A 57671-nucleotide genomic window follows, 5' to 3' on the forward strand; every position below is an offset into this window, starting at 1 on the left:
ATCGAGCGGTTCGGCGTGCCGGCCGGCCCGAAGGGCCACGCGCAGGCGAACGAGTTCCTGCAGGTGGTCCGCGACGACGGCTCCGTGGTCAAGGGGGCCTGGGCTGTCGGCGACAACGCGCAGGTTCCGAAGCCGAACTCGGGCTCGAAGCCGTCGTACTATCCGCCGAACGCGCAGAACGCTCTCCGGCAGGCAAACCTGCTCGCGCGAAATCTGCTCGGCGCCCTGGTGGGCGAGCCACCGATGCCCTACCGTCACGAGTCCCTGGGGACGCTCGCCAGCTACGGACGCCGCGAGGGCGCCGCGGTGATCAAGGGCGTACAGCTCAGCGGATTCCCGGCGTGGGCCGTCGACAAGGTGTACCACGCGCTCGCGATGCCGAGCATGAGCCGCCGCATACGCCTGGTAGTCGGATGGCTGGGCAACATCCTGGCGAGCCGCGACCTCACCTCGACGTCGGCGGTGCGCTCACCGCGCAAGCCGTTTCACGAGGCGATGGCCGCGGCGAGGGCCCACGCGAAGGCGAAGGCCTCCTGATGCCTGCTCAGTAGCGCAGGCCGTGGCCGAAGCGGAACGTCGGGTTCTCCGTGTCGAACGCCACATCGGAGCGGCTGGCGAGTACCGCATCCATCGACCTCGGCAAGTCGAACGGCAGCGCGCCCTGCGGCGACCGGTCGCCGAACAGCACGCGCAACACCGCGGCATCCGATGCTCCGTAATCGGCGAGAAGCGCGGCGGCCTCGGTCTCCAGTCCGCCGAGCACGGCGGGCCGGTCGAGGTAGATGTCGATCATGGTCGGCACTGCCGTCGTGATCCGCTTCAACCGCGCCAGTTCCGTCGCCGGGAACTCCAGAGAGCCCGAGTGGAACAGGTCGGAGAAGCCGCCCTTGCCGCCCTCATAGGGTGCCTTGATGCGCAGGATGGCGGCATCCGCCTGCTCCGGGCTCTCCACGACGGTCGCGTACTCGGCGAGCGCCGCGGGGTCGACACCCTCGGCATAGACCTTGGCACCACGCGACAGCGGCAACGTCGCATTCGTGTTGGTGAGCAGCGTGAGCGAGTCGCTCTGGGCATCCAGGCCCTCGGCGACGAAGTCGGCGTGCCCCACCACGGCTTCCGCCCGGTCCTCGTCGACGAACGGGTCGTCGAACAGACCTAGCGTGAACTTCTCGCGCAGCAGCCGGCGAACGGAGACGTCGAGACGCTCCTCGGTGACGCTGCCCTCGGCGACGAGATCCAGCAGCACATCGGTGCACAGCTCGCCGCCGAACTGGTCCACACCGGCATCCAGCGCCTTCAGCATGCGCTCCGGACGGCTCAGCTGCTCCACTCCCCACGCCCTGGCAGGCATGGCGGTACCCATCACCGTGGCGTCGGTGAGCAGGCCCCAGTCGGTGCACACGATGCCCTGGAATCCGAGCTTGTCGCGCAGCAGGTCGGTGATGACGGACTTGTTGAAGCCGAACCCGACCTCCTCCCAGTCCGTGCCTACGGGCATCCCGTAGTACGGCATCATCTGCGTGGCGCCGGTGTCGATGGCCGCGATGAACGGCTTCAGGTGGTAGTCCCGCGCGTCACCCGGGTACACCTGCTCGCGACCCCACTCGAAGTGCGGGTCTTCGCCATCTTTCTGGGGACCGCCGCCGGGAAAGTGCTTCACCATGGTGGCCACCGACTCGGTGCCGAGGCGCTCGCCTTGGAATCCGCGGATGTAGCCCACGACGAGGCGCGACGTGAGGTCGGCGTCCTCGCCGAACGTGCCGCTGATCCGCGACCACCGCGGTTCGGTGGCGAGATCGATCTGAGGATGCAGAGCAACGCGCAGTCCCACCGCCAGGTACTCCTGCCGCGCGACCTCGGCGAAGCGCTCGAGTCGCTCCGGCGAACCGATCGCTGCGAAGCCGAGCGTCTCCGGCCACTGCGAGAACGGCCCGGACATCATCGACGTGAGCGGGTTGTCGCTGAACGCATGCCGAGGGTCGGTCGAGAAGGTGATCGGGATGCCCAGCGGCGATTCCATTGCCACCCGCTGCACCGCGTTGTGCCAGGCCGCGAACTCCCGCCCGCCGGGTGCGGCGCCCAGCAGGTTGAAGTGGTTCATGCGCCGGTTGCGCACCATCGCCACAGCCGACGGCAGTCCGAACGTGCGGTTGCCCACAGCAGGGTCGCCGAACGACACCATGGTGTGGAACAGCATTCCGGCCTTGTCGGCCGCGTCCATGCGGGAGAGCAGATCCTCCACCCGCTGCTCGATCGACAGGGATGCGTCCTGGTAGGGAAAAACGGCTTCGCGGATCATTTCGGTCCTCGGGTCCTCTCGGTAATCTCTCGTGGAGCATTGAGTGACTGCGGCTACTTGGTCGCCTTGATGAACCAGACGCAGAACGCTCCCAGGATGCTCAGGGCGATCCCTATCGGGAAGAGCGCGCCATAGCCGAAAGCGAGCACGATGGCGCCCGCGATGCCCGGCGCCAGGGTCTGCGGCAGGGTCGCAGCGATGTTGACGACGCCGAGATCCTTGGCGAACGACTTCGCCGACGGCAGCACCTGGCTCATCAGCGCGGTGTCGACGGCCTGGAACATGCCGAATCCGAGTCCCATCACCAGGGTCATGATCATCCACGACGTGAAGGTGGGCGAGACCCACGGCAGTACGAGGGCGATCGCCATCACGATGGACGAGCCGAACACGAACGGCTTGCGGCGTCCGACCTTGTCGGAGAGCGGTCCGGAGACGACCGTCGCGATGAGCGTGCCCACGATGCTGACGATGCCGAGCAGAGGGATCACGTCTTGCGGTTGCTTGACGTGCAAGTAGTCAGTGAGGATGAACAGCTGGTATCCGGTGACGCCGAAGTATCCGGTGTAGAGCAGTAGCCGGCCGGAGAACGCCCAGAAGAAGTCGGGGTGCTTGACCGGGTTCACCCAGAACGTGCGCAGGAAGTCGCCGAAGCTGAACGGCTCGTTGCGCATGTTCGTGCTCGGGTGGTCGGGGTTGAACGCGACGAAGAGCACGAGCATCGCCAGCGCGAAGACCGCGAACACGATGTAGCCGGCCGCGATGCTGTTGAAGAAGAATGAGCCGATGATCTGGCCGCCGAGGGCGCCGACCATGAGGCCGATGCCCGACAACGCCGCGAACGTGCCTCTGCGGGCGAGCGGCACCCGATCGGGCAGTACCGCGCTCAGCGGGCCTTGCGCGAAGTTGTAGGTGATCTGCACGAAGATCCAGGCGATAGCGACACCGATCAGGCTGTTTGCGAACGCCAGTCCCACCAGCGAGAGTGCGCCTGCGAGTGCGCCCAGAACGATCCACGGCGCGCGTCGGCCGAACCGCGACCTGGTGCGATCGGAGATCTGGCCGGCGGCCGGTTGCGCGATCATCGCGGCGAAGGCGCCGATCGTCGCCACAATGGCGAAGTTCGCCACCTTGTCATGCGCGTTCATGACCGTGAGCTGCTGCGGCAGCAGGATGCCCGGCACGGCACCCCAGACGAGGAAGATTCCGAAGTTCGCCGGGATGATCCAGCCCAGCAGCCGCGGGAGTCCCTTGATCGGTGCGGGCGGGTCGTCGTTGCCGTCGGCGACCGCAATGAAGGTGGTCTCGGTCATCGCGGGCCCTGAGGGAGACATGGGATCTGACGACATTGTCATGACGTGTCCTTGGTCGAAGCGAACGGGATGCCCGTGGGTCGGGTCCCAGCAGCCGGCATCCGTGCACGGCCGAGGACACGCTAACACAAGAAACCGGCATTTGTGCCGGTTTTACCGAGAAAATCTGCAAAAGTGCCGGTTTATGGGGTGTGTGCGCTCACCGCGGGGTCGCGCGACGGCACAATGGTGGGGATGACATCCACCGAGCAGGGCTATGCCAGCGGCCGCGCGCGCCGCGAGAAGATCATCGCGGTCGCCACCGCGCTCTTCGGGCGCGTGGGATTCAACGGCGCCACGATGCTCGAGATCGCCGCCGAGTGCGGCATCTCCCGCGCCGGGCTCTCGCACCACTTCCCGACCAAGGAATCGCTGCTCGAGGCGGTGCTCGCCACGCGCGACCGAGAGGATCTCGAGCGCTTCCGCCGCAACGGGTCGGCCGGAAGCGACGGACTAGGCATCCTGCGCGGCATGGTGGACCTCGCGGCTCACAACACCGAAGTACCGGGCATCATCGGCCTCTACGCGGTGCTCTCGGCCGAGGCAGGCGACCCGTCGCATCCGGCGCACCAGTACTTCATCGAGCGGTACGAGCGCATTCGCAAAGGAACGGCACGCGCGCTTCTTCGCGCGCGAGATGCCGGATATCTCGACGACGACGTGGATATCGACGACACCGCCATCGAGCTCACCGCCCTGATGGACGGCCTGCAGGTGCAGTGGCTGCTGAATCCGGCATCGGTCGATATGCCCGCCGTCGTGCGCCGCCGCATCGAGCAGGTGCTCACGGTACCGCTGTTCGACGTCGCGGAGGACCGCGCCGTCAGCTGAAGTCGGTACGCGGGTCGGGCGGGCAGTTCCAGCGCAGGATCGCCTGCTGCTCGTGTTCGTACCCGAGCTCGCACACGCTGCCGGTGTCGAGTCGGATGACGGCGCCCGCCGTCACCGGAAGACCGGCCCACGTGACCGCGAGCATCCGCAGAAAGTGGCCGTGCGAGACCAGGAGCACGTCGTCCCCGTTCAGCAGGCTCGGCGTGCACTTGTCGATCACGCTCTGCGCGCGCGCCTGTACCTGCTCGGCCGTCTCCCCCGGCGTCTGCCCCGGGATGACGCCGTCGTGCCAGAGATCCCACGGCTCACCGCTCCGGGAGGCCACGATCTGCGGGGTCGTGATGCCCTCGTACCCGCCGTAGTCCCACTCGACGAGGTCGTCGTCGACCGTGGGATGCGCGTAGCCGGCCAGAGCAGAGGTGCGCCGCGAGCGCGCCCGCGGACTGCACAGCACGAGAGCGAAATGGTGACCGCGGAGCATCGATCCCTGATCGCGTGCCTGCTGCTCGCCGCGCTCGGTGAGCGTGAGGTCCGTGACGCTGGTGTGCCTGCCGACGCGGCTCCACGGCGTCTCGCCGTGCCGGATCAGCACCAGCCGTCCGTTGCGGTCGGTCTCGCCGTCAGACATGCGTCCTCCCGATGCTCGCGGTCTGCTCCCACCTTGTCAGATCCGGCCCGCCGCGACCACGATGCCATTCCCCCAGCCGGAATTCCTTCGCGCTACACCTATCGGCACCCGCTACACGAAAAAACTGCCGCGGATGACGATAGGTGTAGCGCCAGCGAAACCCGACGGTCGCCGGTGAAGCCCCGGAGGCCTGCCGGTCGCCAGACACTCCGCTATCCTCGTTCTCGTCCGGTTCGGGGCCGTCGCTTCACAGGCGGTCGAACGAGCCGGTGCTCGAAAAAGGGGCACTTGAGCCGCGCACGCCGGCGAGACACATACGGAAATCGCATCCGTTACGTCTCGAAAGGCTTCGCCATGCCCTCCGTCTCCGCTCACGTCGCCGTCACCCTCGCCCAGCATCTCGACAACGTCTTCGGCGTGATGGGCAACGGCAACGCCTACTTCCTCGACGCGCTCGCGCGTCAGACCGACGTGCGCTATACGCCGGTGCGCCACGAGGCCGGAGCGGTCGTCGCCGCGGATGCGCACTTCCGCGCCTCCGGCCGCATCGCCGCCGGTACCACCACCTACGGCGCCGGGTTCACGAACACGCTCACGGCGCTGGCCGAGGCAGTGCAGGCGCACATCCCGCTCATCCTCGTCGTGGGCGACGAGCCGACATCCGGCCCTCGACCCTGGGACGTCGATCAGATCGCACTCGCGTCCGCCGTCGGTGCCCGAACCTACACGGTGGGACGAGCGGATGCCGCCGCCACCACCGCGATCGCCGTCGAGCACGCACTCGCCTACAGCGTTCCCACCGTGCTGGCCATCCCCTACGACGTCGCGCAACTGGATGCCGGCCCCGTTCCCGACGCGCCGCAGCCTCGGCTGCCCGATCCACTCGCCCCGCGCGACGAGTTCAGTCGAGCGCAACTGGGACGCCTCGCGCGAGCGCTTGCGGACGCTGAGCGTCCCTTCCTCCTCGCCGGGCGCGGCGCCTGGCTCGCCGGCGCCGGTGACGCCTTGGGCGAGCTCGCCACCGCCACGGGCGCTGTGACGGCATCCACCGCGCTGGGGCGGGGCATCTTCCCTGACGCCCGCTACGACCTCGGCGTGACCGGCGGATTCGGTGCTGACGGCGCGATGGATCTGGTGCGCGAGGCGGATGTCGCCGTCGTGTTCGGGGCATCCCTCAACCAGTTCACGATGCGCTTCGGGCAGCTGTTCTCGCCTGACACCCAGGTGGTGCAGGTGGACACCGGAGCCGCAGCGACGCATCCGAACGTGGGCGGCTTCATTCGTGGCGATGCGCGCATCGTCGCCTCGGACCTGGTGACTGCGCTGCGTGAGCACGGCGTGACGCCGAGCGGCTGGCGCGAGACGATCGACCTCGACGCGCTCACGAAGCGCCCCGACGGCGAGGAAACCGCCTCCGACGGCCGGCTCGATCCCCGCACGCTGGCCGCGCGCATCGGCGAGCTGCTCCCGGAGGACCGCGTCGTCGTCTCCGACGGCGGGCACTTCATCGGCTGGGCGAACATGTACTGGCCGGTCGCATCTCCCGACCGGATGATCATGGTCGGCACCGCATTCCAGTCGATCGGGCTAGGGATGCCATCGGTCGCCGGCGCCGCGCTCGCCAAGCCGGACTCGACGATCGTGCTCACCACGGGCGACGGCGGCGGGCTGATGGCTCTGGCGGATCTCGAGACCGCCGTACGCGTCGCGGGCGGACGCGGAATCGCCGTCGTCTGGAACGATGCCGCCTACGGTGCCGAGGTGAATCTCTATGGTCTGAAGGGTCTTGCGCGCGAGCCGATGCTGATCCCGGAGATCGACTTCGCCGCCCTCGCGTCCGCCGTCGGAGCGGAAGGCGTCGTCGTGCGCACCCTCGGCAACCTCGACCGCCTGCGCACCTGGGCCGCGACGCCGGCATCCGAGCGGCCATTCCTGCTCCTGGACTGCCGCATCACGCATCAGGTGATCTCGCCCTATCAGGAAGAGGTCATCCGGGTGAATTCGTGACTCGTGAGACAGTGCCAGGCGCAATGCCGTCCGGCTCAACGCAGTTTCAGCGGACTGATCTCGGCGAGAAATCCGAAGTCGCGGTCGCGATGTAGGAGCCATACGTCTCGTCGGATGGCGACGGCCGCGATAAGGCAATCGACGAGGCTTCGGATCGGATGTCCGTTCCGTCGCGACGCGACGTAGAGCGCAGCAGCAGCCCGGTAGTCGAGGAGCGCATCGACAGGGACGATCGGAAGTCCGTCCACGAGCGTTTCCACGCTCCGAGCGAGTTCGGGCGTCGTCGCACCCGCCAGTAACTCCATCACGATCGGTTCCGTGATACCGACTTCTTCTCCCGCTTCGATGAGTTCGGTCAGTGCTCTGACGACCGGATCGTCAGTACCTCGAAGAAACTCGACCCACGCCGAAGTGTCGACCAGGATCACCCGTGATCCCACGGCTCGGCGCCGTCACGGATCTCATCGAGATCACCGCCCCACCCCGTTCCCCGAAGGCTCAGCAGTGCCTCCTTGGTGAGAGGAACGCCGACCAGTCGTCGAAGTGCGTAGTCGACCGCTTGCCTCTTCGTTCCAAGGTCGAAACGACGCATCGCCTCGGCGACGAGCTCTTCGTCGATCTCGATGTTTGTGCGCACCATACACACACAATACACCAGTCGTGCGCCCTCGCCCGCAGAGCGCTACCGCGCGGTCAGCACGGCCGGCCCGTCGTCGGTGATGGCGATGGTGTGCTCGCTGTGCGCGGTACGTGCACCTGTGGCGCTGCGGAGCGTCCACCCGTCCGGATCGGTCACCAGCACTGCCGTGTCGGCCATGACCCAGGGCTCCAGCGCCAGCAGCAGTCCGGGACGCAGCTTGTAACCGCGACCCGGCCGTCCGGTGTTCGGGATGTGCGGGTCCTGGTGCATCGTCGAGCCGACACCATGCCCGCCGAACTCGGTGTTGATCGGATAGCCGGCCTCGGAGAGCACCGCGCCGATCGCACGGGAGATGTCGCCGATGCGCGATCCGGGCACGGCGGCCTGGATGCCGGAGGCGAGTGCGCGCTCTGTGACGTCGATCATGCGCGCGTCGGCCTCGTCGACCGTGTCGCCCACCACGAAACTGATCGCGGAGTCGGTCACGATGCCGTCGAGGGATGCCGCGAAGTCGAGCGAGAGCAGGTCCCCGTCGCGCAAGGCGTAGTCGTGCGGCAGCCCGTGCAGCACCGCATCGTTCACCGACGTGCAGATGACGTGACGGAACGGGCCCCGTCCGAACGACGGCGCGTAGTCGACGTAACACGACACCGCGCCCGCGTCGGCGATGAGCTGTGCGACCCAGGCGTCGATCTCGAGCAGATTCGTGCCCACTTTCGTGCGGTCGCGCATCCTGCGCAGAACGTCGGCGACGAAGGCGCCGCTCTCGTGGGCGCGACGCAGTTCGTCGGGTCCGAGCAGTTCGATCATGGGTTCCTCACAAACGACAGTCCAGCAAGACCGGTAATACTATACCGGTATTATCATCGGTTCATGGTCAGATTGCCGCTGTCCCCGCTCGAGGTCCATCGGGGCGAACGTCTCGGCGCACTCCTCCGTCGTGCCCGGAACGAACGCTCCATGGTGGATGTCGCGCTCTCGGCAGGCATATCGCCCGAGACGCTGCGCAAGATCGAGACCGGTCGAATCGCCACGCCGTCATTCACCACGATTGCGGCGATCACCACCGCACTCGGCCTCTCGCTCGACGACGTGTGGACGTCGATCAGCCAGGAGAACGCCGCTCCGTCTGCCGAAAACGACCGCAGGATCGCGTCGTAGCCGGAACATGACAGAACCGCACCCGCTCGTCACCGACTCGCGCGGCCAGCTCGCCCGCCTCGTCGAGCGAGTCGACCCGGCGGTCTTCCGTGAACTTCGCGCCGGCGACCACGGGGAACGGCCCGCGGCTGTGCTCGTGCTGTTCAGCGAGGCGAGGGCACAGGCATCCGGTTCCGTCGGGCTCTGCGTTCTGCTGCAGGTGCGCGCGGCAACGCTGAGGCAACACGCCGGGCAGGTGTCGTTTCCCGGCGGTCGCGCAGAACCAGGTGACGCGGATGCTGTGCAGACTGCTCTGCGGGAGGCTGCGGAGGAGACCGGGCTCGATCCGAGCGGTGTCGATGTGCTCGCGACGCTTCCGCCGGTTCCGTTGGCCGTGAGCGATCACCTGGTGACACCCGTGATCGGGTGGTGGGAGCACCCGATCGTGCTGAGCGCGATCGATCCTGCCGAAACGACGCTCGTGTGGCAGGTTCCGGTGGCGCAACTTCTGGATCCTGCGTCGCGCTTCACCGCGGTGATCGAACGCCGAGGGTCCCGTTACAGTGGCCCGGCATTCGATGTGGACGGCGTCGTCGTCTGGGGTTTCACGGCGATCCTGCTCGATCGCCTCTTCGACGCTCTCGGCTGGACGCAGCCGTGGGATGTCACGCACGAACGCCTCATCGAGAGCTGAGGTGCGTTAGATCTCGACGTCGCTGCCCATGGTGACTGTGCGCAGCGCGGGCAGCCCGAACCGGGCTGCCGGGTTCGCGGCATTGTGCGCAAGCCCCACGAACAGTGAGCGTCGCCACGGCACCATGCTGTTGGTCCGGGTGGTGCGGATGGCACCCCGGGAGATGAAGTACGACGCGTGCGTGAAGTCGCCGGCATTGAGCGGAAGCACGCCGGCGCGGCACGCGGCCCGCAACGCTTTGGGTATGTCGGGCTTGTCGGAGAACCCGAACCGGATGCTCAGATGCTCGATGCCATCATCCGTGTATCCCAGATCGTCGTAGCTGTACGCCTCGGATATCGGTACGTGCGGCACCTGCGCCGTGGTCACGGAGACGATGATGACGTGCTCGTGCAGCACGTGGTTGTGCTTCACATTGGCTCGCAGCGCCAGCGGCGTCGTGTCCTTGTTCGGGTGCGGGAAGATCGCGATGCCGGGGACCCGCGGCAGGTTCTGCTCGCGCACGTCCTCGATGAACCGGGCCAGCGATCCCTCCTTGCGCTTGCGGTCGATCTGCACGAGCTGGCGTCCTCGTCGCCACGTGGTCATGACGAGGATGACCACCGCCGCGATCAGCAGCGGCACCCAGCCCCCGTTGAGGATCTTCGAAAGGTTCCCGGCCAGGAAGGTGAGCTCGAGGCCGCCGAACGCGACGGCGCAGATCACGATCTTCCACGGCGCCCAGTGCCACAGGGGTCGGGCCACGAGCAGGAGCAGCAGGGTGTCCACGACCAGGGCTCCGGTCACGGAGATGCCGTACGCGGTAGAGAGCCGGTCGGAGGAACCGAATGCGAGGGTCACGGCGATGACGCCGATGAAGAGCAAGAAGTTGACGGCCGGGAGGTAGATCTGCCCGCCTTCGCGCTGGGATGTCTGTCTCACCGTGAGCGGCGGCAGCACGCCCAGGTGCACAGCCTGCCGGGAGAGCGAGAACGCGCCGGAGATGACCGCTTGGCTCGCGATGACGGTCGCCGCGGTGGCCAGGATGACCATCGGGAGGCGCCCCCATTCCGGTATCAGCAGGAAGAACGGATTGATCCGGGCCGCGGGATTGTGCAGGATGAGCGCTGCCTGGCCGAGGTAGTTGATGGTCAGCGCGGGGAAGACGAGGAAGAACCAGGCGCGACGAATGGGCGAGCGTCCGAAGTGCCCCATGTCAGCGTACAGCGCCTCTGCGCCGGTGATGGTCAGCACGACGGCCCCGAGTGCGATGAACGACACCGCGGGATGCGCGACCATGAAGACGACGGCGTAGGTGGGCGAGAGCCCGAGCAGAACGGCCGGATACTGCACGACCATGGTCAGGCCGGCCGCGGCAAGCGCCACGAACCAGAGCACCATCACCGGGCCGAAGAGCACGCCGACGCTGCCGGTTCCGAAGCGCTGGACGACGAAGAGCGCGATCAGGATGACCGCGGCGATCGGGATGACGAGGTGGGTGATCGCCGGAACGGTGACGTGCAGACCTTCGACAGCGGAGAGCACGCTGATGGCGGGTGTGATGATCGAGTCGCCGTAGAAGAGTGCGACGCCGACGATTCCGATCACGAGGAGAGCTCCGGCGCGCGCGGCTTTGCTCGCGTAAAGACGCTGCGCGAGCGCCGCCAGCGCCATGACACCGCCCTCGCCGTCGTTGTCCGCGCGCATCAGGATGGCGAGGTACTTGATCGACACGATGATCGTGATGCTCCAGAACATGAGCGAGACCACGCCGTAAACGTCGTCCTGCACCGGTCGCACCGCTCCGTTGTCGAGCAGGAACACCGTCTTCAACGCGTACAACGGGCTCGTGCCGATGTCGCCGAAGACGACACCTAGCGCGGCGAGCGCCGCTGCCGCCATCGCACCGTGACCGGTGGCCGACGTCTTCGGGCCGTGGCCGTGGGCCGCCGCTGACGCGGTCACGGTCTTTCCTCTCGCGTGCACCTGCGTCACGCTACGCCGGTTCCGCGCCCGTGCAGGTCACGGCACTCGGACGAACACCTCGAGAACGCAAAGGAAGGGCTCAGGCTCTGCCGGTCCGGTCGGTGCCGCCGACGGCGAAGATGAGCGGCGATCCGTCCCCCGATCGGGTGGCTTCGCCAGCAAGATAGGACGTGCTCGCGTGCGCCGGGGCGCGGGGAAGGAGATCAGGGGTGAGCCTTGTGGAGACACTTCGTTCGACAGCAGTGACGGCCGCGGCCGCCGCGACGGATGCCGCGCATCAGCCGTGGACATCCCACGACACGCTCGTGATCGTCATGGCCGCGATCGGCATCGCCATCGTGGTCGTCCTGATCGTGGTGGTGAAGATGCACGCGTTCCTCGCACTCACCATCGCCTCGCTCATCGTCGGGCTCGGTTCCGGCATCTCTCTGGAGAAGATCACCGCGTCGTACGAGGCCGGCGTGGGTGGCGTTCTCGGCTATGTCGGCGTGCTCATCGCGCTCGGCGCGATGCTCGGCAAGCTCCTCGCCGATTCGGGTGGTGCCGACCGAGTCGTCGACACACTCCTGCGGGGCCGTCCGGCCACGCTGCCGTGGAAGATGGCACTGATCGCGGGCATCATCGGCATCCCGATGTTCTTCGAGATCGGCCTGGTGCTCCTCATCCCGGTCGTCATGCTCGCCGTGCGCCGCGCGAAGAGCAAGGCCATGCTGCTCGGCATTCCGGCTCTCGCCGGCCTCTCGGTGCTGCACGGGTTCATCCCGCCGCACCCCGGGCCGCTCGCGGCGATCGGGCTGCTGCACGCCAACGTGGGCATCACCCTCGCCTTCGGCCTGCTGATCGCGATCCCGACCGTGGTGGTCGCCGGCCCCCTGTTCGGCCGGCTCGCAGCGCGCTGGGTACCTGTGGAGGCATCCGGTGCGGCTCTGGCCGTCACCGTTGGCGGCAAGGGGGCCGATGCCGAGGCGGGCGGTCACCGTGCTCAGGATCCCGACGCCACGCGCACACCGTCGTTCACCTGGACGCTGGTCACGATCCTCTCCCCCGTGGTGCTGATGCTCGCCAAGGCCGCTTCAGACCTGTGGCTGCCATCGGGCTCCGTGGCTCGAAACGTGCTCGACTTCGTCGGCGACCCGGTGACCGCACTGCTGATCGCCGTGCTGCTGGCCATGGTCACCTTCGGCACGACCGTCGGATTCTCGCTGAACACGCTGACGAAGAAGATCGGGGCGAGCCTGCTGCCGATCGTCGGAGTCATGCTGATCGTGGGTGCCGGCGGCGGCTTCAAGCAGGTGCTCGTCGACGGCGGTGCAGGGAGCTCGATCGCGAAGATCGCCGTGGCCACCAGCCTCTCCGTCGTGGTGCTCGGATGGATCGTCGCCGTGCTGATCCGGCTTGCGACAGGCTCGGCCACGGTTGCCACCGTGACGGCAGCCGGAATCGTGGCGCCCCTCGCCGTACACCTCTCTCCGGTGCAGCTCGCGCTGCTGGTGCTCTCGATCGGTGCGGGATCGTTGTTCTTCTCTCACGTCAACGACGCGGGCTTCTGGCTCGTTCGCGAGTACTTCGGCCTCACCATCGGGCAGACCATCAAGTCGTGGTCGATCATGGAGACCGTCATCTCGGTGATGGGCTTCATCCTCGCTCTGCTGCTCTGGGCAGTCGTCTAGCCTGCGTCGCGCTCGGTATTCGGCTGCGCACGCCCTGAATTCGGTCTTCGGTTCGTCGCAACCCCGTTGACATGATCGGTCGCGGCGCGTACCACGGAAGTGCGGGTTCTTCGGGGCGGATGCGGTCGCCTCAGTCACATGAATTCGCCGACCGGACCGCCCCTGGTCGGTGCGACATCACCGAGCATTTCGCTCGGCGATGGAATGTGGAGGCGCTGTAGCGACACAGAGACGAAGACCGTGCTTGCGGATGTCATCGGGCCAGCAGCTTAGGAGGGCGATCATGGCGGAAAGCATCCTCAAAGTGCCTCAGTCGCGCGAGGTGCGCGTGCGGCTGGATATCGATGCCGACCGCATCGAGACGGTGAAACTGGTGGTCGTGCCGCGGGCGAACGACCTCGTCGAGATCGATCTCGAACGCCATGTTCTCGGGTTCATCGAGAGGGCCGGTCAGGTGTTCGTGGCTTTGGCAGGTGAGCGCCTGGATCGGGCAGAGGAATGCGGCCAGTCCCTCCTCTGGGATCACGCTGCCGCCGAGTTGGTCCGCAAGGCGCGGATCGATCAAGCACGCGCGGACCGGGTGTCGCTGTCCGCGTAAGCCGGACGCGCCGACCCGCCTGTAGACCGCGGCCACCTCTACCGCGGTTTCGCGTCGTTCGCATCCCCCTGTCACACGGCCCGGCACGGGCGTAACGTCCGCATTATGGAGAACACGAAGGCCGGGCTCCTGGAGGCGCTCGACACACGCGACATCGGCCGGTTCTACATCTATCTGGCCGTTCTGGCTACCATCGGCGGGTTCCTGTTCGGATTCGACTCATCGAACATCGGCTCGGCCTTGGTCTTCCTCCCGTTCAAGCTCGGCCCGGTGGCGATCGGCATCATCGTCGCCGGTGCATCGCTGGGCTCGTTCGTGGGGGCACTGGCGGCCGGTCCGCTCACCGACAGGTTCGGCCGCAAATCATTGCTGCTGGCGGACTCGGCGCTCTTCGCGATCGGCTCGCTCATCTCGGCGTTCGCGTTCGAGCCGGTGACTCTGACCATCGGCCGGCTGATCATCGGCATCGCGATCGGAGCCGACTCAGCGATCGCTACTGCCTACATCTCCGAGTTCGCGCCGAAACGCCGACGCGGATCCCTCGCCATCATCCAGCAGTGGATGATCACCATCGGCATCCTCGCCGCCTACGTGATCGCCGTGATCGTGCTCGGCATCGCACCGGGAGCGGCATCCACGGTCGATTGGCGCATCATGCTCGGCATCGGGTTCATCCCCGCGATCATCTCCCTGATCATGCGAGCCCGGATGCCCGAGTCGCCGCGCTGGCTCCTGGAGCACGGCAAGGAGGAGAAGGCGATCAAGGCCTTCGAGCTCCTCGGGATGGAGGCCACGGCCGAGCAAGTGCACGAGGAGGCCCTTGCCGTACGGGCCGAACAGGAGCGCGTCGCGGGCCAGTCCTTGTGGACCAAACCCGTTCGTCGCGCACTCGTCATTGTGTGCGTGTTCTTCATCCTCCAGCAGATCACGGGCATCAATGTCGCGTTCTACTACGGGCCGCATCTGCTGACGCCCTACTTCGTGCACCCGGGAACCTCTGCGGTGCAGTCGGAGATCTACGGGGTCATCGCCGCGGGCATCCTCGCGGTCGTGAACGTCATCGCCACGTACTTCGCGTTCCGGTTCATCGACAGCATCGGACGTCGCCGCCTGGCGATCGGGGCGTACATCGGCATGGCCGTGTTCCTTCTCGTCGGTTCGTACGGAGCGTCGTTCTTGTCGGGCGTGCCGCAGCTGGTGGTCGTCATGGTCGGGTTCGCCCTGTTCATCGCCTGCTTCGCGATCGGCATCGGAGGAACGGGATGGCTGCTGCAGGGCGAGGTCTTTCCGACCGCCGTCCGAGGACGTGCCTCGGGAATCGGAGCGGCCGTGGACTGGCTGGCCAACTACGGCCTTGTGCTGGTCTTCCCCATCATGCAGGTCGGCATGGGCCTGGGCTGGACGATGATCGTGTTCGCCGCGCTCTGCGTGATCGGCATCTTCTTCGTCTACTTCTTCTTGCCCGAGACGAAGGGCCACTCCGTCGAGCAAGTCGTGCGTCTGTTCGAGGGGCCGGTGAACCGGAAGAACCCGTCGGAGCCCTCGGTGACCCGTTGAGGGTCACTCGGCGTCGACAAGAGCCACCTTCACCGCGGCAGTCTCGAAACGTTCGAGAGGTACGTGCACGGTTCCGGACACGAACTTAAGATCTGCCAGCTCGTCGCCGAGGAAGGTCGTCCGCACAGCCCTGACAAGATCCCGATCCCATCGGATCTCCGCCTTCGTCGGTTCGTCGGCAAAAGACTGCAGCCGCACGATCGTGTCACCGTCCTCTGCTTGTAACAGGCCGACGAGTTGCACACGTGTGTCGGAGACGGAAAGCACTCCGCGTTCCGCCGCGCGGTCGGATGCATCGCCGGTGGCTCGAGTCGCCCGCAACGGATGAACCAGCTCTGCCGCCGTCCGCAGGGCGAGTTCGCCCGTCGATTCATCGCCAGTGGCCCGCACCCCGACCGCATACGAGAACGTGGCTTCAAAACCCTGCTCGATAGGGAAGTTGGTGTCCCATACGTTGTTGTGCACCCAGGAGTAGACCGTTCCCGCCTCGTGCGGCTTCGTGCTCGACGGAAATGGGGCGTACGGTACGGCGATCGTGTGTGGCTCGACGAGAGGGACATCCCTCGTCACCCAGACCACGGCTTCCTCGCCATCCTCCACCAGCACCCAGTCGCGCACGCCCCGCATGTGCTGCGGTGCCCCTGGAATGTGCGGCAGACCATCCCCGGTCACGCTTCCCGACACTTCGAACCGCATCCGCGGGTCGTCACCGGCGAACGGGAAGCTGAAGTACGCGCTCTCCTTGACTAACCGGGAGGGTTTCGCCAGCCGGTTCTCGATGATGAGCCACGGCGAAGATTTCGGCAATCGGAGTGTCACACGCACCCAATCGACACCGGCGGCCTGATATTCGTAGACCAGAGTCTGTCCCAAGACGTCATCGGTCCGGTCGACGATGCGCGAAGGCCGGGCAAGCGTTCGAGTTGCAAGCATCTCCAGCCGAGCACTGACCGCGAGCTTGTTCGCGAGATGGTTGAAGCCCGCTCCGGAGCTCGCATATTCGTCGTAGACATACCCGTTGAACCCGACGACGGCGTCCTGGTTCACCAGTTCGCGATCGGATGCCTTCTCCAGGATCGATGCGATCGTCGAGGCATGCTCGTCGACGCGCACTCGGAGGTATTCGTTCTCCAGCGTCAGTAGTTCGGCTCGCGGCCGTTCGGTCACGGCGGCACCCTCGCTCCGACCGGAATCACGCAGCAACGGCAGCCCGTACTCGCCGTCGGCGGAGTCGTCACGAATCGCCCGTTCTGCAGGCGACTCGGAGTGGGAATCGCTGTGCGCCTTGCGTGTGCGTACATCGAGACGGAGGTATCCGGCGGCCGGAACATCGCTGACGTATGTGACGACCCAGCGACCGGACTCTCTGTGGGCGGTGTTGGTCTGCTCTTCTTCCACGAATGGCAGCAACGAGTGATCCCGGGCGTCGATGAGGACGACGTCGACACCGAACGGAACGGCAGCCTCCGGGAGCAAGAAGCGCACCCTTCCGCTACGGGCGAAGCCTGTCGGATTGGCCACGACGAACGACGCGGCGGCGTCGGGAGCGGCACCGACAGCCTGGCCGAGGTAGACGAGCGCTGTCTCCAACAACTCGGACGAACGTTGCTGCGCGATGAGACTCTGGGCGACCTTCCACTGCCACTGCAGCTCGCCCGACGAGAAGCCTTCGTCGCCGTGAGTCCAGGAGTCGCCTGCACCCCAGGTGTGTTCGTTGAACATCGAGATCGCATCGTAGGTCTCGGACGACCGTTCGGCCTCCGCGTGAACGGCCTCACCTCCCGAAAGGGCGCTCAACTGGGAGATCGTGCGCGCATCGACCACCTCCGCCTGAGCTTTGCGCATGAAGGAGATCGGCACCGCTGCCGACCCGACTCCCTCGACCCACCAATCGCCCCAGTCGCCCTCGACCGTGATCAGTTCGTCGCCGAGGCGGGCTTCGGCATCGGCGAAGAAGTCTTCGTTGCGCGACACTCGGAGACGCGGCGATTCCCACGTCTCGTTCCACTGCCGCACGATGGCCGGCAGCGCCAGCCGCGCGGGAGCGTTGTCGCCCATGTAGCCCTGTATCCGGAGATGCAGCACATTCCATGGGTACGGGTCGCGGCCCTCGAGTGATTCCCCATGGGCGCCGAACACCCCAGGAGGAAATGGGTAGCCCTTCGTCGACAGGGCAGTGAGGTAGGCCGGGAAGTAGTTCTCGACCTGTTCGATACCCTCCGTGAAGCCGACCATCGGCCCCTCCATGTAAGCCAGGCCGTGCGGGCTGTCCGTCATCCAGACCAGCACCTCACTGCCGGCCAGGGAACGCCACCGGAACAGACGCGGCAGGTTGAGCGCGCCCATGGTGTGGGGCTGGGAGCGACCGGCCCAGTTGTGGGCAACCGAGAGATACTTCGCACCGACTTCCTGCAATGCATCCGGAAGACCGGCGACCTGTCCGGGCACATCGGTCTGCATCGCGGAAGTGAAGGGAATGCCGAACTCGTCGCGCAGCCGCCTGGCGTCGCGGAGGAGCTCGTGCAGCTCGTCCGTGGAGCACACATCGGTGTGCAGGTTGTACGGCAGTGCGCTCAGTCCGATCGATCCGGCCTTCACCGCTCGCACAAGACGATCCATCTGCGCTGCCGGGCGCTGTCTGCGCCAGTCGGTGACGGCCCAGAGTGCTTCGCTGTTCCATCGGAAACGCGCCTCGTCTGGCCAGTCCGCGGTCTCGTCGATGAGGTCGAGAGCGCTGTCCAGGTACGACCGCTGAGCCGCGAAGACCTCCGTCTGCCTGTCCGTGTACCCGAAGTCGAAGTGCGAGTGGTGAATCAGGTGAACGGTCCATTCGCGTTGAGGCAGCAGATCGAACACGAGCCGTTCGGGCCCGAGCTCCTCGATGCCGACGCGCACCCCGGTCGCCTCGCCGACTGCGCGCACAAGCAACCGGATGCTTCCTGCGGGGCCGTCTTCGACAGCGACAACGAGCTCAGAGCCGTCGCCGGTGATCAGCGATGGTCGCAGTCCGCGACCGGAGAGCTGCGAATCACGGCCGAGCAGGCGAACGGCCTGGACGCGCATCCCGTCGACGGTCTTGATCAACGGCTCAGGCAGAACGGCGATGCGTGTCGATCCCATCGCGCCCTCGGCGCTGACCGCGCGGTCGAGCAGCCCGTTCCGGGCATCCTCGTCATCCCAAGGACGAGCCGATACGAGCTTGTGTGAGGTCATCGCCTATCTCCATTGACAGCCTTCCGTGGAGAGCACTCGCCATATCGACCCTTGCCGTCGGCTGGATCCGCGGTATGCTCATCCACGATTGGAAACGTTCCCAATCGTACCAGCGGATGCGACTACGGGTTCGAGTTGGAACGTCGGCCGGACGCATTGCGGCGCCCGCACACTCTCAGCGAGGAGGTCGTGTTGTCCATTTCAGGAGCCCTCCCCTGCTGCCACGCCCTGCACCCGTCGCCACGAGCCGCCGTCCACGCGTACGGCAGAAGCGAACTCGCAGGGCGCAACACGCATCCGTCGTTCACACCGGCGCATCTCAACGAGGAGGTCTTCCCTTGACCGCAACGACCGAAACAGAACGCATAGTCACGCTCGGGATGCCCCATACGCGACAGCGGCAACGTCGCCGGGACTGGCGTACGAACAACAAGATGGGCTATCTGTTCATACTGCCCTCCATCATCGGATGCGCCGTCTTCGTCGCGTATCCGCTGGTGATGAGCGCGTATTACTCGCTCACGCACTGGAACGGTGTCACGGCACCGAGGTTCATCGGCTTCGGGAACTACATCACCATGTTCACGAAGGACCCGCTGTTCTGGGGGACGTTCTGGAACACCATCGTCTACGCCGTGATCAGCGTGCCGCTGGCTCTCGTTCTCGGGCTCGCGCTCGCGGTTCTGCTCAACCGCAAGCTCAAAGGAGTGAAGGTCTTCCGAACCATCTTCTACTTGCCCGTGGTGTTGCCCGCCGTCGCGGTGCTGAGCATGTGGAAATACCTCTTCGATCCTCAATTCGGCTTGGTCAACCAGGTACTCGGCTGGTTCGGCATACCGCCGTTGCAATGGCTGCAGTCACCTGACACCTCGCTGATGACGGTCATCCTGATCGGACTCTGGGGCGTCGGCGGCACGATGATCATCTTCCTGGCCGGCCTGCAGAACGTTCCCGACGACATCATCGAGGCCGCCAAGCTCGACGGCGCCGGCGCCTGGCGCACGTTCTGGACCATGACCCTGCCGATGATCACGCCGATCCTGCTGCTCCAACTGGTGCTCGGCATCAACGCTGCATTCCAGGCCTTCACGAACATCGCACTGCTCACCACGGGCGGGCCGAACAACTCCTCCAACCTGCTGATGTACAAGATCTACACCGACGGATTCGGAGGCACCACCAACGCGACGATGGGCTACGCGACGGCCGAGGTCTGGGTGCTCTTCGTGTTGATCATGATCATCACGGCCATCACGTTCAAGACCTCCAACCAGTGGGTCTACAACGCGAACGAGGAGCAATGATCGTGCCTTACCTCCGTTCCTCAGCCACCCTCGCCTCCCCCCATCGAACGACCAGCCGTCGAGGGCGACGACCGGCCGACCGCAAAGAAGAAGGTGATCTCTCATGACCGCTGTCACATCCGCGTCCCCCCTGCGGCGACGGAACAAACCCCTCCGCGCTCGCGTGCCGATGACGGTATCCCGCGGCGCCTGGTACGCCCTCTGCGTGCTGCTTGCGTGCACGATGCTCTTCCCGCTCCTGTGGATGATCAGCATCGCTCTGAAGAGCACCTCCGACGTGAACAAGCTCCCGCCCGACCTCTTCCCCAAGCAGTTCGTCTGGTCCAACTTCATCAACGGCCCCGCGCAGATCGACTTCTGGCCGATGCTCGGGAACACCGTGACGATCACCGTTCTGTGCGTCGCCGGCGCCGTGTTCAGCTCGATGCTGGTCGGCTACGGCTTGTCGCGAATCCGCTTCGCGGGCCGGAAAGCATGGTTTTACGTCTTCGTCTGCTCGATGTTCCTTCCCGGGATCGTCGGGATAATCCCGCTGGTGCGTCTCTACATAGCCCTTCGGCTCTACGACAGCTGGTGGCCGCTGATCATTCCGGCGTTCCTCGGCAGCCCGATGTTCATCTTCCTGGCGAGGCAGTACTTCCAGACGATCCCGGGATCCATCGATGAGGCCGCCACACTCGACGGCGCCGGACACTGGAAGATCTTCACCCGGATCTTCTTCCCGATGACGAAGCCGCTCTGGATCACGATGGCGATCCTGTCGTTCCAAGGGACGTGGAACGATTACCTGTCCCCGCTGGTCTACCTGTCGTCGAGCTCGCGCTTCCCGCTCTCGGTGGGCATGGCGGAATTCTCCGGCTCGTTCGCCAGCGCAGCACTGACTCCGTACAACTACTACATGGCGACGAACATCCTCTACATGCTTCCTCCGTTGATCCTGTTCTTCCTGGCGCAGCGGTACTTCATGGAGGGTCTGGGGAGCCTGGGAGGTTCGCTGAAATGAGCCGCCTGTTCAACGATCTCCGTCACGGCGCCGCACTGCGGCGCAGTTCAGGCTCGCGCCGCCGGTTCCGTGCGGCGCTGGCGATCGCGGTCGCCGCCGGGCTGTGCGCGTCGCTTTCGGGATGCGTCTCCGGACTGGCCAGCGGATATGCGGCGAACCCGCACAAGATCACGTATCTGACCTGGGAGAACAGCACGACCAACGGGCTGCTCGACAAGGCATTCGCGGGATACGAGTCCGACGGCTACACGATGCAGCGCCTCGAAGTCCCGGCTTCCGGCTTCAACCAGCAGATCTCCTCGCTCTCCCTCGCGCAGAAGCTGCCGGACTTCTTCTGGTGCAACCCGGGCATGGCGACCACGATGGGCAGCGAGGGATTGCTCTTCAACTGGGCGGACTGGGCGAAGAAGAATCCGAAGTACTTCGGATTCGACACCACGAAGTTCTCTCCGGGCACGATCGACCCGTACTACGTCACGAAGGACAAGCTGTACGGCATCCCTACGCTCGCGAACACCTACGGGGTCTACTACAACAAGAAGTACCTCGCCGCTGCGCACATCCCGGTGCCGTCGACCACGTGGACCTGGGACGACCTCTTCGCGGATGCGGCGAAGATGAAGGGCGTGCTCGGCAGCACGTATGGCATCAACGACATGGCGTACGACACGAACACCGTGAACGTGCGCTCCGTCGGGGCGGGCGGGAGGCCGCTGAGCCCGCATCCGATCAACGGAAAGGAGTTCACCCCCGACGAGCACTTCATCCAGGCGACAGAACAGTTCGCGCAGGCGTTCAAGGCGGGCGACTTCACCCCGCCAAGTGGCAACGCCGCGGCCAACGACACGGCAGCGTTCGCCAGCGGCAAACTGGGCATGATGTACGGCGGCCAATGGCTTGCGGTGACGTTCCTGCAGGGCAACATGAAACCCTCCGACTGGGGATGGGCGCCACTGCCGACCGGCTCCGTGAAGGTGCAGATCAACGATCCGCAGGGCCTGTGTTCGCCGGCGAACGTGGAGAATCCGGAGGAGACCTGGAAGGCGATCTCGTACCTGCAGACACACGTGTTCCCAAAGGTTCTGCCGGCTTCCCCCGTCGCCCCGCCGGCATACGCCCCGTCCGCACCGAGCTATTACGCGGCGCTCAACAAGCAGGGCGCGACAAGCGTCTCAGCGGGAGTGAAGTATGTGATGGGGGTGAAGCAGAAACTGATCGGCTACATCGGGCCCGCGACCACTCCGGTCGCGAACATCACGAACTCGACCTGGCTCGACATCCTGGAAAGCAAGATCCCGGCCTCAACCGGCGTCCCCGGGATGTTCCAGCAGATCAATCAGGCGATCAAGGAGAACCCCTCCTACTGACCGATCGGAACCACGCCAGCACAGAAGGAGACCATCCGCGTGCAGTTGTCGCGCATGCTGAAAGACAACGGGATCGTCGACGACGTGCTCGGATCACACCCCGACCCGATTGTGGCCGAAACCTTTCTTCGGTGCCTGGGGAACACCCTCGATACGACGGTGCGCCCCATGCCCGACAGGACGAACTTCGTCGTCACCGGCGACATCCCCGCCATGTGGCTGCGAGACTCCACGACTCAGCTCCTCCCGTATCTGGTGCTCATGCCGGAGAGCGTGCCGCTTCAGGATGCGCTCTTCGGCGTGCTGCGCCGTCAGCTGGCCTACATCGAGATCGATCCGTACGCCAATGCGTTCAACGCCGAGCCGAACGGCGCGGCCCACGACTCGAACGACCTCTCTGACGACCCCTGGGTGTGGGAACGCAAGTATGAGGTCGACTCCCTGGCCTTCCCCATCAACCTCGCCTACCGGCTCTGGCGTTCGACGGGCCGAACCGAGCATTTCGATGCGACGTTCGTCCGCGTCGCGCGTCGGGTGCTCGAGGTGTGGCGCGTCGAGCAAGATCACGAGACCGCGTCCGCGTACCGCTTCGTGCGCACCGACTGTCCGCCGAGCGACACTCTGGTCCGCGACGGGCGCGGCTCGCCTGTCTCACGCACCGGAATGACCTGGAGCGGATTCCGGCCCAGCGACGACGCCTGCGCCTTCGGGTACAACATCCCGGCGAACCTCTTCGCCGCGACCGTGCTCCGGCAGGTCTCCGCCATAGCGCGCGAGGTGCTGCACGACGAGCTTCTGGCCGTCGAAGCGGACCGGTTGCGTGATGAACTTCGCGCCGGAGTCGAGGAGCACGGGACGGTGCGGCATCCGCGGTGGGGAACCATCTACGCCTACGAGGTGGACGGCATGGGAAACCGGCTGCTGATGGACGACGCCAACATGCCGAGCCTGCTCTCGACCCCGCTGTTCGACGACGAGCTCGACGATGACGTGTACCGTGCGACCCGCGCCTTCGCCCTCAGCGACGACAACCCGTACTTCTTCCGCGGCCGCGCTGCTTGCGGTATCGGAAGCCCGCACACCCCGCACGGGTTCATCTGGCCGATCGCACTCGCCGTCCAGGGGCTGACGTCACACTCGCCGCAGGAGAAGAGGGCGATGCTCGAACTCCTGTGCGAGACGGACGCGGGGACGGGGCTGATGCACGAGAGCTTCGACAAGGACGACGCCGCGCGATATACGCGCCCGTGGTTCTCCTGGGCGAACGCGATGTTCTGCCTGCTCGTGCTCGACGCTCACGGTCATCCACTCCCGCCGGGATAGGCGCGGACGAGGCGGCGCACACGCGTCGCAGCGCGGCCGTTCAGCTTTCGAACGCGGCCGGGCGCTGCTGCGCCTCGCGGATGCGCGCGATATCGAGCTTCTCCGATCGGTCGAAGCGGTAGATCCCGTTCTGCTCCTGGAACACGTCCGTGAGCTGCGTGTAGCAATAGCCGAACATGTTCGGATCATCGAGCAGCGCGCCGACCAGGCCCGCGAACCGTTCGTAGAGCTCGTCTTCGTCGGCGACGCGTTGGCCGTAGCCCCACGACGAGTCGGAGTTCCCGTGCTCCGTTGCGGCGAGTTCCGGGTTCCACCAGATCCCGCCGAACTCGGAGACGAAGTAGGGCTGGCCGCGGTACGGCACCGAGAACGGGCCCTCGGATCCGGTGTTCACGAACGGCTCGTCCGTGGCCAGTCCCGCGTGCTGCTGTGCGAAGCGCTCCGGTTTCTGCTCGTAGTCATGCGAGTCGAACACGTCCGCTTCGGACACCCGGTGCGAGTACCCCGATGCGTCGAGCACGGGCCTGCTGCGGTCGGCGTTCTTCGTCGCCAGGAAGAGCGCACGCGTGACGTCGTCGAGCACGGTCGTGCGGTCATGCATCACCTGGTGCGTCTCGTTGAGCGGGCACCAACCCACGATGGCGGGATGGTTGTAGTCACGACGCAGTGCTTCCAGCCATTCGCCGACGAACGAGGCGGTCGGGGCCTGGTTCTGCCCGGCCGGCCCGTTCTCTGAGACGCCCCAGTCGCCGAACTCGCCCCAGACCAGGTAGCCCAGACGGTCGGCGTGGTACAGGTAGCGTTCCTCGAACACCTTCTGGTGCAACCGCGCCCCATTGAAGCCGGCAGCCATCGCCAACTCGATGTCGCGCCGGAGAGCGTCGTCGCTCGGTGCGGTCATGAGGGACTCCGGCCAGTACCCCTGGTCGAGCACGAGCCGTTGGAAGACCGGCTCATCGTTCAGCAACAGGCGCTTTCCGTCACGGGACACCGAGCGAAGCCCCGTGTAGCTGCGCACAGAGTCCAGCGCTTCGTCGCCATTCAGCAATTCGACGGTCAGGTCGTAGAGGAACGGATCGGCAGGACGCCACAGGCGCACTCGATCCTTCGGGATCTTCAGATGCAGCGCCGGAGAGAAGTCGAGGTCTGCGCGGACCGTCGCCTCCGCAACGACACCGGACCCGTCAGACAGCACAGCACGGACACGCTGGCCAGGGCGATTGGCAGACAGTTCTGCCACAACCGCGAACGAGCCGTCACCGACCGATGGTGTCACCGCGATCGATCGTATGGAGTCTTCCGGAACCGGTTCCAGCCACACGGTCTGCCAGACGCCCGTCGTGCGGGTGTAGAGGCAGCCTGTGTTGTCGTACAGGAGCGACTGCTTGCCCCGCGCCTGGATGCTCTCCCGCAGATCGCGGGCGCGCACGACGACGCTCAGCCGGTTGGCCTCCGGCCGCTCCGGGTCGAACCGGCCCAGTTGCACATCGAACGAGCTGAATCCACCGCGATGCCGTCCCACTTCGCGCCCGTCCACCCACACGGTGGCGTCATAGTCGACGGCCCCGAAGTGCAGTACGAGATTTCGGCCCGCCCACTCTTCGGGCACCTCGATCTCCCGGCGGTACCAGACGGCTTGGAGAAAGTCCGTCTCTGCTACGCCGGAGAGTTCCGACTCCGGGGCGAAAGGCACCAGAATGGTCCGTTCCAGTTGCCGTTCGAGGAGGCCGCGGTCGAGACCGCTGTCCCCGCGGTCGATCTCGAACTGCCACACCCCGTTCAAGTTCAGCCAGTCTTCCCTGACGAATTGCGGGCGCGGATACTCGGGCCGCGGCATGGTGCCCGCGCTCCGGTTGGCACCGTTCGCACCGCCGCCAGATGTCATCGACATTGAGGATCCTTTCGCCGCAAGCTCACCCGCGTGTGTCACCGAACTCCGACTGCGCCACAGTGCGAGCGGCTGTCGGCCGGCGGCCCGCCGAAAACCATATGAGCACGCCCTTGGACTGTCAACGTTGAGTTTCCGCGGCCGGCGAGTCGGTCACCGTCCACGTTCCGTTGCGTGGCTGCTGCGCTCGAGGCGCCATCGCTCGCGCAATGACCTTCCAAGTGCACCGACGATGCCGCACGAAAGGGGGGCGTCGCCACACTCGGCGACGGGCGGACTGCCATGCACGGACGGATAGGCTGAAGCGGACTTTCGCGGCATTCAGGGCAGGATCTCCGGGAGGACGGCAATGGACGGTTCGAGGCCGACCATGCGCGACGTCGCCGCCAGAGCCGGTGTCGGAGTGGGTACCGTCTCGCGGGTGGTGAACGGCGGGGTCAACGTGAGCCCCGCCACCAAGCAGCGCGTGGAAGACGCGATCGCTTCGATCGGCTTCAATCGCAACGAGGCGGCGAGGATGCTCCGCCCCGGGCAGGCGTCGGCAACGATCGGCCTCATCGTCGACGATCTGCGCAATCCGTTCAGTTCCGAGCTCGCCAGTGGAGCGGCCGAGGTCGTGAAGGCGTACGATCACGTCCTCCTGATCGGGGCCACACAGCTCGACCCGGACGCCGAACGCGATCTCGTGAGCGAGTTCGTCCGCCGGCGCGTCGACGGAATGCTCGTCGTCACCAGCGGCACGGCCACCGGTCCCGGCGATCCGATCGCGATCGCAGGTGGCACGCCCATCGTGTACCTCGACCGAACGCCAAGACAGACGCCGTTCGACAGCGTGGTGCTCGACAACTCCTCGGGCACGCGGCAGGCGCTCACCAGTTTGATCGAGGCCGGTCATCGGCGTATCGCCTACATGGGCGGGGCTCCGACAGCGGCGACGGGTGGGGCACGACTGCGCGCCTATCGCAGGGTTCTGCGGGAGCACGGGATTCCGGTGGAAGACGCACTCGTGTCCATGCACAACTACTCGGCGGAGGCCGCGCGCACCACGACCATGCGGATGCTGCGCTCGGACACACCGCCCACGGCCTTCTTCAGCGACAACAACCGGATGACCCTCGGCGCCATCCAGGCATTCACGACTCTCGACACGGCGGCAGCCCTGGCCGGATTCGATGACCTGGAGCTCGCCGACCTGCTCCCGTTCGAGATCGATCTCGTGGTGTACTCGCCGGAGGAGATGGGACGGCGAGGGGCCGTCCGGCTTTTCGAGCGCATCGCGGGCGACGACTCCGAGCGGACGAGCATCCGGGTACCAACGCGCCTCGAGCGGCGGGGACGACGCTTCCACGACAACGACTGAGCGGTTGCGGCGCGTCCGCTGCCCGTATTCCGGATGCTCACCCTCCGCCCCTGCCGTGGCCGACGAGTGCATGCCCATCGCTTTCACACTCGTCTGACTCAGCGCGCGCCCAAGCCTCACGAAACCCTTGACAGGGTTCGGATGCCCAGTCGATACTCTGCTTGGGAACGTTTCCAAACCTGCCGATCCACGCGACGATCGATGCCGATGTTCAGGATCGAAGGCAGTCCCGCCCGGGTGTTCCCGCACGAAGGCAGAGCTGCCGCGCGCAGCAAGAGGGGAACCACGACATGTCCCGATCGCCCGCATCGCGAATCATCGGCGCCGCACTGGCTGTCATCTCCATCGTGTTGGCAGGCGCGCTCTCGGCCAACGCGGCGAATGCTGCTTCCGTCGCACACACCGGTCTTCCCCCACAAGCCGGTGCACCGACGGCCATCGCGAAGGCGAGAGTCGCCGCCGAGGTACTGATGCAGTCGTATGACCAGTCCAAGGCATGGTTCCCGTCGAGCTGGTGGAACTCCGCAGTTGCCCTGCAGACCATCGGCGACTACATGCAACGCACCGGCGACCGACGCTTCGTCCCCGAGCTCGACAACACGTTCGAGAAGGACAAGGGCGTGTTCCCGGGCGGTGTACTCTCCGGCGACCCGCTGCTCGGGAACTTCACCAGCCAGGCCATCGACGACTCGGAATGGTGGGGACTGACATGGGTGCAGGCGTACGACGTGACCGGCGACCAGAAGTACCTCGATATGGCCGAGACCATCGCCACGTACGCGTCCGGGTTCTGGGACACGAGCACCTGCGGCGGCGGCGTGTGGTGGAACGCCTCGAAGACGTACAAGAATTCGGTCACTAGCGGACTGTTCATCCGGCTCACCGCCGAACTGCACAACAGGATCCCTCACGACACGCAGTGGCTGAACCGCGCCGAAACCGCGTGGAACTGGTTCACCGGCAGCGGCCTGATCGACTCATCCGGCCTGGTCAACGACGGACTCACCTCTGACTGCCAGAACAACGGGCAGACGGTGTGGAGCTACAACCAGGGCCTGGCCATCGGCGGCGGCCTCGAGCTCTACCGCGCTACCCATGATTCGGGAATCATGACGACGGTGCGTCGGCTCGCCGATGCCGCGATCTCGTCCCCCCAGCTGGTCACCGACGGCGTCCTCACCGAGTCCTGCGATGCCGCTGACGCGACGTGCGACGACAACGCCAAGCAGTTCAAGGGCATCTTCATGCGCTACATGATGGATCTCGCCGACACGACGCACGATCCCCGATACACCGGCTTCGTCTCCCAGCAGGCCGCCTCGGTGTGGAACCAGGACCGCAACGCTGGTGACCAGTTCGGCACCCGGTGGACGGGCGAGACCAACTCGAGCCATCCGAACATCTTCGACTGGCGCACCCAGGCCAGCGCGCTGAGTGCACTGATCGCCGACATCCCACCTCAGGGCTCCAAGGCGTCCCTGTCCGCCAGATTGTCTCCGGCCCAGACGGTCGTCATCCCGGCGAAGAGCGGCGCAACCTCGATTTCGACCGACCTCAGCGTCGAGGCGACCTCGAACGCCTCCCCTGCCGGAGAAGGGTCCCAGCAGATCGGGGCTGAGGTGACCGTCTCGGCGCCGGCCGGATGGACCGCGACACCGGCAACCACCCGGGTCGTACTGGGCGCAGCAGGCGCAGCCGACCCGGCATCGGCCACGGTTCCGCTCTCGGTGGGAGTGCCGTCAACGGCGGCCGACGGCGACTACACGGTGACGGTCAAGGTGGTCTCCCCTCACCTGAGCTTCACGGCGACGGCGGACATCCTCGTCGCGCGCACGATCGACTTCGACACGGGTACCGTCGCCGAATCCCCGTGGCTGTGGGATGGCGGGCACTCGCAAAGCAATGGGGTGCAGAACCGCTTCGCCGACGGCTCGAACTACTTCATCTACCGGTTCCCGTTCCCCACCGACACCGTCTCCGCCCAGGTCACGCTGACGATCGCCCAGGAGTACCTGGTGCAGATCAGCTCGAACGGCACGGACTGGACCACGGTGCTCACCCAAGATCAGCAGATCCACGACACGTCGAACCAGGCGGCCAGGTCGATCGACGTGACGCCGTACCTCGGCCAGGCCAAGACCGTGTACGTGCGAGTCGGCGACTCCTTTCCAAGCGATGGCTGGGGCGGCCTCGTCTCGCACGTCTCCGCCACCTACAGCGAATAGCGCCTCGAGCGAACAGCACGGCATCCAAGCAGCCCGCCGACCGCGAGAGGCTCACGAACCGCAGCATTCACCGTTTCACGGACCCGTCAGCGGCGTCCCCAATTGAGGAGGAAACACATGTCAGATGACAGTTCGAACACGACGGGAAGCGCTCGACCTGGTCCTGCTCTGAGCCGGCGGACGCTGCTCTCCGCGGGCGCTGGATTGGCCGGTGCGGCCGCCATACTCGGCACCGCTGCACCCGCGATGGCCTCCACAGAACCGGATGCGCAGCAGGCTGCCGCCAACGGCCGACCGGGCGGCGCTCGTACCGCATTGCAGCGCGCTGACGCGACCTGGCAGGCGTTCGCCACCTACCTTCTGGCGCCGGACGGCACAGACCTGGCGATGCCGAACTACCCCAGGCAGCCCGGCGACAACCCTTATGCCTACGAATGGCCCCACTCCCAAGTGCACGTCGGCGCACTGGACCTCGCGGGCGCACAGCCGGGGCACGCCTCGTGGGCGCGACTGAACGCCATGTCGACAGGGCAGGAGCACTATTGGGAGCCGACGAGCACGACGGGTCTGCCCGGATACGCCTCGTACGTGCCCGCACCGCTCGGAGGAGGCGGCGATCTGTTCTACGACGACAACGAATGGGTCGGCCTCGAGAAAGTACAGCTCCATCTCATGACCGGGGACCGGGACGCCCTGCAGCGAGCCGAGCAGATCTTCGCGCTCGTCCGGTCGGGCTGGGACACCGACGCTTCGCATCCGTCCCCTGGTGGCGTCTTCTGGACTCAGGCGTCGTACGGCGATTCACGCAACACGTGCTCGAACGCACCGGCCGCGCTCATCGCAGCCCGGTTGTACGAGATCACACGGAACAGCGACTACCTCGCCTGGGCGCAGCGGATTTACGACTGGACGTACAACACCCTCTTCGACAGCACGGATTCGATGTACTCCGACAACATCTCCAACGCCGGCACTGTCACGACCATGAAGTGGACGTACAACCAAGGAATGCCGATTGCGGCGGGCGTAGCCCTATACCGCCTCACCAACGATCCCTCCTATCTGCGCAAATCGGCGCAGGTCGCCGAGGCGTCGTACGACTACTACATCACGCAGGGGCAGATCGCGAACCAGCCGCTCTATTTCAACTCGATCTACTTCAAGAGCCTGCTCTACCTCGAGTCCGTGACGGGCGAACGGAAGTACTACCAGGCCATGGCCGACTACGGCGACCACATCTGGACGGCCTACCGCGACGCCGCAACCGGACTGTTCGCGAAGGACACGCCAGGCGTGGCGCAGGCGATCGAGCAGGGCGCCGCCGTGCAGATCTACTCCGCGCTCGCCTGGGATCCGCGGCGATGGGAACTGCTCTACTGAAGCCCTGCCTAGGCGGCAGCTTCGCGAAGCTCGTCGAGCACGCGCACCGCGAGCTTCGCGAGGTCGGATTCGTCCTCGGCCTCGATCCAGCGTGCGAAGGCCTGGTGGAACGCGACGGTGCCGAGCTCGGCGGTGAGTTGCGCCGTGGGTCCGGGGACGCCCCGTTCGCTCAGCGCTTCGGCGATGGCATCCGTGAGATGCAGCCGCTTGACCTGCTCGCGCTCTTGCAGCGCCGTGTTCGACGCGATGACGGCGCCGCGCTGTCGCGCGTATGCGTGCTTGCCGGCGAATGACTCACCCGCTGCTGCGAGCGCGGCCGCGACGGCATCCAAGGGCCGCGTGTTCGCCGGCGCGTTCGCGATGGCAGCCGTGAAGATGCCGTTGTAGCTTTGCGGGTCGCCGAAAAGCACCTCGCGCTTGTCGACGAACTGGCGATAGAAGGTTCGCTCGGTGAGGCCGGCGCGGGCCGCGATGTCGGCGACGGTGGTCGCCTCGTACCCGCGCTCGACGAACAGCTCGAGCGCGGCGAGTGCGAGGCGATCGCGCGCGCCCGGCTGCCAACGTCCCATATCGATGATTCTAGGTGATGACAGATTCTGCCGTCAGTGTTATCGTGATGTCAGATTCTGACATGGAGGTTTCGGATGCGAGTATTCATCACGGGAGCAAGCGGCCACATCGGTTCCCTGGTCACTGCTGAGCTCATCGAGAACGGTCACGAAGTGCTCGGTCTGGCTCGATCGGATGCGAGTGCACAGCGCATCGCTGAACTCGGCGGCGAGCCCGTCATCGGTACCATCGACGACACCGATCGCCTCGCCGAGGTCGCCGCTGCATCCGACGGCGTCGTGAACCTCGCGTTCAAGCACGACGCAGGCGATTTCGGGGCGGCAGCGGCCAGCGACCGCGCCTTGATAGAGGCGATCGGCAGCGCTCTTGAGGGCAGCGGCAAGCCGTTCCTCGCAGCGTCGGGCACGATGATGCTCGCCGGCTCGACCGCGCCGGGCGACGTGGGCACGGAGGGAACTCCGATCGACATGGCACGCGCTCAGAACCCGCGCGCGATCAGCGAGCAGCAGCTGCTCGCACTCTCCGATCGCGGCATCCGCTCTGCTGCGCTGCGCTTCGCGCCCACGGTGCACGGACCCAGCGATCTGCACGGTTTCATCCCGGCCCTCATCCGATTCGCGCGCCAGAACGGTTACGCCGCCTACGTCGGCGACGGCGAGAACCGCTGGCCGGCGGTCCACAACATCGACGCCGCGCACCTCATCGTGCTCGGTCTCGAAAGGGCGCCCGGTGGCATGCCTCTCCATGCAGTGGCCGACGAAGGCATCCCATTCCGCAGGATCGCAGAGGCGATCGGCCGCGGTGCCGGGGTGCCTGTCAGAAGCATCACCCCCGAGGAAGCGGCCGGAACAATGGGCCTCATCGGCACCGTTGCAGCGATCGACAACCCCACCTCGAGTACCGAGACGCGCGAGGTCCTTGGCTGGGCTCCGACCCACCCCGGCCTGCTCGAAGACCTTGCCGCGAGCTTCTACTTCAACCGCTGAGCACGAGTGCGGAGTCGGCGGAGCGACCCCCTATCCGTCGTTGGCGACGGGCATGGTGAGCGCGGTCACACCGGTCATCGTGAGCCGTACGTCGCCGTCGGCATCGATGATCGTCAGCAGCACCTCGTCGCATCGGCGGCAACGCGCCACGAATCGTCCGCCGCCCGCGTAGACGACGCACTGCGCGAGCACGGCCACATCGCCGCAGTGGGCACAACGGCCCCGAGCGGCGCTCGTGTCGCCGGTCATCACCATCGACAGCGGACCGGCAAGGACGTTGCCGTCGAGCTTCTGCATCATGCGCCTCCGAACCTTTCGGCGCGAACGTCGTCAACGTCGTGCCCGAGTCCCTTGAGCCAGTCCAGCACCTGTTCGACGAACGGCGTCGAACCGCAGACGTAGACCAGAGGGTTCATCTCCGGCGGTACGACCAGTTCGGCGAGAATCGCACGTGTGAGCCGGCCCGCAGGTCGTTCCGCCTCGGCCGGGGCGCGGCGTGAGAACACGTAGTCGACCCGAACTCTGCCGGTACCGGTGTCAGTCTGCTCGCGCGCCAGCTCGTCACGGAAGAAGACGTCGTCGGGAGTTCTTACGGCGTAGAGAAGGCGGAACGTGGATGCGTCCGACGCCGCCCGGTGTGCCCGGACCATCGAGGCCAACGGCACGATCCCCGAACCTCCTGCGATGAGCTGTACCGGTCGGCCGGACTGTTCGCCCGGTCTCCAAACGAACCAGCCGCCGAGAGGACCGCGTACCTCGAACTGGTCGCCCACCATGAGCTCGTCCACGAGAAAAGGCGAAACCTCCCCGGATGGAACGCGGTCCACCGCGAGCTCGATCGAGGAAGCGTCGCCCGACGAGGCGAGCGAATACGACCGGCTGGCCTGATACCCGTTCTCAGCTGTCAGGCGAATGTCCACATGCTGGCCGGCGGCGTTGCCCGGCCAGCCGGGCACGTCGAGCACGATGCGCCTCGCAGTCGGTGTCTCCGGCTTCATCGACGACACCGTGGCCACGTACCAGGCGGCATGCAGGTTCACGAATAGCGCTCCTCGGTCCAAGGGTCGCCGTGCAGGTGGTAACCGCGTTCCTCCCAGAACCCGGGCTCGTCTCGCGCCATCATCTCGAGCCCGGTCACCCACTTGGCGCTCTTCCAGAAGTACAGATGGGGGACGACGAGTCGAGCGGGGCCCCCGTGCTCCGGCTCGAGAGGTGCGCCGTCCGCCTCGAACGCGATCCACGCCCTGCCGTAGAGCAGTTCAGCGAGGGGAACGTTCGTGGTGTATCCGCCGTGGCTGTGCACCATCACGTAGTCGTAGGACGTCTCCACCTGGGCGAATACGCGGTCGAGCGGTACACCGCGCCACGACATCCCGAGCCGCGACCAGTGCGTGACGCAGTGGATGTCGACGGTGAACTCCTCCATGCCGAGCGCCCGGAACGTGTCCCAGTTCCATCTCGCCGCCTCGCCGTTCTCCGTGGTGACAGTGAACTCCCAAACCGATGGGTCGACCTCCGGCGTGGCCCCGGCGGTCAGTACCGGCCAGTCCTCCACCGGCGTCTGCCCAGGTGGAAGCCGGCTGTCGCGCGCTCCCCTGCTACCGCCGAATCCCCTCGTGATCAGAGCCATCCGGTCTACCGCCTTTCCTCCGGCGGGCGCCGGCGCATTCAGTATCGCCGCGCCGCCGCCATGAGTAAACAGGTTCGACCGACGGACACGGGACGGGCCCGCTCGAGGGGTGGAATCTGCGGCATCGTGATTAGAGTCGGAAAGTGCTCGACGCCGTCCCGCCGCGCCGAGCGACCGAGGCCGGACAGGACGAGAGCGATGACGAAGAGCGTGAACTGGGATCCCGTGACGCAAGAGCATGTCCGCCGCGCGCTCGAGGAGTACGACCGCCTCGGCGCTCATGAGTTCTTCGCCGTGCACGGCTTCGCCCCCACGACGACCTACGACCTCGTGTACGAAGGCCGGGTCTACCCTCCGAAGGCCGTGTTGGGCACCGCTTACGAGTTCGCAACCGGCGAGCGCCTCGCCTCGGCGGACTTCGAGGGCGGCAGGTCGGGAGCGGTCAGGATTCTGCGCAACCTCGGCTTCGATGTCCGGACCCGATAGCAGGGCCGGCCGGCGTTGCGGCGTGCTCACTGGTTCCCGGTGACGCCGGACCCGGAGGAGGCTCATGAAGAGGATGCTGCCGAGCACGCCTGCCCGTCTCGCCGCCTATACGGACGCCGTCTTCGCCGTGATCATCACGATCATGGCGCTGGAACTGCGCCCTCCGGTCTCGCCGACGTGGTCGGGCCTGCTCCAGCTGTGGCCCACCGTCGTGAGCTACATCGTCAGCTACGCCTTCATCGCCATCATCTGGATGAACCACCACTACCTGATGTCGTTCATCACCACCCCGTCGCTAAAACTCATCTGGCTCAACTTCGGCCATCTCTTCTGCGTGTCGTTTCTGCCGTTCGCGACGGCTTGGCTCGCACGCACCGAGCTCGCTCAAATTCCCGTCATCTTTTACGCCGTATTGTTCGTCGTCACCGACGGCATGTACAACCTGTTCGAGTCCGAGATCCTCAGGCACTCGGGAGAGTTCTCGCCGGCGGAGATCCGTTCGGCGCGGCGACGCTCGCTGTTCGCGTTCGCACTCTTCGTGGCCGCCTCCGGACTCGCCGTCGTCGACAATTGGCTCGGCTTCGGCTTCATCTGCCTCGCGCTGGCACTGCATCTGCGACCGGACGCACCACCCTTAGTCCGTCGGGGCAAGAGCAAGGATCCGCCTGCCGAGTGACGCCTATTTGCTTCACGGCAGCTGTGGACCGCGCGATTTCCCGCTCACAGGCATGTTCCCGGGTCGTCAGCGTCGCCGATGAGGTCGAAAAGCATGCGGCGCAACCGAGCGACATCGGCGTCGCTGAACGAGCCGAGTGCTTGCCGTTCGGCACGCTCGGCATCCATCGCTATGGCGCCGCGACGAACTTCGCCTTCGGCGGTGAGCGTCAGTACGCGGGCACGGCGGTCGCGCGTATCGACGTTGCGCTCGACCAGGCCGGTTTGTTCCAGACGGTCGAGTTCGCTGGTCAGCGTCGTCTTGTCCATCCCGAGCGCTCGCCCGAGTTCGATCTGCGTCAAACCGGGTGACTTGTGCAGGGAGCTGAGGACGATGTGGTCACGCAGGGAAAGGCCATGGCGCTGTGCGGCTTCGCCGGTGGCGACGCGCATCCGCTGCGCAGCACGATGCAGCAACCAGGTCATCTCCGAATCGGGACCCGGCCCCAAGGCAGGACGAGTCGGGGCTCCGGGCTCGGCGCGGTCGTCGGGGCTGGTCCCACTCATGAGCACGGTCTCACACCGCCAACGGATCGGACACGGCGAGGGTCGGGATCGACTCGTAGGCGCGCACATCGTGCGCCGGGACTATCCGCGCGACGTCGCGGAGGGCGATGCTGCGGTCCAGGGCCGTCCGCACGTGCGCCGCGTCGACGTCCGCCACGCGGCGCAGCAGCCATGGCCGCTGCGCACGCCGTTGAATCCCATCGAGCTGCCAGGTGAGATCGCCGATGAACCCATAGCGCTGACCGGTGGGCAAGGCGACGAACACGACTACCGACCCGGGCGTGTGCCCGCCGCTCAGGGCGACGACCACCGATCCGTCGCCGTAGACATCGTGGCTGGCCGGGAACCCGAGGTAGTCCGGACCCTCCAACGCGTACTCATGCATCTCGAGCTCGGCGCTGACGGCCCGGAACACCGCACCGTGCGAGTCGCTCGCACCGTACTCGCGCTCCGCAGGCGTGATCCACACCGGAACCTGGAGCGAGTCGAGACCGCTGACATGATCCCAGTGCACATGGGTGACGACCACGCCGAGCAACCGCGACAGGTCATAGCCGGCGTCGTCGAGTTGTGCACGAGCTGTGCGGAAGCGCGTTAGCGGCGACCGCTCCATCCGAGCGAGCATGCGAATGTGCTGTTCGACGTGTGCGCCGAAGCCGGCGTCGATCAGCAAGTCGCCCTTCGGATGGCGCACCAAGATGGCCGTTGCTGCGAACTCCCGCCGGTCGCGGAACGAACCACCCGTCACCGCGAAGGCAGCGCGGGTACGGTACGTGCCGGTTGGCAACTGATACAGCGCCATGTCGGCGGGCGGATCAGCCGGAGGCAGTTCCCCGGTCCACGGCACCGGAGCAGGAATCGACGTCATCCCGACATAGTATGAGCTCAGATCATCCGATACAAGAACGTTTGTATCGGATGATCCCTGCGCTTCAGCCCTTTACTGCGCCGGCAGCGATGTTGGCGATGAAGTGACGGGACCCGATAATGAAGATCGCAATGAGGGGCAGCACGCTGATCAGTGCTCCCGCCATCACCCAGCCGTAATTGGTCGAGTACAGCGAATTCAACGCGGCGAGTGCGGTTTGAAGGGTTTGCGTTCCAGGATTCACCAACACCACCAACGGCCACACGTAGTCGTTCCATGCACCGATGAAGGTGAAGATGCCAAGGAAGGCAATGCCGCCACGGACCATGGGCAGGCCGATGCTCCAATAGGTCCGGAAGAATCCTGCGCCATCCACTCGTGCCGATTCGACAAGCTCGTTCGGCAATGACGACTCGAAGAACTGCCGCAGCAGGAAGATGCCGAAGGCGTTGGCCGCACCGGGGATGATCAACGCCTGAAGTCCGCCCACCCAGCCGAGTTTGCTCATCAGTACGAAGCTCGGCACGAGGGACAGGCTGCCCGGAATGAGGAATGTGGTGAGGAGGATGCCGAAGAGCACCTTCTTGCCGGGGAACTCGAACTTCGCGAACGTGAAGGCGGCCAAGGAGTCGAAGAACATCACAAGGAGGGCGCAGGAGCCCGAGACGATGAAGGAGTTCAGCATGGCCTGGAAGAGGTCGACGCTGCCGAGCACCCCTTTGATGTTCGACCAGAGCTGGTTGCTCGGCAGTAGGTCCGGCGGGTAACCGAAGATCTGCGCCGTGCTCTGGGTCGACATCGCGAACAGCCAATAGAACGGGAACAGCGAGAGAAGGACGCCAACCCAGATGCAGGCGTGCGTGACGACGCGCCAGACAAGCCGCTTCTTACGCGCCGCCCGGCCCTCGAACTCGCCGGGCCTGCGCACGACATCGACGTCTAGTGACGATGCAGCAGCGGTCACCGGACCACCTCCTTCTTCGCGTTGGAGCGTTTTCCGAAACGGGCGAACATGCCGGGCGTCACCACTCCGAACTCGTTCTCCTTGCGGCCGCTGACCAGCCGCCAGTTCACGATGGCGAAAACGAGTACGAGCACGAACAGCGCCCAGGCGATGGCCGAGCCGTAACCGAAATCGAAATGCGTGAACGCTTGGTTGTACTGGTAGAGCACGATCGTCATTCCAGCGTTGTTGGTCCCCCCGCTGTTTCCGAGCAGTACCTGCGGCTCCGTGAAGAGCGAAAGGCCGCCGATCGTAGAGGTGATGACCGTGAAGAGGATGACCGGACGCAAGAGCGGTACCGTGATGCGCGAGAAGATGCGCCAGGTACTCGCACCGTCGACGCGGGCCGAGTCGTAGAGCTCGGTGGATATGGCCTGCAGCCCCGCCAGATAGATGATCGCGTTGTAGCCGGTGTAGCGCCAGATCACCATGATCGCGATGGTGACCTTGATACCCCATGGGTTGGACAACCACTGCACCCCGGCGCTCGTCCCGCCGATCCACTGGAGAAACGAGTTCGCGAGACCGAACTGGTCGGAGAAGACCGAACCGAACACGATCGCCATCGCGACCATGGACGTGACGTTCGGAACGAAGAATGCCACCCGATAAAAGGATTTCATCCGCATGTTCTGATGCAGCAGGAAAGCGATCACGAGCGCCAGAAACAGCATCGGTACGGTCGAAAGGAACCAGATGATGAACGTGTTGCCAACGGACTGCCAGAAAATGGGGTCCGAAACGAGGTAGAGGTACTGTCGCAGTCCGACGAACTTCATCGCGCCCATGCCATCCCAGTCGGTGAACGAGATCACGATGGAGAAGACGATCGGGAAGGCTCCGAACACCAGGAACAGGATGTAGAACGGAGCGATCGCCACGTATTGCGGCCAGAAGCGGCGCCTCAGCGCCTTCCTCGGCGCCGCGGTGGGAGTGTTGCGTGGCTTCGCGCGAAGCGGGACACCCGTGGTCTGTGCGGTCATAGGTTCACCCCGTGCTTCTGAAGGACTCGGTTCGTCTGGGTCACCGCGTCGTCCCACGCGCGGTCAGGATCCTTTCCCCCTGCCTCGACGTTGGTGATCTCCGTGGTGAAGAAGTTCGCGATCTGCTCGTATGGCGAGACGAAGGCTGTCGGCACGGTTGCCGCCTGCTTCTTGAAGAAGTCGAGCGAGTTCTGCGAGCCGAAGAACCCGCGGCTGGCGTCTTTCATAATGCCGCTGGTCAGCGCGTCGGGCGTCGAAGGGAATAGCTGCACCTCGTTGTATGTCTGCGCCTGGTGGGCGGCAGTCTGGGACCAGGCGATGAACTTGTATGCGGCCTCCGGGTCTTTGCACGTGGTCGGTATGGCGAGGAACGACCCGCCGCTGTTCCCGGCCCTGACCGGCTGGGATGCCAAACGCCACTTGCCCTTCGTTGCCGGCGCCGTGCTGAGCAGGATCTGTGCCCACCAGACAGCCTCGATGTGGCCCGCCGTCTTGCCGCTGATCCACGCCGCATTCTGATCCGTGGCCAGTTGTTGATTACCGAGAATGCCCGCCTTGATGGCCCTGACCGTGATGTTCCACGCGTCTCGCACCGCGGAGGTCGCATTCATGTACAGCGGCTTGCCCGTGCGGCTGAAGTAACGCTCCGGAGACGCATTGATGATCTGGCTGAAAAGTTGAACCGAATCCATCAGCATGTGACTGCCCGCATTCGCCTTGAGCTTGCGCCCGAACTCGATCCAGTCGTCCCAGGTGCGAATTGACGCTGACACCGCTTCTGGCTCGGAAGGCAGACCCGCTTTGGCGAAGATGTCGTAGCGGTAGTAGAAACCGGTCGGACCGCTGTCGATCGGAAAGAAGCACATGCGCCCATTGGGCGTGATGCCGTAGTCCCACTTCCAGGGAAAGTAGCGATGCTTCAGGTCCTGCGCGCCGAACTGGTTCAAGTCGACGAACATCGACTGGTCGGGGAAGTACAGCGAGACGTTCGAGTTGATTGCGGTGATATCAGGGACGTACGCGCGACCGGCGAGGCTCGTCCGCAGCTTCGTGTCCCAGTTCGTGTTCGGTGGCTGCTGCGAGACGAGGAACTTGCTCGTGCCGGGGATGCCGCGTGCCGCCTGCTTGAGTACGCCCGGGCCCATTGACCGGTTCCAATACCACAGCACAAGCTCTTTGGGATCGGTCGAGACCGACGTCTGAGATGCGCATCCTGTCAATCCGCCGGCGACAGCGAGAAGACTCGCTCCCATTGTGCCGGCCAACAACGATCTCCGTGAAAGTGCGGTCATGCGCCCCTCGCTTCTCGACTCTGAGTTCCTAGGGAAGGGCCGGCGGAAACCGAGCCCAGAATGACTGCGCATGCTCTGATTCCCCTGGGATCAAGAGCCTGCGTCGTCATCCACCGATGGTTTCGTGAACGTTCACGACGCGGTCATGCTCTCACCCCCCATACGGGGCTGTCAAGCGTTGTTCCGGCCCGCATTCCTCAGCGCAGGGACGCATGCACTCGACGTTCTGCTCGGGAGCCAACGCGACCGGTGATGGCCTCCAAGGCGCCCACCGAATCGCACGCCCGCGGCCGAGGGCTGCCGGATGGCGTTCAGCGCACCCGTACAATCGGCTGCCATGGAGATGAAACGTCGCGCGACGATCGTCGACATCGCATCCGCTGTCGGGGTATCACGGCAAACGGTGAGTCGGGCCATGAACGACCTGCCAGGAATCAGGCCGCAGACGAAAGAGCTCGTGCTAGAGGCCGCGCGAACGCTCGGCTATCGCCCCTCTCGCTTCGGGCGCGGGTTGGTCAAGCGCGGGCAGCAGACCGTTGGGCTGATGGTGGACAACCTCACGAATCCCTACTACCCCGAGCTCGCTGCAGCCGTCGTTGCTAGCGCAGCGCGCCTGGACTGGTCTGTGGTGCTCTTGGACACCAGCCGGATAGAAGATCAGCGCACGCTCCTCTCCGCCCTCGCACCCCAGATTGACGCACTCCTCGGGTATGTGAATCTCGGCCGCCGCGAACTCGAATCAATCCTCCCCGGCGTGCCCGTGATCGGCATCGACGCCGCCTTCCGCCCTGAAGGTTCCCAATGGGGAGGCGTCGAGTTCGATCTTGCACCGGGCATACGCGAAGCAGTGACCCATCTTCTCTCACACGGCGTGACCCGGCCTCTCATGCTGGACAGTTCCGTCGCAGGCACTGCCATGAGCGATCGGGCCCGGCTCATCGCCGACGAATGGTCGAGCCGAGGCATCGAGGTGACACTTGTGCAGGCCGGCCGGGATGACGTCGGCTCAGCCGCGGAAGCCACCGCCTCACATCTCGATCTGGTGAGGCGATCCGACGCCATCATGGCGTTCAACGATTACTCCGCGTTCGGTGCATTGAAGACAATGCATCGATATGGAATCCGAGTACCGGAAGACATACGGATCGTCGGCATCGATGGGCTTACGGCAGGCACGTATACGTTCCCAGAGCTCACCACGCTCGGCGTGGACATGGGTGACGCCGCCGAGGTCGCAATGTCTATCGTCCGCTCGCTGCTCGACCCCGACCAGTCCCCCGCAAGTCGCTGGTTGAAGGTGAGTCACCGGCTCATCCTTCGCGAGTCCGCGTAAGTGCTCGGTTAGCCGGGCCCCGGAGAACGTAGACCACCCGCACGATCACGATCGTGAAGAGCAGCCCGTAGAACGCGAACGGCGCCAGTTCCGGATGGCAGAACCTGATCAGCCCATATGGCTGACCTTATAGACGTCTGCTCGAACCATTCCGACGGGGGTCCGACCCTTGATGAGCTGCGAAAACTAGCGATTCTGGGTGATCGGGAGGACGGTGTGAGTTCACCGGCGTCGTATCGCGCACAGGCACTTCCGAAGCGACTCGGGCCGAAGAAGGTCGAGGAGATCGTCCGACGCTATCAAGCCGGAGAGAGTGCACGAGGGTTGGCGGCGGAGTGTGACGTCGCCCCGTCAGCACTGATCCGGCTACTGCGTGAACGCAACGTGGTGGTGAAGAAACGGATGGTGACCGACGAGGATGCTCTAGGCATGGCGAAGGACTACGAGGCGGGTGCCACGATGCGAGAGCTGGAAGCGAAGTACGGGCTGTCACATGGAGCCGTGTACCGGGCACTGCATCGTGTCGGTGTTGAGATGCGCGAGAGTGCACCACGACGCAGGTCAGCGTGAGCGTCGCTGTCGATCGTTCTTGGCCTTCGCCTTCAACGCCAACTTGTAGAGCGCACCATCGACGTCTTCCTTGGAGAGCGCGACGAGGGCCTTGGCGAGATGGTGGATATCGATCTCCGGTCGAGAGACGCCGAGAACTCGAACGTGGCGAACTTTGCGACCAACTTTGGCCGAAGCACCCGTGTTGGCGAAATGCCACTCAACCAGCTGATTCGGCTGACCAGCCTGATGCGCCTGGAGAGCTTCAAGAGCACGGCTGGCCTTCTGCGGAAGTGACGGGAACGCCTTCGACATCGCCTCACGCGAGCACCTCGCGGGAACGCCGCGGTTGCATGATGTCAGCGACTCGGGCATGGCCGCTTCCCTGAAGGCTTGCCCGCGATCACCGAGCATGGCCGCGACCGTCAAACACATCCGAGCCACGTTGCGTCGCTGAGGAAATGTCGGAGCTATCAGTAAGACTTGAATGCCCACGGCGAACGGCCCAGAAAGCCTTGAGGGGCAATTGGGGTGCGGCGACATAGGAGTGGGACGTCGCTTGGACGACATCCCAGTCGGACATATAGGAGCAGAGTCTTGGACACATCGGACGGACCGCATGCGCGGCAGTCCGGCGCGCCCATACAACAGGTCGGCGACGTGGAACTCGCGGAGTTCGAGAAACAGGAGTCTGACTACCTGCGCCGCCTGGACGTCGACCGCTCCATCGTTGGCGAGCTCCGCAAGGGCGGCTTCGTCGGTAAGGACTACGACTACTTCGCCAACGAGCTTGCGAAGTACGGAATCGCCGTGATCAACGCATGGTGCTACCGCGGAACGATCTTCGCGAAAGTCGGCGCGAAGGGCTTCGGCGGCCTACCGCAGCTGCCGGATGACACCCTACGCCAGCCCGACAACGCCGTTGAGCTCGCACAGCTGTGCGTGGCAGACGCCCTGGCCAGCTTCCGGACGTCTGTACTGCTTCCCAATAAGTGGGATCCCGCGAAGGGCGCATCCATCCGCACTTACTTCATCGGGCATTGCCTGCTTCGCTTCGCGAACGTGTATCGACGCTGGCACAGCGAGACCATCGAGACCGGGTGGATTAACCCGGGGGTACTGAACGAGAAGATGGTCTCCGCAACGGCCGAGGATAGCTACCGCGCCGCCGACGACCGGATCGAAGTCGAGCGCTTGCTTCAGGCGATCCCCAGCGACAGGACTCGGGAGTATCTCGCCTGGTACGGGGCAGGTCACACCTATGCGGAAATCGCGGCTGCCTTCAACGTGACGCCGAAGACTGTCGAGATGGCTGTCCGCCATGCCCGCGAGGGCATCCAGGCCACTATGTCCAAGAACAGGAACAAGGAGCAAGAGAGGAAGACCGGATGACGAACTTCAAGGCACGAATTGAACAGTCCTCTCTCGGATCGCGCTCGGCGAAGGCCGCTCGGAGCACGGTGCCGAATCAAGTGTCGGCGCGCGTCGTGGCCCGAGCGAACCAGATCCAGAAATCCGCCACTCAGAAACCGAAGAAAACAGGTTGAGGGGCAACCGGCCTCAGCCGACATAGAAGCGAGTGTCAGCACACGCTGGCGCGAGCAATTCAACAGAGAACGAGGCCGACCCGGTGGATCGGATCGGCCTCGACAAGACCTGAGTAGTCAGATCGGTTGCACCAATAGACTAACGGAGTCCCCAGCTGCTAGAGAACAGCTCTCCCCTCAGGCGTTCGCCAAACGAAATGAGGTGAGAGATGACCACTCGCGTCATCCGCATTGTGCGGCCCCGGCCCGTGCCGGTTCGCGTGATCGTCACCACGACGATCCGACGCAAGTAATCCATCTAGCAGGAAGGAGCCGATCATGGCTCGCAGCGTCAACAGGTCCGCCTCCACCGGGAGGTTCGTCAACAACGCGGCAGCTGCGCGGTGGCCGGGGAAGACCACCACGGAGCGCGTCGGCTCCGGGACGTCGAACTCCCGGATCGTCTACCGCGACGCCAGCTCGGGTGAGTTCATCACTCAGGCACAGGCCGCCGCCAACCCCAGCGGCACCATCAGTCAGCGCGTCTAGCACGCTGACACAAAGGGGCCCCGGTCTTCACTGGGGCCCCTTTGTGATGTCACTCACACACCTCTTCCGCTTTTCGCCAACCCGCAGTCCGCTACCTCTTCCAATCCGGCTCGTACCGCCGAAAACGACTCACGCCCCAAGTTCCGGAAACTCCAACGACTTCAGATGATCGGCAAGGCCGGTCGTGTCCGGATAGATCGATGCTCGTGTTTAGCCGAAACGGATCTCGAGCATCGCCACTGAGCAGGCACCCATGTCGGGGCAACGCGTGGGAACGAAGGCTGGGCCGTCGGCGTCATCTGCGCGTCCTGGGTCGCTACTGCAATTCGCAAACAGAGGTGAAGCGACTGCGTGACCTCTGTAACCGTGCTCGGTCAGAGCATGTGGAGCGCACCCCTGTTGAGCGCCGAAGCGCCAAGCAGCTTCGTGAATCTGAGGTCGATGCGCTGGTCGCCCGCTACCAACAGTCACGCAATATGCGCGAGGTGGCGCGGGAGTTCAGGGTGTCGCGGACGACGGTGGCGAAGTACCTGGCGGCCCGTGGTATCGGCACCTCGAGGCGCATGAAGCCGACCGACGTCGACAGGGCCGTCACGCTCTACGGCGAAGGCTTGCCGAGCAGCGTCATCGGGCAGCGACTCGGCTTCGACAATCACACCATCTTGAAGGCGCTGCGCGAACAGGGCGTGCAGATCCGGCCGGCGATCTTCGAGCTCTAGCGTCGGTGGGTCTTCTCCACTTCCCCACGCGCGACGGTAGCGACATGTCCTCGAAGGCGACCACGGGGCTCGCACGAGAGGATTGAACCTCGTGGAGCACCGATCGTCGGAATGAACTCATGCTTGACACGCACAGCCCGAGAGTTCATAGTCAAGCCCAGCAATGCCAACAGATCACTCAACATTCCGCACATACGACCAACGCGACGAACGTCGTCGCCTGAAAGCTAGTGTCTCGTCTACTCTGCTTTGCGAGTTGGAAGCGGTGTCGAGGCAGAGGTAGCGTTCATGGAGCGCTTCTCGACTCCTGAACGTTCCGGAGCGTACCCTCATACGTACCGCGAACGCCTCCGCGCCCTCCTTGGACGCTTTGCTCGCGGGTTGGTATTGGACGATGAATCGCAGGAGTGCATGTCACGCAAGGGCGGTGCAGTACTCGAAGCTGACGTTGTGGTCGACGAGCTACTTGAGCGCCAAGCCGTCGAGGCGATGGACTGGCTTACGGGCTTCATTCGCGACGTTGAAGCGGGTGGCCTCCCGGCGGCTCTTGTCGATGAGCCCTATCTCCAATACGTGCCGTTCGAGGACATCCGGCGCGTGGTTTGCGGGTGGCGAGACGATAACCGCGAGTGGCTCAGCGTTGCGGCGGAATCAACGGAAATATGCCGGCGACTGGGATGCGGACGTATTCGACGCGAAAGCTTGATGGAGTACTGCGCAGATGTTCCGGCGGCTGAGGAAAGCCTCAGAGCCAGCCTCAAGAGCGAGCTCGAGCGCTATCGCCGGTTCTGACGCAGGTCCTGGCTGTCGTCCGCACGGGGTTGTCGAAGTTGTCCGGACGGCCGGATGCTCGCGTGATTCGGAAGAGACTGGTCCGGTGCCGCACTCTTGTGTGTGATCCAGTGCGACCACGCGGCGGACGTCGTCTCCGCGAGCATTTTGATCACCTTGAAGATGCCGTCCGAGATCGTCACGCTGAACGAGCCAGCGGCTGTGGTCACGAAGAGAGTGAGAACAACAATCGTGCCCGGCGAGAACAACTCCACTCCTCGAATCCTGAGGTGGAGAGCCTGGTCATCTTCGTACATGCAAAAGGCGACAATCCCGAGTGCACCGAACGCGAGTGCGCTCCCGAAGAGAATCCGCTCCCAAGGTTTGCGCCTGTGTCGATGGTTGGCCATGAGTCTCTCCGCCCTGGCCAGCGACACTGCTGACCGATACAAGTCTTTCACGCCACAAGCGTATCCTGGTATCAGATCTGAGCAGATTACACCCTATGGCCGCCCTGGGCCCGCTAAATGTAATCCGCAGTTGATCAGATGGCCTTGACGGCTTATCACATCTATATGGCGAGAGTGGAGAACGGCGTGGCCAAGCGAAACAATCTCCAGTGTCCGACGTGTCGTGCATCCGGCGTCGATTCCGGCACTGAGGTGAGCTACACGCGTACGTCGATCGACCACACGCGCATCACGCGGCAGCGCCGATGCCTAACGGACCCGGCTCATGTGTTCCTTACGGACGAGCGGCTTCGCGTGATGACGATGGACCGCTTGTGGGTGCGGCAGACGGGAGGCCAGCGGCTTAGTCCCTTTTCTCTGGCTCGGCTCGGGCAGGAGCTCCAACGAGACACACTCGGGCTTCTAGGTGCCGAGGACATCCACAAGGTTGTAGAAGATGTCGTGCGGGCGCTGTCCGAACAACTCGAAGTGTTGGCCTCACCGCTGACTTCGGAGGAGCTGGAAGCCAACAAAGCAGACGCGGGCTCTGCGTATGTTGACGACGTCGACATCGTGGTTGAGGTGGAACGCCGCCTTAGCCAGGAGGAGAAGCTTCGCACTGCCCATGTCACCTACTCGCTCGGCCGACGTGGCCAGCTGACAGTTCAGCGCAAGCGGCCGGGATTTGAGGGGTTCAAGACGGCTGCAGACTTTCTCGAATGGTTGTGCGCACCTGAGAACTACCCCAACCTCAGCCGCCGCCAACTGGAACCGAAAAAGCGTCCGGTTGAAGTGTGGTGGCCATCGCTCGCAATCCGCCCGGCCGTGGTGGTTAAGAAGAGCGGTGAGCGCCGCGACTTCAACTTTGTCCAGTTCAAGAAGAGTATCGCCAACGCCATGCGCGGTCGCCCACACTGGGGCCAGAATCACGAACTAGTGGCTGAGTTCGCGCTGGCACAACTTGCCGGCCAAAGGCAAGTCCATTCAACGCAGCTGTCATCTGGCGTGACTGCAGCGCTTCGCCGCATTGACGACATCGCCTACCTCCGCTGGGTGACGGTCTCGAAGAGACTTAGCACGGTATCCCACATCGCGGACGAGGCGGAAGACCTTCTACTCTCTCCTTCTCCCAAGCTCACATTCGATCAGCAATATATGGTCCGAAACGAAGTCGCGACGCCTGTACGAGACCGGCAACTGTAGCCTCGCGGCCACCTGAACGCCGGAAGGCGTTGCCCGTCTCCGCATCCACGGTACGTGCCACGTGGACGCTGTCAGCGTGCTCGCTCTGAGCGTGTGGTGCATACCTCCGTGAAGCGGCGTAGCGCCAAGCGGCGATGTGAGGAAGACATCGGCACTGTGGTGGCCCGTTATCGCCAGTCGCCGAACATGCGTAAGGTAGCCCGTGACTTCCGGATATCGCGGACCACGGTGGCGAAGTACCTGGCCGAGCGGGGCATCGATACGTCACGGAGCATGAAGCCAGCCGATGTGACGCGGGCCGTGAAATTGTACGGTGTGGGCCTGTCGAGCCAGGCCATCGGGCAGCGCTTGGGCTTCGACAGCCACACCATCTTGAAGGCACTACGCGAGCGGGTGTGACCATCCGACCAGCACTCGGGCGCTAACGACGCCTTGTCTTCGTGATCTCGCCGCGTGCCATGGCTGCCTGGTAGTCATCGAAGCCTGCCATCAGGGCTATGGCGATGCGCTTCGGATCCAGGACTGGCTGAACTTCAGCAAAGAGCCGAATGTTGTGCGGCGCTCCCCCTTTTCCTGGTGCGTGGAACAAGGTGCTGAGAGCGATAGGCGTCAAGCTGCTGTTGTTGAGGCGCCACTGCTTCACAGCGTGGCCGGCTCGTTGCGGCAGTGAGGGCTGTTCCTCGGTGATCTCCTGGCGATACTCAAGCGAGACAGCCGGCGAGAGATTCTCGACGAAACGGAAGTACTCGTGAAGAGACCACTGCTCGGCGGCAGTGAGGAGATAGATGCTCGTGGGCGAATTCGTCCACGCAGCATGAAGCTCGGAGCGGGTGGTGAGGTAGTCCTGGTTTGTCAGTCTCGGCATCGTGGCCGTGACTATGAACCTGTAGCGCCTGACGGTCAAGCATGAGCTACTTCTTCTTGAGGTTCAGGTTGTAGTTGCCACAGGCACAACGCAGGCTCTCCTCAGGTCGACCAACTACATAAATCCACCCAGCACAATCCGGGTTGTCACACGTAAAGAGATCAAGGAAGTCCTTGGTTGCCTTGAGAACCGGCTTGAAGTCGCTTACTGAAGCGGTGTTGATCCAGTCATTGTTGTGGACGAGTGGGTTCACGATCCATGACTCGGACAGTTGCTCGGGTACTACGGCGGTGCGAGCAGCCTTCTTCGCTTCAACCGCATCGATTGCAGCTTGGTCCGTCCAGGAGTTCGCAGCATGCGCAGCCATCTTGAGAAGGTCGGAGTGCCGACCTCTTACTGCGTCGAGCAGCACTGACGGGTCGTAGTTGTTGTCACCGCGATAGGGTACGCGACCACCAATCGAGTCCGCGATGTCTGCTGCCGCAGCTTCGAGCCGACGTCGAAGCTTGTGGGCAGCACCGAACACGTCTTCCTTGGCCAAGTCTTCGTCAATGCGCTCCCAGACATCGCCCTGCTCGTAGACAGGGCCTCCGTCGACCGTCCAACCGTAAAAGCGTGCCTGTGCCTTTGATGTAATGAGACCAGCCGACTGCATCTGCCGCGCCCAGACCGGGTCGTGCGTTGTAATGATGAACTGGACGTTTGGGAACTCGGTCTTGAGCAATTTGCAGAACTGGGCGCGGTGGTTGACGTCAACCGACATCACAACGTCATCGAGTACTGCGTACCTGAACTGGTCTCCGAGAAGTTGCTTCACGAGGGCGAGGTAGAGGCAAACACCCATCCCGTCCTGGTGCCCCTCGCTGTGATACGCGGTAGGGGGGAACTTCCCCTGCCCGTAGAAATCGACTTCGAGCTCAAGGCTGCCGGACGTTGGCTTCAATTGCGCGGTGAAATTACCCTCATCATCAGCGTTTATGATCTGGTAGTACTTACTGAAGTCCGCCTCGACTGTTTCGTAAAGCGTCTTCAGCGCATCATCCGAGACAACACAGAACTGGTCATAGACGAGCTTCGCTGTATCGCGCACCGCCTTCGCCTTCGCAGCCCCAGCCCGTGCAATACGAATTCGTGACCAACGATCTTGCGCTACTGTCAAGAAGGACTGAGCGTCTATTAGGGCGCTCTGGTCTGGCTCCGAAGCCAGCCGTGATTCCAATTCCCTCAGACCTTCAACGATAGCCTGACTAGCTTCGTAGTTAGAAGGTGCCAGTGCTTCACCTGACGCGATGATGGTATCGGTCGAAGTTCCGATGCTCTGTGCATGATTCGCGATCGCATCCGAATACGTCGTGAGATGGTGGTGAAGATCACCATTGCCATGGCTCTTCGCCACAGGTGTCACACGGTCGACAAGATCCTTCAGTTGTTTGAGTCCTTGTTTGTATTGATCTGCTCCGGTCGTCAGTCGCGTCCGAACTTCAACGGCACTGTCTGAGCGAGCAAGTTTTTCAACCAGGTGGGCTTTGAGCGCGGCAACGCTCTCCCATTCACGATCGCACAGAGGACAGGTGGCATCGACAAGATCGCGTAACCCAGCTTCCACCAGCTGTCGGTGCTTCAAAGCATCCAGCAACGTTGGATCGTCTGTAGCGGATGTAATGGCGGCTGCGAGCTGGTCCTGTCGAGTAGCAAGGTCCTCTGTCTCATCCACGGCCAACACGAGCTCGCGAACCTCACGTCGCGCAGCGACCAGGTTGAATGTGGGTTGCGTGGCGCCGGCCTTGAGCCCTTTCGCCAGATCGGTGTCGATTGTTAGATCATCAAGCGTGTCGAGGCTAAGCGTTTGTCGACGAGCGTCGATCTCGCGGACAATCTCAGATGCCAGCAGCTGGCCGATGCCCAGGTGCGCTGCAAAGCCGTTCTCCGCGGACTTCTGCTCGGCGTCGGCCGTGGAATATGCCGCGCTTGTCTTCGTCTGAACACTCTTCAGTAGCTTGCGAAACGCGTCGAGGTGATCAAGCTTGAGTAATGCTTGTACCTGCTGAGCACGGTCGGCAGGCTTCGCAACGACGTACTTGATGATCTCGCGGCGCGACAGAGTCAGCTCAGGGTGCGTCTGCGCTTCGGCGACGGATGCGCGAACAGATGGCGTATCAGGAGTAAGTGTGAACTTCCCGGAGTCCTTGATGCTCCTCCGTAGCTTTGACTGCTCGCCGGTCTCGACGTCGCGGACTGTCAGCTCAACGACCGCGGCCGCCGGATCATCGCGCTTATGTACGTGAGGTCCGTGCCGTAAGAGCGTGACGCCGGCTGTACCTGCCCCAGATAGGCGGCTAATACTTCCTGTCAAAGCAAAGTCAATCGCGTCAACCACACCGCTCTTGCCTGAGCCGTTTGGGCCATAAACGACGAAAGGCTTAGAACCAAGTGGCAAGTCGATCATGCGAATGCCTCGGAAATCCTCGATATGGAGGTGCTCGAGTTGAATCATGCGAGCTTGTCCCCGCTCGAGCCTTTAATGGCATCAACGAGAGTCTCAACGGATGGAAGCTTAGGGGCCAAGTATGCACTCTTTATGCTCTCGAGCAGCTGGTCGTCTACGTTCTCGGTCCGTAGGCCCTCGATAAGTGAGTCGATCACCGCCTCTTCAAGTGGGGTCGTCATGCGCCGCTCCTCAATTGCTTCTCCGTCCACGCTGCTCTTGATTGCTCTTGGCCGATGGATGTTTCAGGAGCTTTTCGAGTTCGCTATGGAGAGCCCGCAGAATGGGCACACCGTGTGCACTCGGGCGCGCCCATCCGTCCTCGACGAGGCGGCTGGCCACTGCTCGCTTGCCAGGCATGTTGAGGGAAGCCTGCTCAGCCCACTCGCCGAGCACCCTGGGCCATACTGCGGCAGCCGGGTCCGGGAGGGTTGGAAGTTCTGGAATCATCTTGCCTGGGTTGCACTCTTCAAGCAGCACACCAACGGCCTTGAGGTAGCAATCTGCATCAAGCAGGTTCTCCAGAGTCAGCGCACCGAGATCCTTGATGCGGTCTTCGGGTACGCCGCCCGCGATTAGCGCGGCTCGGCGATCTGTCCCACCCTTATCGCCATCCACTAGGTAGGCAACACGCGCGCCAACGAGGTCCAGCTCCGGATACAACTCGGTCGGCGCTTCGGAGAGGCCGGGAGCAATCTGGTAATCGAGATCGAGCACGTCGACTGCCGCCTTGATCAGGGACGGGAGCAGAAGCATTTCGGACGCGCCTTCGGCGAGGACGACAAATCGCGCTGCTGAGAAGGCTGCGGCGCCTGCCCCCATTGCGAGCATCAGCGGAGAGAACCCAGCGGCGCCATGCCAGAAGCTGCCTTCGATCACACTGTGGCTCAGGTTCGTCGAGTCAGGCACGACCGCGCGGATGTTGGAACCCAGGTCCGGTGGCAGGCACGCGGGAGAGTGCGTCGTATAGATGATCTTGGCTGCCTGCTGCTGCAACACAAAGGTATTGACAAGGTCAGCCTGGGCATCGATATGCAGATGCGTCTCAGCCTCGTCGACGAGAAGGATCGGCGGTTGTCCCTCGGCGCGTACTGCGAGAAAGGCGACCAAGGCGACGAACATCTGGAGGCCAGCACTGCGCTCGTCGAATTGCGTGATGCGTTTGCCGTCCTGCCTGATGCGTATGTAGAGCGTTGTCGCCTCGCTTTTCAACCAGACTGCGACGTTCGACTGCTTCCACGCAGCAGCGAACTTCTCCTCGAGAACGCCATTCGCCTCGTTGATGAGCGTCTCTCGCTCGCCCTCGTCTCCGCTATTCATCGCGCGCCAAAGCTTCGCCAGGTCAAGCTCCGCCATAGCTGCGACGTTTGCCAGAGCAGAAGGCGGCGTGGCCACTAATTCGTCAGTGAGGGTGTACGTCGATGCGAGGTTGCGGTCCTCTTCGTCGAAGAACTCGATGTTCGGAGAGATCCCGTACAGCGCCCGCGCGACCTCAGGTCCCGGATCCGGCCGATCAATCCACGCGAGCACGGCTTTCAACGCACCGAGGAACTCGTTGGCAAGTTCATAGCGTGACAGCTTCTCGACGGTGTCACGGATATCGGCGGCATAGGTCGCGGAGGCCGCGACTTCTCCGCCAGATTCTGCCTCCTCGAGAAACTCGATCAGCCAGTTTTCGGTGGTCGATCGAAGAGACAACCGCTCCTCGTCGGCTGACGGCACCACGCCGTCCTCCTCAGTTTCTGGGGCCACGTAGTCGAGGTCGGTGAACGTGGCAGGTTTCGCCAACTTGCGGAGTGCGTCAACGGCGCTGACGAGTGGCGCGGCAGCCTTGGTCGGTGTTGGAACTACTGTGACCCTTGGCTCCGTCGAACCTGCTGCCGTTCGGGAGAGCCAGATTGACGTGGGCGGTTCCTCGAGCTGATATTGCTCGATCGCTTTGAGATCAGCCTTGTCGAGGATGTACTGCACTCGAACGACAGTATGGCTATCGGGAACATCCATACCGCGTGATCGTTCGGGGACAGAGAGCGCGGCACCGTTGTCGATGTATGCCAACGCTTTCAAGAGCGTGGTTTTTCCCGCCTCGTTTGGTCCAACGATCGCAAGCACCTTGTTGTCGAGGTTAACCTTGCCCGACGCAAGCCTCCCGAAACCGCTGACTTCCGCTTTGACCAGCCTCACTCGGCGCCTCCTCCAGGATCACCGGTCAGCCCGCCAATCGTCAGGCCCTGCTTGTCCGTCGTGGACTGATAGTCGACTGGCCCAACCGGTGCCGCATCGAAATGCTTGCCAGCAAATCGGATGCGCATCGCCTCAGCCCATTCGAGGTCATCCAGATCGAGAGTGGCTTTGGTCTCGCGTACGAGGTAGAGGCGAGGCTTACCGCCCTGTTCGTAGACAAGCGCCCAGTCCGGTGAGTACTCGCCCACGGGCGTGCGCACGCGGAAGCGTCGTGGCAACTTCGCGAAGAGCTTCACCTGGTCTGCCATGTTGTCGAGCTTCGCGGCAAAGTTTCGTTCAACGTGACTGTCGTAGTCGACTGCATCAAAGAGGTTGTGCCCGTCAACGGAAGCCGCCGATACGCCCGCTTGCGGATCCGGATTGCCTGGCGTCGCCTGGATCGGATGCTTCACCTCTTCCTTGAGGAACACCACGTCGGCGTTCCACCAAGTCTCTTCTCCCAACGGCTCATACTTGATGCCTGCCACCATTTCCTCGATGGCTTGTTTTCGGATGACGTCAGCAACGATGCGCGCCCAACGCTCCGGGTCTTCGAGAATGTTCCGCTTGTAGCGGCTCGGGATGGCCTCCACGATGCCTGCGATAGTCGGGCGTGTAAGTTGCAGGGGAAATTTCCCGAGCTGCAATGCGTCCTCGATGAGTCGGATGACATCGGGCACGCGACGGCCGAGGATCGACAGCCGTTCTCCCTGAGACTGCGCCACGGTGCTGGTGCTGGTTGTAACTTGCCCATCATCGTCGTACTGAACTTCGGCCGTTTCAATGACGTTCGCGCGGCGGCCAATGAGTGCGAGCTCATCCAGCCTTTCGCTCGCATCGGCAACTCGTTGCTCGAGTGCGTGCGGTGCAAGCGCCACCCGATAGCGCGCCTTATAGCGAATGCGCTTCCACAGTTCTGCAAATTCGGCGCTCTCGAAGAGTTCCTTCCGGATGTGGATCGTGACTTCGTGATCGACATCGTCGATTTCAGGTCGGTCGCCCGTGCTGATCCCGCTCAGGCTGTACTCAGCGTTGACGCCGTCCTTGAACTCCGCAAACGACTCGTCAACTACGAGAGTGAGTTGGTTCACGCCAGGGTCAAGCACACGTCGACCATCTTGGTCGACGGGCAGACGAAGGCCTCGTCCAATCTGCTGACGACGTTCCACGTCTGAGCGTGTCTGACGCAGGAAGCCCACCTGAAAAACATTGGGGTTGTCCCAGCCCTCACGCAACGCCGAATGGGAGAAGATGAAGGCACGCGGGTTGGCCTTGTCGAGGATAAGTTCTTTGTTCGCGATGATCTCTTCGTAAGCGCGAGCTTGCATCTCAGCTGCTTTTTCCGAGCTACCTTCGGCATCACGAAGCAGGCCGGTCTTGGTCGACGGGAAGTACGCCACACGTAGGTCTGCCGGAGCTGGCATGACGTCACGGCTCCGCCCCGAGTTCAGCCACTCCTCTTCGTACAGGGAGTCAAACATGATGGGCAGCTCCGCCGCATCGCCCACATAGTCTGCAACGTGTTCAACGAAAAACAAGGAGAGTACCTTGACGTCGTGTCCAGCCGCATCGATAACTTTCTGACGGGCTAGGTGCTGCCGGATCGTCTGGCGCACCTGATCCCGCCAGATCGAACGCCGATCGACGCCAACCTCTTCGCCTGCTGCGACGACGCGACCATTCTCAAAGACGATCCGGTCCGGTTTGCGCTCGACTCTGCTCACGACCAGCCCACGGTACGTGTCAAGCCCATTGGACTCGTCGAACAGGTCGCTTCCAGCGCGAAGCGATACCGCTGTCCGCTTTGACTCGCCTCCGACGACAGCGTCGATGACCGCCTCAGCAAAGACTTGGCGGCGTTGAGAGCGAATTCTCGACACATGCAGGTACGGCTCACCCGCTTGTCCGGCCACGATGCCTTTGACGGCAACTCGCTTGACGAGGCCCGCTTCGGACGCTTGCTTGGGACTGAGGCGATGAACGAGGTTGAATTTTTCCTTGTGCGTGGCGCTGTAGCGAAGAGCCACGAGCGGGTTCACGGTTGCGATGACGCGTTTGCGCAGCTCGCTGACCATATTCTGCGGCTCGTCGATGATCAACACCGGTCGCTTGCCCGCGATCTGAGCGATGCCGCTCCTCGGGATGCCCCAGAGCTGCGGTTCCTCCTTCGTGCTGTACAAAGTGTTCGTGTTCGGCTTGTCGAGCGCTTGAACACTCGCGACGAGGAACCGAACCGTTTCTCCTGGCTCAGCGAAGTCAGCGAGAGCAGAGCCTTCTCCGAGCACTCCCCAGTTGTACTTGACCCCGTCGTACTTGACGCTGAAATGATCTTTGGTCTGCTCGAATGTCTTGACTACACCCGCGCGAATTGCCACGGAGTGCACTAATATGACGAACTTGCGGATGCCGTACTGCTTGGCTAGTTGCAGTGCGGTCGAGATGTATACGTAGGTCTTTCCAGTGCCCGTCTCCATCTCGACTGAGAAGTTGGGAAAAGCGCGCTCGGCGTCCTGCAAATCGGTGGTTTCCAGTAGCACCAGATCGGACTGATCCTGCACGTGTTCGCGCGCCGTGACGGACTTGAGGTTGTCTACGAGCGCCTCATGATCGAGCTGGTAATCGACATTGCCGTCGCGCCCTGCGGCGAGGCCGGCCGGAACAATACCGGGTATCAGCGCCCCTTCAAAGAGGTCAACGACTGCCGCAACTGCCGCCGTTTGATGCGGTTGATCCTCAAAGCGAAACTTCACGCGGCACCCTTTCCAACAGCACCAGCCTCGACTGAAGGCGAGGAGCAAGCGTCAAGGTGACACCGTCTTCGACCGCCTCTCCTCGGAGGATGAGCGTGTCGTCGTCGGTGATGCCTAGTTTGTCCGACGTGTCCAGCGTGAATGCATCAAGGGATATCAGCAGGCGTCCGCTGTCTGGGTCAAGAACCGCAGGGGTGAACTCGTAGACCTTCACACCATCGAAACTCAGCTCCTTGACGCGAGCGTCGAGCTGAGTTGCGGTTGCCTTGAGCGCGATTTCCCAGACCAGGTCGATGTCGTCAGCACCGTCAACGATTGGCGAACCGAAGGCGCGGTGGAGAACGTTGTCGAGGTACACCTGGGAGGACAGCTCCTCTGTGGCGATGATGTCCTCGTCAATAATCAGGTTGGTCGGCCGCGTCCTGAAGATGCGGAACCCAAGGTTGCCGCCGATCTTGGCTGCAGCACGTCGCAGTCGTTCTGCAGTTATCTCAAAGATCGTCTTGTAGCCAAAGGCAACGGCGTTCTTACCTGCGTCGCTCGAAGTGTCCGGCTCTTCCGGGAGCTGGACGAGAACCCAGTGACGCGTCTTGTCATCCCTCGGGTTCTGTTCCCACACCGCCTGGCCGGTTGAGCCCGACCCGGCGAAGAAGTCGACGATGAGGTCACCATCGTCTGTCATCGAATGGAAGAGCCGCGCCAGGACATCGGTACTCTTCGGGTCATCGAAGACCTTCTTCGGATTCTTGGTACCCGGGTCCATCAATGCATTGAGAGCGCCCGAAGCGGCGCGACGATCGCGGTAAAAGACTGACGGCGGTGCCCACTCCTCGCGCATGTGCAAGTAAGCCTTGATCTGCACGCGCTTCGTCTTGTCCGCTGGATAAATGAGTCGGCCATCGGCCTCAAGGCGCTCCATGGTGGCCTCTTCGTAACGCCAGCCATTTTCCGGCGGCTCGAAGCCGCGCCACGTGTAGTGGAGGTTCTCCCGGTAGTTGGGACTCGAGATGTTGTCGGAAAACCAAACGCCGCGGTCGTCAATGCGGCTGTACGCTTGGTGCTCCTTCGACGGGTCATCGTCCGAGAGCGACCGGTACCAAGCACGCATTGCTTTGGACGCAGCCTCGAAGTCGTCGCCGAACTCGTCCTGCAGCTCGGCAACCTTGGCGTAGATCTTGTCGAGCCCGTTCTTGTGCTCGCGCCAACGCACGTCGTTGATGCGCAACCACGAGCGATCCCGGGCATAGACCAAGATGTAGTCCTGACCGCCACCGGTCAGCTTTCCGTCACCCTTACGGGCGCCTCGCCAAGTCATCATGTCGACGAAGTTCTCGGCGCCGAAGACCGCATCGAGCAGAAGACGCAGGTGATGCACCTCGTTGTTATCGATGGACACCAAGATGGCCCCGTCCCGACGAAGCAGGTGCCGTGCGACGACCAGCCGCGAGAACATCATGGTGAGCCACGGTGCGTGCTTGCGTCCGCCCGTCTCGACTTTGCTTGTCGTAGCATCGCCGTGCTCATCGACCTGCCCAGTTTCCTCAAGGTACTGGCGTTCAGGAACTGCAAACTTGTCATTATAAGTGAACGTGTCACCCGTGTTGTACGGAGGGTCGATATAGATGAGCTTTGCCTGATCGCTGTAGGCGTTCTTAAGAAGCTTGAGCACCTGCAAGTTGTCGCCCTCTACGAGGACATCGCGCGCTGTCTCCCAGTTGAGTGAGGCCTCCGGATCAGGGATCAGCGTCGCCGTCGTGGGCTCAAGTGCGTCCGCCCGCGCCTTCTCGATGCCGGGCCACGTGAAAACAAACCCGCTCGTCTGGTTGCGGTCCAGCTCAAGAGCTTCGAGGAGCGCCGCCGCGTCAAGCGCGCCGTCGAGGAAGGCGGCCGGTATCAAGTCCTTGAGCTGAGAGAGCAGAGCCAATCGCTCATCGGTCGTCTCGCCGGGTACAAACTCGGTCATGCCCGTGCCCCCGAGTCGAGCGCCGTAAAGAGCAAAGCGGTTGCCGGCTCGCGGGCAATGATCATGCTGGTTCTTCTCTCCTTGCGCCTGAGCGCGTCTTAGTGCTTGCTGAGTACCCTCACCTTATCGATGGGCTCCGACACGGCGGCAGACCACAAGCGAGGGCCGTGGCTCGTGCCGCAGGAGATACCTCGAACTGCCACACAAAGCTGCCGTAATTATGACATGAACAGGACTTTTAGTGAATAGCGATGCGAATCGCATTCATTCGTGAAGCCGCGAATGACGTCAGTCAGCGAGACCGGCATGGACCTCAGCACATTGCGGGCACACCGGAAGGTGATCTGGATTTGACGTAGGGACGAACCAAGTCCCACAAAGCGCCCGAATCGGATCTCCCGACACCGACGCATCGACGATGCCATCCTTCTGGGTGTAGTGCGCTTGTATGCCCAGCCGAAGGGTTGTTCCTTGCAACTCTTCGGGCAACTCGCCGGCTTGGCGAACACTATCGGCGCGTGGCAGGACCTCCGGGTCGAGTAATACGGACCAAATCTGATCGGTTCCCTTGCCTGGGGTGACGCGCCAATCATCAACGCGCGGGTTGATGACGCTCCGTATTGCTTCCATAGCCAGTTCAAGCAGATGGGGCTTGGCGGGATCGTCAATATGGACAACGATAATCAGTTCTGCCAATTCCTCGCCGGCCCCGTCGCTTACGCGCTCGACCTCAACACTCAAGTGCATAAATGATGAGCCGTCCGTGACGCCGGGATGAGGAACATGCAGCTCGCGCGCGTCGA

Annotated in this window: 53 protein-coding genes (2 of these 53 only partly in view); 26 read left to right on the top strand and 27 right to left on the bottom strand. The window is 63.9% G+C overall.

Going from position 1 to position 57671, the window contains the following annotated elements:
• A protein-coding gene (locus ACYVII_RS02175) for an NAD(P)/FAD-dependent oxidoreductase (protein ID WP_460530243.1) crosses the window boundary here: on the top strand, positions 1–537 show its end. The gene continues 816 nt to the left of window position 1, outside the view; the window shows 537 of its 1353 coding nt (coding positions 817–1353); its start codon lies off the left edge, out of view; the stop codon is at positions 535–537.
• A gap of 7 nt (positions 538–544) precedes the next feature.
• Here the strand turns inward: ACYVII_RS02175 and ACYVII_RS02180 are convergent, their stop codons facing one another.
• Together ACYVII_RS02180 and ACYVII_RS02185 are read right to left on the bottom strand one after the other, a co-directional pair.
• The gene (locus tag ACYVII_RS02180) at positions 545–2299 is read right to left on the bottom strand and encodes a glycoside hydrolase family 3 protein (protein ID WP_460530246.1); all 1755 of its coding nucleotides are present in this window, start codon (positions 2297–2299) and stop codon (positions 545–547) included.
• A gap of 53 nt (positions 2300–2352) precedes the next feature.
• Positions 2353–3612, bottom strand: a complete 1260-nt coding sequence (locus tag ACYVII_RS02185) for an MFS transporter (RefSeq protein WP_460530250.1) — start codon at positions 3610–3612, stop codon at positions 2353–2355.
• 234 nt (positions 3613–3846) lie between these two features.
• On the opposite strand from ACYVII_RS02185, the gene ACYVII_RS02190 reads away from it, so the two are divergent.
• Positions 3847–4482, top strand: coding sequence for a TetR/AcrR family transcriptional regulator (locus ACYVII_RS02190; protein WP_460530253.1), 636 nt, complete (start codon positions 3847–3849; stop codon positions 4480–4482).
• Here ACYVII_RS02190 and ACYVII_RS02195 read toward each other — a convergent pair.
• Positions 4475–5110 carry a histidine phosphatase family protein gene (locus tag ACYVII_RS02195; protein WP_460530256.1) on the bottom strand — a complete coding sequence of 212 codons (636 nt, stop codon included), beginning with the start codon at positions 5108–5110 and terminating at the stop codon, positions 4475–4477. The genes ACYVII_RS02190 and ACYVII_RS02195 overlap by 8 nt on opposite strands.
• 354 nt (positions 5111–5464) lie before the next feature.
• Here ACYVII_RS02195 and ACYVII_RS02200 point away from each other — a divergent pair, with 354 nt between their 5' ends.
• On the top strand, positions 5465–7117 hold the full coding sequence (locus ACYVII_RS02200) for a thiamine pyrophosphate-binding protein (RefSeq protein ID WP_460530259.1): 1653 nt from the start codon (positions 5465–5467) through the stop codon (positions 7115–7117).
• Between the two features lie 35 nt (positions 7118–7152).
• On the opposite strand, the gene vapC is transcribed toward ACYVII_RS02200, so the two are convergent.
• Genes vapC through map form a run of 3 tightly spaced genes read right to left on the bottom strand, consistent with a single transcriptional unit; the run spans position 7153 to position 8567 of the window.
• Entirely contained in the window at positions 7153–7557 is a 405-nt protein-coding gene (gene vapC / locus ACYVII_RS02205; RefSeq protein ID WP_460530262.1) for a type II toxin-antitoxin system VapC family toxin, read from the bottom strand.
• A complete protein-coding gene (locus ACYVII_RS02210; protein WP_460530265.1) occupies positions 7542–7757 on the bottom strand; it encodes a type II toxin-antitoxin system VapB family antitoxin in 216 nt (71 codons plus the stop codon). The genes vapC and ACYVII_RS02210 overlap by 16 nt, the downstream gene beginning before the upstream one ends.
• A 42-nt stretch (positions 7758–7799) precedes the next feature.
• Positions 7800–8567: a type I methionyl aminopeptidase gene (gene map, locus ACYVII_RS02215; protein ID WP_460530268.1), complete on the bottom strand. Its 768-nt coding sequence runs from the start codon at positions 8565–8567 to the stop codon at positions 7800–7802.
• 63 nt (positions 8568–8630) lie between these two features.
• Between map and ACYVII_RS02220 the strand changes: the two genes are divergently transcribed.
• Positions 8631–8918 (top strand): helix-turn-helix domain-containing protein, encoded by a 288-nt coding sequence (locus ACYVII_RS02220; protein ID WP_460530271.1) that lies wholly within the window; start codon positions 8631–8633, stop codon positions 8916–8918.
• A 7-nt stretch (positions 8919–8925) separates the two neighbouring features.
• The gene (locus tag ACYVII_RS02225) at positions 8926–9591 is read left to right on the top strand and encodes an NUDIX hydrolase (RefSeq protein ID WP_460530274.1); all 666 of its coding nucleotides are present in this window, start codon (positions 8926–8928) and stop codon (positions 9589–9591) included.
• A 6-nt stretch (positions 9592–9597) separates the two neighbouring features.
• Here the strand turns inward: ACYVII_RS02225 and ACYVII_RS02230 are convergent, their stop codons facing one another.
• Positions 9598–11535: a potassium transporter Kup gene (locus ACYVII_RS02230; RefSeq protein ID WP_460530277.1), complete on the bottom strand. Its 1938-nt coding sequence runs from the start codon at positions 11533–11535 to the stop codon at positions 9598–9600.
• Between the two features lie 230 nt (positions 11536–11765).
• Between ACYVII_RS02230 and ACYVII_RS02235 the strand changes: the two genes are divergently transcribed.
• The 3 genes from ACYVII_RS02235 (at position 11766) to ACYVII_RS02245 (ending at position 15381) form a co-directional block, all read left to right on the top strand.
• Positions 11766–13226, top strand: a complete 1461-nt coding sequence (locus ACYVII_RS02235) for a GntP family permease (protein WP_460530280.1) — start codon at positions 11766–11768, stop codon at positions 13224–13226.
• A 283-nt stretch (positions 13227–13509) separates the two neighbouring features.
• Positions 13510–13824, top strand: a complete 315-nt coding sequence (locus ACYVII_RS02240) for a hypothetical protein (RefSeq protein WP_460530283.1) — start codon at positions 13510–13512, stop codon at positions 13822–13824.
• A 105-nt stretch (positions 13825–13929) separates the two neighbouring features.
• Positions 13930–15381 (top strand): MFS transporter, encoded by a 1452-nt coding sequence (locus ACYVII_RS02245; protein WP_460530286.1) that lies wholly within the window; start codon positions 13930–13932, stop codon positions 15379–15381.
• A 3-nt stretch (positions 15382–15384) separates the two neighbouring features.
• Here the strand turns inward: ACYVII_RS02245 and ACYVII_RS02250 are convergent, their stop codons facing one another.
• Positions 15385–18594: a glycoside hydrolase family 38 N-terminal domain-containing protein gene (locus tag ACYVII_RS02250; protein WP_460530289.1), complete on the bottom strand. Its 3210-nt coding sequence runs from the start codon at positions 18592–18594 to the stop codon at positions 15385–15387.
• A gap of 338 nt (positions 18595–18932) precedes the next feature.
• Between ACYVII_RS02250 and ACYVII_RS02255 the strand changes: the two genes are divergently transcribed.
• From ACYVII_RS02255 to ACYVII_RS02270, 4 genes are all read left to right on the top strand, one after another.
• Positions 18933–19898: a carbohydrate ABC transporter permease gene (locus tag ACYVII_RS02255; RefSeq protein ID WP_460530292.1), complete on the top strand. Its 966-nt coding sequence runs from the start codon at positions 18933–18935 to the stop codon at positions 19896–19898.
• Positions 19899–20001: 103 nt separating this feature from the next.
• Positions 20002–20901: a carbohydrate ABC transporter permease gene (locus ACYVII_RS02260; protein ID WP_460530295.1), complete on the top strand. Its 900-nt coding sequence runs from the start codon at positions 20002–20004 to the stop codon at positions 20899–20901.
• Positions 20898–22268, top strand: a complete 1371-nt coding sequence (locus tag ACYVII_RS02265) for an ABC transporter substrate-binding protein (protein ID WP_460530298.1) — start codon at positions 20898–20900, stop codon at positions 22266–22268. Before ACYVII_RS02260 ends, ACYVII_RS02265 begins: the two co-directional genes overlap by 4 nt.
• A 39-nt stretch (positions 22269–22307) precedes the next feature.
• Positions 22308–23591, top strand: coding sequence for a glycoside hydrolase family 125 protein (locus ACYVII_RS02270; RefSeq protein ID WP_460530301.1), 1284 nt, complete (start codon positions 22308–22310; stop codon positions 23589–23591).
• Between the two features lie 40 nt (positions 23592–23631).
• Here the strand turns inward: ACYVII_RS02270 and ACYVII_RS02275 are convergent, their stop codons facing one another.
• The gene (locus tag ACYVII_RS02275) at positions 23632–25476 is read right to left on the bottom strand and encodes a glycoside hydrolase family 2 protein (protein WP_460530538.1); all 1845 of its coding nucleotides are present in this window, start codon (positions 25474–25476) and stop codon (positions 23632–23634) included.
• A 352-nt stretch (positions 25477–25828) separates the two neighbouring features.
• Between ACYVII_RS02275 and ACYVII_RS02280 the strand changes: the two genes are divergently transcribed.
• From ACYVII_RS02280 to ACYVII_RS02290, 3 genes are all read left to right on the top strand, one after another.
• Positions 25829–26839 (top strand): LacI family DNA-binding transcriptional regulator, encoded by a 1011-nt coding sequence (locus ACYVII_RS02280; protein ID WP_460530304.1) that lies wholly within the window; start codon positions 25829–25831, stop codon positions 26837–26839.
• Between the two features lie 290 nt (positions 26840–27129).
• A complete protein-coding gene (locus tag ACYVII_RS02285; RefSeq protein WP_460530307.1) occupies positions 27130–29064 on the top strand; it encodes a glycoside hydrolase family 76 protein in 1935 nt (644 codons plus the stop codon).
• A gap of 117 nt (positions 29065–29181) precedes the next feature.
• Positions 29182–30444, top strand: coding sequence for a glycoside hydrolase family 76 protein (locus ACYVII_RS02290; RefSeq protein ID WP_460530310.1), 1263 nt, complete (start codon positions 29182–29184; stop codon positions 30442–30444).
• A gap of 8 nt (positions 30445–30452) precedes the next feature.
• Here ACYVII_RS02290 and ACYVII_RS02295 read toward each other — a convergent pair whose 3' ends face one another.
• Positions 30453–31013 (bottom strand): TetR/AcrR family transcriptional regulator, encoded by a 561-nt coding sequence (locus ACYVII_RS02295; protein ID WP_460530313.1) that lies wholly within the window; start codon positions 31011–31013, stop codon positions 30453–30455.
• 75 nt (positions 31014–31088) lie between these two features.
• Between ACYVII_RS02295 and ACYVII_RS02300 the strand changes: the two genes are divergently transcribed.
• Positions 31089–32000, top strand: coding sequence for an SDR family oxidoreductase (locus ACYVII_RS02300; RefSeq protein ID WP_460530316.1), 912 nt, complete (start codon positions 31089–31091; stop codon positions 31998–32000).
• Between the two features lie 30 nt (positions 32001–32030).
• Here ACYVII_RS02300 and ACYVII_RS02305 read toward each other — a convergent pair whose 3' ends face one another.
• Genes ACYVII_RS02305 through ACYVII_RS02315 form a run of 3 tightly spaced genes read right to left on the bottom strand, consistent with a single transcriptional unit; the run spans position 32031 to position 33630 of the window.
• A complete protein-coding gene (locus tag ACYVII_RS02305; RefSeq protein ID WP_460530319.1) occupies positions 32031–32300 on the bottom strand; it encodes a DUF6510 family protein in 270 nt (89 codons plus the stop codon).
• Positions 32297–33040, bottom strand: a complete 744-nt coding sequence (locus ACYVII_RS02310; protein WP_460530322.1) for a ferredoxin reductase — start codon at positions 33038–33040, stop codon at positions 32297–32299. Before ACYVII_RS02310 ends, ACYVII_RS02305 begins: the two co-directional genes overlap by 4 nt.
• Positions 33037–33630 carry a molybdopterin-binding protein gene (locus tag ACYVII_RS02315; RefSeq protein ID WP_460530325.1) on the bottom strand — a complete coding sequence of 198 codons (594 nt, stop codon included), beginning with the start codon at positions 33628–33630 and terminating at the stop codon, positions 33037–33039. Before ACYVII_RS02315 ends, ACYVII_RS02310 begins: the two co-directional genes overlap by 4 nt.
• Positions 33631–33828: 198 nt before the next feature.
• Here ACYVII_RS02315 and ACYVII_RS02320 point away from each other — a divergent pair, with 198 nt between their 5' ends.
• Together ACYVII_RS02320 and ACYVII_RS02325 are read left to right on the top strand one after the other, a co-directional pair.
• Positions 33829–34116, top strand: a complete 288-nt coding sequence (locus ACYVII_RS02320; RefSeq protein ID WP_460530328.1) for a hypothetical protein — start codon at positions 33829–33831, stop codon at positions 34114–34116.
• A gap of 64 nt (positions 34117–34180) precedes the next feature.
• Positions 34181–34792, top strand: coding sequence for a TMEM175 family protein (locus ACYVII_RS02325; protein WP_460530330.1), 612 nt, complete (start codon positions 34181–34183; stop codon positions 34790–34792).
• A 44-nt stretch (positions 34793–34836) separates the two neighbouring features.
• Here ACYVII_RS02325 and ACYVII_RS02330 read toward each other — a convergent pair whose 3' ends face one another.
• The 5 genes from ACYVII_RS02330 to ACYVII_RS02350 form a co-directional block, all read right to left on the bottom strand.
• Positions 34837–35223 (bottom strand): MarR family winged helix-turn-helix transcriptional regulator, encoded by a 387-nt coding sequence (locus ACYVII_RS02330; protein ID WP_460530333.1) that lies wholly within the window; start codon positions 35221–35223, stop codon positions 34837–34839.
• A 124-nt stretch (positions 35224–35347) separates the two neighbouring features.
• Positions 35348–36205: an MBL fold metallo-hydrolase gene (locus ACYVII_RS02335; protein WP_460530336.1), complete on the bottom strand. Its 858-nt coding sequence runs from the start codon at positions 36203–36205 to the stop codon at positions 35348–35350.
• Between the two features lie 64 nt (positions 36206–36269).
• The gene (locus ACYVII_RS02340; RefSeq protein ID WP_460530338.1) at positions 36270–37169 is read right to left on the bottom strand and encodes a carbohydrate ABC transporter permease; all 900 of its coding nucleotides are present in this window, start codon (positions 37167–37169) and stop codon (positions 36270–36272) included.
• The gene (locus ACYVII_RS02345; RefSeq protein WP_460530341.1) at positions 37166–38191 is read right to left on the bottom strand and encodes a carbohydrate ABC transporter permease; all 1026 of its coding nucleotides are present in this window, start codon (positions 38189–38191) and stop codon (positions 37166–37168) included. Before ACYVII_RS02345 ends, ACYVII_RS02340 begins: the two co-directional genes overlap by 4 nt.
• Positions 38188–39336 (bottom strand): ABC transporter substrate-binding protein, encoded by a 1149-nt coding sequence (locus tag ACYVII_RS02350; protein WP_460530344.1) that lies wholly within the window; start codon positions 39334–39336, stop codon positions 38188–38190. The genes ACYVII_RS02345 and ACYVII_RS02350 overlap by 4 nt, the downstream gene beginning before the upstream one ends.
• A 484-nt stretch (positions 39337–39820) precedes the next feature.
• Here ACYVII_RS02350 and ACYVII_RS02355 point away from each other — a divergent pair, with 484 nt between their 5' ends.
• Positions 39821–40816 carry a LacI family DNA-binding transcriptional regulator gene (locus tag ACYVII_RS02355; protein WP_460530347.1) on the top strand — a complete coding sequence of 332 codons (996 nt, stop codon included), beginning with the start codon at positions 39821–39823 and terminating at the stop codon, positions 40814–40816.
• 216 nt (positions 40817–41032) lie between these two features.
• Positions 41033–41386: a helix-turn-helix domain-containing protein gene (locus ACYVII_RS02360; protein ID WP_460530350.1), complete on the top strand. Its 354-nt coding sequence runs from the start codon at positions 41033–41035 to the stop codon at positions 41384–41386.
• Here the strand turns inward: ACYVII_RS02360 and ACYVII_RS02365 are convergent.
• Positions 41378–41680, bottom strand: coding sequence for a hypothetical protein (locus ACYVII_RS02365; protein WP_460530353.1), 303 nt, complete (start codon positions 41678–41680; stop codon positions 41378–41380). The genes ACYVII_RS02360 and ACYVII_RS02365 overlap by 9 nt on opposite strands.
• A 282-nt stretch (positions 41681–41962) precedes the next feature.
• Between ACYVII_RS02365 and ACYVII_RS02370 the strand changes: the two genes are divergently transcribed.
• From ACYVII_RS02370 to ACYVII_RS02385, 4 genes are all read left to right on the top strand, one after another.
• Positions 41963–42757, top strand: coding sequence for an RNA polymerase sigma factor (locus tag ACYVII_RS02370; protein WP_460530355.1), 795 nt, complete (start codon positions 41963–41965; stop codon positions 42755–42757).
• A 473-nt stretch (positions 42758–43230) separates the two neighbouring features.
• The gene (locus tag ACYVII_RS02375) at positions 43231–43440 is read left to right on the top strand and encodes an ABC transporter ATP-binding protein (protein WP_460530358.1); all 210 of its coding nucleotides are present in this window, start codon (positions 43231–43233) and stop codon (positions 43438–43440) included.
• Positions 43441–43823: 383 nt separating this feature from the next.
• The gene (locus ACYVII_RS02380) at positions 43824–44159 is read left to right on the top strand and encodes a hypothetical protein (protein WP_460530361.1); all 336 of its coding nucleotides are present in this window, start codon (positions 43824–43826) and stop codon (positions 44157–44159) included.
• Between the two features lie 288 nt (positions 44160–44447).
• Positions 44448–44951, top strand: a complete 504-nt coding sequence (locus ACYVII_RS02385; RefSeq protein WP_460530364.1) for a hypothetical protein — start codon at positions 44448–44450, stop codon at positions 44949–44951.
• Here ACYVII_RS02385 and ACYVII_RS02390 read toward each other — a convergent pair.
• Complete coding sequence (locus tag ACYVII_RS02390; RefSeq protein ID WP_460530367.1) at positions 44936–45160, bottom strand: hypothetical protein; 225 nt, start codon at positions 45158–45160, stop codon at positions 44936–44938. The genes ACYVII_RS02385 and ACYVII_RS02390 overlap by 16 nt on opposite strands.
• 366 nt (positions 45161–45526) lie before the next feature.
• Here ACYVII_RS02390 and ACYVII_RS02395 point away from each other — a divergent pair, with 366 nt between their 5' ends.
• Positions 45527–46582, top strand: a complete 1056-nt coding sequence (locus tag ACYVII_RS02395; protein WP_460530370.1) for a hypothetical protein — start codon at positions 45527–45529, stop codon at positions 46580–46582.
• 108 nt (positions 46583–46690) lie between these two features.
• Positions 46691–46981, top strand: a complete 291-nt coding sequence (locus ACYVII_RS02400; RefSeq protein ID WP_460530373.1) for a helix-turn-helix domain-containing protein — start codon at positions 46691–46693, stop codon at positions 46979–46981.
• Between the two features lie 22 nt (positions 46982–47003).
• Here ACYVII_RS02400 and ACYVII_RS02405 read toward each other — a convergent pair whose 3' ends face one another.
• From ACYVII_RS02405 to ACYVII_RS02435, 7 genes are all read right to left on the bottom strand, one after another.
• Positions 47004–47447, bottom strand: coding sequence for a hypothetical protein (locus ACYVII_RS02405; RefSeq protein WP_460530376.1), 444 nt, complete (start codon positions 47445–47447; stop codon positions 47004–47006).
• Positions 47448–47493: 46 nt separating this feature from the next.
• Complete coding sequence (locus ACYVII_RS02410; RefSeq protein ID WP_460530379.1) at positions 47494–49941, bottom strand: ATP-binding protein; 2448 nt, start codon at positions 49939–49941, stop codon at positions 47494–47496.
• A complete protein-coding gene (locus tag ACYVII_RS02415) occupies positions 49938–50114 on the bottom strand; it encodes a hypothetical protein (protein WP_460530382.1) in 177 nt (58 codons plus the stop codon). The genes ACYVII_RS02410 and ACYVII_RS02415 overlap by 4 nt, the downstream gene beginning before the upstream one ends.
• Positions 50115–50124: 10 nt before the next feature.
• Entirely contained in the window at positions 50125–52116 is a 1992-nt protein-coding gene (locus ACYVII_RS02420; RefSeq protein WP_460530385.1) for an AAA family ATPase, read from the bottom strand.
• Positions 52113–54905 (bottom strand): restriction endonuclease, encoded by a 2793-nt coding sequence (locus ACYVII_RS02425; protein ID WP_460530388.1) that lies wholly within the window; start codon positions 54903–54905, stop codon positions 52113–52115. Before ACYVII_RS02425 ends, ACYVII_RS02420 begins: the two co-directional genes overlap by 4 nt.
• A complete protein-coding gene (locus ACYVII_RS02430; RefSeq protein ID WP_460530391.1) occupies positions 54889–56868 on the bottom strand; it encodes a site-specific DNA-methyltransferase in 1980 nt (659 codons plus the stop codon). The genes ACYVII_RS02425 and ACYVII_RS02430 overlap by 17 nt, the downstream gene beginning before the upstream one ends.
• 288 nt (positions 56869–57156) lie before the next feature.
• Positions 57157–57671 carry the 3' portion of a DUF3039 domain-containing protein gene (locus ACYVII_RS02435; protein WP_460530394.1) on the bottom strand. It continues 556 nt past the right edge of the window, so only the last 515 of its 1071 coding nucleotides appear in the window; the start codon falls outside the window, past its right edge; its stop codon occupies positions 57157–57159.

It is taken from the genome of Humibacter ginsengiterrae (genome assembly GCF_054780115.1).

Coding starts and splice junctions, on each gene's coding strand:
- ACYVII_RS02180 (WP_460530246.1), bottom strand. CDS start 2,299: ATGATCCGCGAAGCCGTTTTTCCCTACCAGGACGCATCCCTGTCGATC.
- ACYVII_RS02185 (WP_460530250.1), bottom strand. CDS start 3,612: ATGACCGAGACCACCTTCATTGCGGTCGCCGACGGCAACGACGACCCG.
- ACYVII_RS02190 (WP_460530253.1), top strand. CDS start 3,847: ATGACATCCACCGAGCAGGGCTATGCCAGCGGCCGCGCGCGCCGCGAG.
- ACYVII_RS02195 (WP_460530256.1), bottom strand. CDS start 5,110: ATGTCTGACGGCGAGACCGACCGCAACGGACGGCTGGTGCTGATCCGG.
- ACYVII_RS02200 (WP_460530259.1), top strand. CDS start 5,465: ATGCCCTCCGTCTCCGCTCACGTCGCCGTCACCCTCGCCCAGCATCTC.
- ACYVII_RS02210 (WP_460530265.1), bottom strand. CDS start 7,757: ATGGTGCGCACAAACATCGAGATCGACGAAGAGCTCGTCGCCGAGGCG.
- map (WP_460530268.1), bottom strand. CDS start 8,567: ATGATCGAACTGCTCGGACCCGACGAACTGCGTCGCGCCCACGAGAGC.
- ACYVII_RS02220 (WP_460530271.1), top strand. CDS start 8,631: ATGGTCAGATTGCCGCTGTCCCCGCTCGAGGTCCATCGGGGCGAACGT.
- ACYVII_RS02225 (WP_460530274.1), top strand. CDS start 8,926: ATGACAGAACCGCACCCGCTCGTCACCGACTCGCGCGGCCAGCTCGCC.
- ACYVII_RS02240 (WP_460530283.1), top strand. CDS start 13,510: ATGGCGGAAAGCATCCTCAAAGTGCCTCAGTCGCGCGAGGTGCGCGTG.
- ACYVII_RS02245 (WP_460530286.1), top strand. CDS start 13,930: ATGGAGAACACGAAGGCCGGGCTCCTGGAGGCGCTCGACACACGCGAC.
- ACYVII_RS02250 (WP_460530289.1), bottom strand. CDS start 18,594: ATGACCTCACACAAGCTCGTATCGGCTCGTCCTTGGGATGACGAGGAT.
- ACYVII_RS02260 (WP_460530295.1), top strand. CDS start 20,002: ATGACCGCTGTCACATCCGCGTCCCCCCTGCGGCGACGGAACAAACCC.
- ACYVII_RS02265 (WP_460530298.1), top strand. CDS start 20,898: ATGAGCCGCCTGTTCAACGATCTCCGTCACGGCGCCGCACTGCGGCGC.
- ACYVII_RS02275 (WP_460530538.1), bottom strand. CDS start 25,476: ATGACATCTGGCGGCGGTGCGAACGGTGCCAACCGGAGCGCGGGCACC.
- ACYVII_RS02280 (WP_460530304.1), top strand. CDS start 25,829: ATGGACGGTTCGAGGCCGACCATGCGCGACGTCGCCGCCAGAGCCGGT.
- ACYVII_RS02285 (WP_460530307.1), top strand. CDS start 27,130: ATGTCCCGATCGCCCGCATCGCGAATCATCGGCGCCGCACTGGCTGTC.
- ACYVII_RS02290 (WP_460530310.1), top strand. CDS start 29,182: ATGTCAGATGACAGTTCGAACACGACGGGAAGCGCTCGACCTGGTCCT.
- ACYVII_RS02295 (WP_460530313.1), bottom strand. CDS start 31,013: ATGGGACGTTGGCAGCCGGGCGCGCGCGATCGCCTCGCACTCGCCGCG.
- ACYVII_RS02300 (WP_460530316.1), top strand. CDS start 31,089: ATGCGAGTATTCATCACGGGAGCAAGCGGCCACATCGGTTCCCTGGTC.
- ACYVII_RS02305 (WP_460530319.1), bottom strand. CDS start 32,300: ATGATGCAGAAGCTCGACGGCAACGTCCTTGCCGGTCCGCTGTCGATG.
- ACYVII_RS02315 (WP_460530325.1), bottom strand. CDS start 33,630: ATGGCTCTGATCACGAGGGGATTCGGCGGTAGCAGGGGAGCGCGCGAC.
- ACYVII_RS02320 (WP_460530328.1), top strand. CDS start 33,829: ATGACGAAGAGCGTGAACTGGGATCCCGTGACGCAAGAGCATGTCCGC.
- ACYVII_RS02325 (WP_460530330.1), top strand. CDS start 34,181: ATGAAGAGGATGCTGCCGAGCACGCCTGCCCGTCTCGCCGCCTATACG.
- ACYVII_RS02330 (WP_460530333.1), bottom strand. CDS start 35,223: ATGCGCGTCGCCACCGGCGAAGCCGCACAGCGCCATGGCCTTTCCCTG.
- ACYVII_RS02335 (WP_460530336.1), bottom strand. CDS start 36,205: ATGACGTCGATTCCTGCTCCGGTGCCGTGGACCGGGGAACTGCCTCCG.
- ACYVII_RS02345 (WP_460530341.1), bottom strand. CDS start 38,191: ATGACCGCACAGACCACGGGTGTCCCGCTTCGCGCGAAGCCACGCAAC.
- ACYVII_RS02350 (WP_460530344.1), bottom strand. CDS start 39,336: ATGGGCCCGGGCGTACTCAAGCAGGCGGCACGCGGCATCCCCGGCACG.
- ACYVII_RS02355 (WP_460530347.1), top strand. CDS start 39,821: ATGGAGATGAAACGTCGCGCGACGATCGTCGACATCGCATCCGCTGTC.
- ACYVII_RS02365 (WP_460530353.1), bottom strand. CDS start 41,680: ATGTCGAAGGCGTTCCCGTCACTTCCGCAGAAGGCCAGCCGTGCTCTT.
- ACYVII_RS02375 (WP_460530358.1), top strand. CDS start 43,231: ATGGCTCGCAGCGTCAACAGGTCCGCCTCCACCGGGAGGTTCGTCAAC.
- ACYVII_RS02385 (WP_460530364.1), top strand. CDS start 44,448: ATGGAGCGCTTCTCGACTCCTGAACGTTCCGGAGCGTACCCTCATACG.
- ACYVII_RS02405 (WP_460530376.1), bottom strand. CDS start 47,447: ATGCCGAGACTGACAAACCAGGACTACCTCACCACCCGCTCCGAGCTT.
- ACYVII_RS02410 (WP_460530379.1), bottom strand. CDS start 49,941: ATGATTCAACTCGAGCACCTCCATATCGAGGATTTCCGAGGCATTCGC.
- ACYVII_RS02415 (WP_460530382.1), bottom strand. CDS start 50,114: ATGACGACCCCACTTGAAGAGGCGGTGATCGACTCACTTATCGAGGGC.
- ACYVII_RS02430 (WP_460530391.1), bottom strand. CDS start 56,868: ATGACCGAGTTTGTACCCGGCGAGACGACCGATGAGCGATTGGCTCTG.